General features: G+C 72.3%; 38 protein-coding genes. 23 read left to right on the forward strand and 15 right to left on the reverse strand.

Features of this window, described 5'->3' with window-relative positions; all coding sequences use genetic code 11:
- Positions 1 to 184: 184 nt before the first annotated feature.
- Positions 185 to 652, forward strand: a complete 468-nt coding sequence (locus Apa02nite_RS23295; RefSeq protein WP_203826876.1) for a hypothetical protein — start codon at positions 185 to 187, stop codon at positions 650 to 652.
- A gap of 528 nt (positions 653 to 1,180) precedes the next feature.
- Here the strand turns inward: Apa02nite_RS23295 and Apa02nite_RS23300 are convergent.
- The 3 genes from Apa02nite_RS23300 to Apa02nite_RS23310 form a co-directional block, all read right to left on the reverse strand.
- Positions 1,181 to 2,470: a vWA domain-containing protein gene (locus Apa02nite_RS23300; RefSeq protein ID WP_203826877.1), complete on the reverse strand. Its 1,290-nt coding sequence runs from the start codon at positions 2,468 to 2,470 to the stop codon at positions 1,181 to 1,183.
- Positions 2,471 to 2,594: 124 nt separating this feature from the next.
- Positions 2,595 to 3,215, reverse strand: a complete 621-nt coding sequence (locus Apa02nite_RS23305; RefSeq protein WP_239164506.1) for a class F sortase — start codon at positions 3,213 to 3,215, stop codon at positions 2,595 to 2,597.
- 1 nt (position 3,216) lies between these two features.
- The gene (locus Apa02nite_RS23310) at positions 3,217 to 4,326 is read right to left on the reverse strand and encodes a hypothetical protein (RefSeq protein ID WP_203826878.1); all 1,110 of its coding nucleotides are present in this window, start codon (positions 4,324 to 4,326) and stop codon (positions 3,217 to 3,219) included.
- A gap of 430 nt (positions 4,327 to 4,756) precedes the next feature.
- On the opposite strand from Apa02nite_RS23310, the gene Apa02nite_RS23315 reads away from it, so the two are divergent.
- From Apa02nite_RS23315 to Apa02nite_RS23355, 9 genes are all read left to right on the forward strand, one after another.
- A complete protein-coding gene (locus Apa02nite_RS23315; RefSeq protein ID WP_275412510.1) occupies positions 4,757 to 6,157 on the forward strand; it encodes a serine/threonine-protein kinase in 1,401 nt (466 codons plus the stop codon).
- Positions 6,158 to 6,173: 16 nt separating this feature from the next.
- Complete coding sequence (locus tag Apa02nite_RS23320; RefSeq protein ID WP_203826880.1) at positions 6,174 to 7,169, forward strand: 3-oxoacyl-ACP synthase III family protein; 996 nt, start codon at positions 6,174 to 6,176, stop codon at positions 7,167 to 7,169.
- Positions 7,166 to 7,909, forward strand: a complete 744-nt coding sequence (locus tag Apa02nite_RS23325) for a glycosyltransferase family 2 protein (protein WP_203826881.1) — start codon at positions 7,166 to 7,168, stop codon at positions 7,907 to 7,909. Before Apa02nite_RS23320 ends, Apa02nite_RS23325 begins: the two co-directional genes overlap by 4 nt.
- A gap of 78 nt (positions 7,910 to 7,987) precedes the next feature.
- On the forward strand, positions 7,988 to 9,439 hold the full coding sequence (locus tag Apa02nite_RS23330) for a class I adenylate-forming enzyme family protein (RefSeq protein WP_203826882.1): 1,452 nt from the start codon (positions 7,988 to 7,990) through the stop codon (positions 9,437 to 9,439).
- On the forward strand, positions 9,436 to 10,188 hold the full coding sequence (locus Apa02nite_RS23335) for a glycosyltransferase family 2 protein (RefSeq protein ID WP_203826883.1): 753 nt from the start codon (positions 9,436 to 9,438) through the stop codon (positions 10,186 to 10,188). The genes Apa02nite_RS23330 and Apa02nite_RS23335 overlap by 4 nt, the downstream gene beginning before the upstream one ends.
- Positions 10,185 to 11,276 carry a cytochrome P450 gene (locus tag Apa02nite_RS23340; protein WP_239164507.1) on the forward strand — a complete coding sequence of 364 codons (1,092 nt, stop codon included), beginning with the start codon at positions 10,185 to 10,187 and terminating at the stop codon, positions 11,274 to 11,276. Before Apa02nite_RS23335 ends, Apa02nite_RS23340 begins: the two co-directional genes overlap by 4 nt.
- A complete protein-coding gene (locus Apa02nite_RS23345; RefSeq protein ID WP_203826884.1) occupies positions 11,273 to 12,157 on the forward strand; it encodes an NAD-dependent epimerase/dehydratase family protein in 885 nt (294 codons plus the stop codon). The genes Apa02nite_RS23340 and Apa02nite_RS23345 overlap by 4 nt, the downstream gene beginning before the upstream one ends.
- A 156-nt stretch (positions 12,158 to 12,313) precedes the next feature.
- The gene (locus tag Apa02nite_RS23350) at positions 12,314 to 12,931 is read left to right on the forward strand and encodes a TetR/AcrR family transcriptional regulator (protein WP_203826885.1); all 618 of its coding nucleotides are present in this window, start codon (positions 12,314 to 12,316) and stop codon (positions 12,929 to 12,931) included.
- A 273-nt stretch (positions 12,932 to 13,204) separates the two neighbouring features.
- Complete coding sequence (locus Apa02nite_RS23355) at positions 13,205 to 14,173, forward strand: GtrA domain-containing protein (RefSeq protein ID WP_203826886.1); 969 nt, start codon at positions 13,205 to 13,207, stop codon at positions 14,171 to 14,173.
- Positions 14,174 to 14,454: 281 nt separating this feature from the next.
- On the opposite strand, the gene Apa02nite_RS23360 is transcribed toward Apa02nite_RS23355, so the two are convergent.
- A complete protein-coding gene (locus tag Apa02nite_RS23360; protein WP_203826887.1) occupies positions 14,455 to 14,916 on the reverse strand; it encodes a hypothetical protein in 462 nt (153 codons plus the stop codon).
- On the opposite strand from Apa02nite_RS23360, the gene Apa02nite_RS23365 reads away from it, so the two are divergent.
- Positions 14,915 to 15,235, forward strand: coding sequence for a hypothetical protein (locus Apa02nite_RS23365; RefSeq protein ID WP_203826888.1), 321 nt, complete (start codon positions 14,915 to 14,917; stop codon positions 15,233 to 15,235). The two genes, Apa02nite_RS23360 and Apa02nite_RS23365, sit on opposite strands and share 2 nt — an antisense overlap.
- A gap of 97 nt (positions 15,236 to 15,332) precedes the next feature.
- Here Apa02nite_RS23365 and Apa02nite_RS23370 read toward each other — a convergent pair whose 3' ends face one another.
- From Apa02nite_RS23370 to Apa02nite_RS23385, 4 genes are all read right to left on the reverse strand, one after another.
- Complete coding sequence (locus tag Apa02nite_RS23370; RefSeq protein ID WP_203826889.1) at positions 15,333 to 15,899, reverse strand: TetR/AcrR family transcriptional regulator; 567 nt, start codon at positions 15,897 to 15,899, stop codon at positions 15,333 to 15,335.
- A gap of 283 nt (positions 15,900 to 16,182) precedes the next feature.
- On the reverse strand, positions 16,183 to 17,751 hold the full coding sequence (locus Apa02nite_RS23375) for an ICP22 family protein (RefSeq protein ID WP_203826890.1): 1,569 nt from the start codon (positions 17,749 to 17,751) through the stop codon (positions 16,183 to 16,185).
- Positions 17,752 to 18,034: 283 nt separating this feature from the next.
- Positions 18,035 to 19,807: an aa3-type cytochrome oxidase subunit I gene (ctaD, locus tag Apa02nite_RS23380; RefSeq protein WP_203826891.1), complete on the reverse strand. Its 1,773-nt coding sequence runs from the start codon at positions 19,805 to 19,807 to the stop codon at positions 18,035 to 18,037.
- A gap of 175 nt (positions 19,808 to 19,982) precedes the next feature.
- Positions 19,983 to 21,347 carry a DNA polymerase IV gene (locus Apa02nite_RS23385; RefSeq protein ID WP_239164508.1) on the reverse strand — a complete coding sequence of 455 codons (1,365 nt, stop codon included), beginning with the start codon at positions 21,345 to 21,347 and terminating at the stop codon, positions 19,983 to 19,985.
- 74 nt (positions 21,348 to 21,421) lie between these two features.
- On the opposite strand from Apa02nite_RS23385, the gene Apa02nite_RS23390 reads away from it, so the two are divergent.
- Positions 21,422 to 22,720, forward strand: coding sequence for an alpha-hydroxy-acid oxidizing protein (locus Apa02nite_RS23390; protein WP_203826905.1), 1,299 nt, complete (start codon positions 21,422 to 21,424; stop codon positions 22,718 to 22,720).
- Positions 22,721 to 22,738: 18 nt separating this feature from the next.
- Here Apa02nite_RS23390 and Apa02nite_RS23395 read toward each other — a convergent pair whose 3' ends face one another.
- The gene (locus tag Apa02nite_RS23395; RefSeq protein WP_203826893.1) at positions 22,739 to 24,139 is read right to left on the reverse strand and encodes a pectinesterase family protein; all 1,401 of its coding nucleotides are present in this window, start codon (positions 24,137 to 24,139) and stop codon (positions 22,739 to 22,741) included.
- Between the two features lie 223 nt (positions 24,140 to 24,362).
- Between Apa02nite_RS23395 and Apa02nite_RS23400 the strand changes: the two genes are divergently transcribed.
- Complete coding sequence (locus Apa02nite_RS23400) at positions 24,363 to 26,435, forward strand: sigma-70 family RNA polymerase sigma factor (RefSeq protein ID WP_203826894.1); 2,073 nt, start codon at positions 24,363 to 24,365, stop codon at positions 26,433 to 26,435.
- Positions 26,436 to 26,517: 82 nt separating this feature from the next.
- Here the strand turns inward: Apa02nite_RS23400 and Apa02nite_RS23405 are convergent, their stop codons facing one another.
- The 4 genes from Apa02nite_RS23405 to Apa02nite_RS23420 all read right to left on the reverse strand — a co-directional run bounded on the left by Apa02nite_RS23405 (position 26,518) and on the right by Apa02nite_RS23420 (position 29,165).
- Complete coding sequence (locus Apa02nite_RS23405) at positions 26,518 to 27,741, reverse strand: NYN domain-containing protein (RefSeq protein ID WP_067705350.1); 1,224 nt, start codon at positions 27,739 to 27,741, stop codon at positions 26,518 to 26,520.
- Positions 27,742 to 27,820: 79 nt separating this feature from the next.
- The gene (locus Apa02nite_RS23410; RefSeq protein WP_067705352.1) at positions 27,821 to 28,090 is read right to left on the reverse strand and encodes a GlsB/YeaQ/YmgE family stress response membrane protein; all 270 of its coding nucleotides are present in this window, start codon (positions 28,088 to 28,090) and stop codon (positions 27,821 to 27,823) included.
- Positions 28,091 to 28,142: 52 nt separating this feature from the next.
- Entirely contained in the window at positions 28,143 to 28,532 is a 390-nt protein-coding gene (locus Apa02nite_RS23415; protein ID WP_198171271.1) for a YccF domain-containing protein, read from the reverse strand.
- A 42-nt stretch (positions 28,533 to 28,574) separates the two neighbouring features.
- Positions 28,575 to 29,165 carry a TetR/AcrR family transcriptional regulator gene (locus Apa02nite_RS23420; RefSeq protein ID WP_203826895.1) on the reverse strand — a complete coding sequence of 197 codons (591 nt, stop codon included), beginning with the start codon at positions 29,163 to 29,165 and terminating at the stop codon, positions 28,575 to 28,577.
- A 100-nt stretch (positions 29,166 to 29,265) separates the two neighbouring features.
- On the opposite strand from Apa02nite_RS23420, the gene Apa02nite_RS23425 reads away from it, so the two are divergent.
- The 3 genes from Apa02nite_RS23425 (at position 29,266) to Apa02nite_RS23435 (ending at position 32,868) form a co-directional block, all read left to right on the forward strand.
- On the forward strand, positions 29,266 to 31,461 hold the full coding sequence (locus tag Apa02nite_RS23425) for a glycoside hydrolase family 3 C-terminal domain-containing protein (protein WP_203826896.1): 2,196 nt from the start codon (positions 29,266 to 29,268) through the stop codon (positions 31,459 to 31,461).
- A 94-nt stretch (positions 31,462 to 31,555) separates the two neighbouring features.
- Positions 31,556 to 31,909, forward strand: a complete 354-nt coding sequence (locus Apa02nite_RS23430) for a PadR family transcriptional regulator (RefSeq protein WP_067705358.1) — start codon at positions 31,556 to 31,558, stop codon at positions 31,907 to 31,909.
- Complete coding sequence (locus Apa02nite_RS23435; protein ID WP_203826897.1) at positions 31,906 to 32,868, forward strand: permease prefix domain 1-containing protein; 963 nt, start codon at positions 31,906 to 31,908, stop codon at positions 32,866 to 32,868. Before Apa02nite_RS23430 ends, Apa02nite_RS23435 begins: the two co-directional genes overlap by 4 nt.
- Before the next feature lie 51 nt (positions 32,869 to 32,919).
- Here the strand turns inward: Apa02nite_RS23435 and Apa02nite_RS23440 are convergent, their stop codons facing one another.
- Complete coding sequence (locus tag Apa02nite_RS23440) at positions 32,920 to 33,294, reverse strand: response regulator transcription factor (protein WP_067705362.1); 375 nt, start codon at positions 33,292 to 33,294, stop codon at positions 32,920 to 32,922.
- A gap of 199 nt (positions 33,295 to 33,493) precedes the next feature.
- On the opposite strand from Apa02nite_RS23440, the gene Apa02nite_RS23445 reads away from it, so the two are divergent.
- The 4 genes from Apa02nite_RS23445 to Apa02nite_RS23460 all read left to right on the forward strand — a co-directional run bounded on the left by Apa02nite_RS23445 (position 33,494) and on the right by Apa02nite_RS23460 (position 38,095).
- On the forward strand, positions 33,494 to 33,727 hold the full coding sequence (locus Apa02nite_RS23445; RefSeq protein ID WP_067705364.1) for a hypothetical protein: 234 nt from the start codon (positions 33,494 to 33,496) through the stop codon (positions 33,725 to 33,727).
- A 421-nt stretch (positions 33,728 to 34,148) separates the two neighbouring features.
- Positions 34,149 to 36,092 carry a chorismate-binding protein gene (locus Apa02nite_RS23450; RefSeq protein WP_203826898.1) on the forward strand — a complete coding sequence of 648 codons (1,944 nt, stop codon included), beginning with the start codon at positions 34,149 to 34,151 and terminating at the stop codon, positions 36,090 to 36,092.
- 611 nt (positions 36,093 to 36,703) lie between these two features.
- Positions 36,704 to 37,723, forward strand: coding sequence for a type IV toxin-antitoxin system AbiEi family antitoxin domain-containing protein (locus Apa02nite_RS23455; RefSeq protein ID WP_203826899.1), 1,020 nt, complete (start codon positions 36,704 to 36,706; stop codon positions 37,721 to 37,723).
- A 102-nt stretch (positions 37,724 to 37,825) separates the two neighbouring features.
- Positions 37,826 to 38,095, forward strand: a complete 270-nt coding sequence (locus tag Apa02nite_RS23460) for a hypothetical protein (RefSeq protein ID WP_067687626.1) — start codon at positions 37,826 to 37,828, stop codon at positions 38,093 to 38,095.
- A 118-nt stretch (positions 38,096 to 38,213) separates the two neighbouring features.
- On the opposite strand, the gene Apa02nite_RS23465 is transcribed toward Apa02nite_RS23460, so the two are convergent.
- Positions 38,214 to 40,853 (reverse strand): MGH1-like glycoside hydrolase domain-containing protein, encoded by a 2,640-nt coding sequence (locus tag Apa02nite_RS23465; RefSeq protein ID WP_203826900.1) that lies wholly within the window; start codon positions 40,851 to 40,853, stop codon positions 38,214 to 38,216.
- A gap of 113 nt (positions 40,854 to 40,966) precedes the next feature.
- On the opposite strand from Apa02nite_RS23465, the gene Apa02nite_RS23470 reads away from it, so the two are divergent.
- From Apa02nite_RS23470 to Apa02nite_RS23480, 3 genes are read left to right on the forward strand one after another with little or no spacing between them, the layout of a single operon-like run.
- The gene (locus tag Apa02nite_RS23470) at positions 40,967 to 42,832 is read left to right on the forward strand and encodes an amylo-alpha-1,6-glucosidase (RefSeq protein ID WP_203826906.1); all 1,866 of its coding nucleotides are present in this window, start codon (positions 40,967 to 40,969) and stop codon (positions 42,830 to 42,832) included.
- Between the two features lie 51 nt (positions 42,833 to 42,883).
- Positions 42,884 to 44,368, forward strand: a complete 1,485-nt coding sequence (locus Apa02nite_RS23475) for a GGDEF domain-containing protein (protein WP_203826901.1) — start codon at positions 42,884 to 42,886, stop codon at positions 44,366 to 44,368.
- Between the two features lie 9 nt (positions 44,369 to 44,377).
- Positions 44,378 to 44,863 carry an NUDIX hydrolase gene (locus tag Apa02nite_RS23480; RefSeq protein ID WP_203826902.1) on the forward strand — a complete coding sequence of 162 codons (486 nt, stop codon included), beginning with the start codon at positions 44,378 to 44,380 and terminating at the stop codon, positions 44,861 to 44,863.
- The last annotated feature ends 417 nt before the right edge of the window (positions 44,864 to 45,280 follow it).

Here is a 45,280-nt window from a genome sequence, read left to right on the forward strand (position 1 = left end):
TTCGGGCCTGCCTGGAGGTCCCTCCCCGAGCGTGCCTGCTGGTGGGCCTTCGGGCCTGCCGGGCGGCGCTTCCCCGAGCGTGCCTGGCGGTGTCTCCCCGAGGCTGCCGGAAGTTGGGTCTTCGGGCCGAACCGGTGCCGATTTCGGAGGTTTTGCAGGGTCTGGCTCCGGCGTGGTGCGACGGGTGCTCGCGGGTGCCGTGATCGTTGCCGCGTTCGCCGCGGTCCCGGGCACTCTCGCCGTGCTCAGCCGGTCGACCCTGGCCCGCGAGGAGGCCGAATGGGTGACCGATTCCGGCTCGGAACGCCGCCGCGAACTGACCCAGATCGACGCCCGGGTAGCCGCCGACCTCGACGCCCTCGACCTCCCGGACGGCGCCGTGATCACCGACGCCGCCTACGCGTTCGGCGTCGTCCTCTCCAGCGACCGCCCCCGGCAGTTCGTCATCACCCCGGACCGCGACTTCACCCCCGCCCTGACCGACCCCACCACCCACCACGTGCAGTACTTGTTGCTCTCCGCCGACGGTTCCGCCGACGCCGTCCGCATAGCCCGCTACGGCCCCGACCCCACCGCCGTCCCCGAAACCGGAGTCCGCACCTGGCGCGACGCCAACGGCGGCCTCCAATGGACCCTCGTCCCCGTCCCCTGACCAGCAGCTCGACCCGGCATGCCCCATCGCGGGCCGCGCAGCCCAGCCCGGCGTGCGACAGCCCCGGGCACGCAGCGCAGCCCGCGACCCTCAAACGTGCGACAGCCCCGGGCGCGCAGCGCAGCCCGCGACCCTCAAAACCGCGACCCCGCAACAGGCTCCCGGCTGGCCCCCAGGGGTGTCTCCCCACCCACAAGACACCCCTGGAAACCCAGCCGCCTCCCACGAGCCGGCCCCCAGAGGTGCCTCACCACCCACAAGACACCCCCAGGACCCAGCCGCCCGCCACGAGCTGGCCCCACACCCCAGCCCACACCAGTACCTACACCGCAACACCTCCCCGGCTGGGTCCCAGGGGTGTCTCCCAACCCACAAGACACCCCTGGGACCCAGCCGCCTCCCACGAGCTGGCCGCCAGGGGTGCCTCACCACCCCGCACACACCCCCAGGACCCAGCCGGGGCCGGGACCTGCGCCGCAGTCGGAAGTAGAATGCCGCAAAAGCCGGAAAGCCGGCCCGAGGACGCGATCACTCGTCCGATGTGGAGTCCGGCACCGCGGCGCGACCGTGCGCCAGGGGACGCATCGTCCCGGCCGCACGCGGATCCGGCGACCGCCCCGCTGCCGCAGACCGCGCACCGGCCTCGGAATCCGCCCCCTCCGGCCCAGGCGGAGACGCCGAGGGCGGACCAGAAGACCGCGCCACCCCAGGCAGAGACACCGAGTCCGGACCAGAAGACCGCGCCATCCCAGACATAGACGCCGAGTCCGGATCGGAAGGCCGCGCCGGCTCCGGGTCGGGAACCGATCCCGGCAGCGACCCCGACTCCAGCGGCGCCCGCACGATCGGGAGTGCGGGGCCGCCGAGCAGCACCGCATACGGAGTGTCCGGCGCGACAGGCCGCCTCCGGGAACGACGGCGGTGCAGCACCAACAAGATCAACGGCAGGACGAGCAGCACCGCCACGGCACCGCCCAGCAGCCGATACCGCCGCACCCCCGCCTCCGGGACGGGTTGCCCGAGCGTGGTCTCGCCCGACAGCACCAACCCCCCGGCCGTCACCCTGACCACGATCCGAGCGGGCAGCCGCGCCGGTGTGGCGAACCGCACCAGACAGCGACCGCTCAGCGTCGTCTCCACCTGATCGAGAGCGGACACCACCGCAGGCTCCTCGGCCGGCGCGAAGAACCCGCCGGTCGCGGCCGCGGCGGATGACCAGTAACGGTCCGGGTCGGTGGTGCCGACCACGACGAGCAGGATCCCGGCTGCCCGGAACCGATCAGCCAGCCGCGGAGCGCTCAGCCCGGCGATCCCGGCGGCGGTGGTGTAGAGCAGGACCACCCGCCGCCCCGCCGTCGCACCCGGGAACTGTCGCGTGGCCAGCGTCAGCGCCGCCTCGGTGTCCCGCTCGCCGGCGGCGCGAACCGTGCCCAGTGCCCGGACCACCCCGCTCGGCCCGCGCACCGGCCCGGCGATCACCGCGGCCGGACGGCGGTCGGCGATCACCACGCTCCGGGTCCGGGCCGGCGCGGCGAGGCTGAACCTGGCGGCGGCGCTGAGCCAGCCCGGCAGCGCGTCCGCGCCCTCCGCCGACGCGTCGACCACCATGGACACCGTCAGTTCCGGCGAGACGACCGGCAGCAGCCGCGCTTTCTGCGGCACGTCGTCGCTGGTCACCGTGACAGTTCGCGCACCGGACGCCGCCGCGCCCACGTCGACCACGAGCGTGGTCTCCCCCGCCCCGCCGAGCACCGCGTCGATCGGCAACGGCGCCACCTCACCCCCGGGCACCGGCGGCACGAGAAGCACTGCGGACACCGGCGGCACGAGAAGCCCCCCGAGCACCGGCGGCACGAGAAGCACTGCGGACACCGGCGGCACGAGAAGCCCCCCGGGCACCGGCGGCACGAGGAGCACCGCGGCCACCAGCGCCGCGACCCGCTCACGCCAGGTCGGCGAACGCGATGACATTGTCCCGATAGCTTCCCCGGGCACGGTCGAAGCCGCCCCCGCACGTCACCAGCCGCAGCGTCGGTTCGAGGGTCGGCGCGTACACCAGGCCGGTCGGGAAGCGCGCCTTCGGCACCCGCGACACCCCGGTGATCCGGAACGTCACCTCGCTCCCGTCGGCGCGTTCCACGAGCACCGGCGAGCCGGGCCGGACCCCGGCGAGCCCGGCGAAGACGCCCGGTCCGGTCGTCGAGTCGACGTGCCCGAGGATGACGGCCGGGCCGGGTTGCCCGGGCCGCGCGCCGAGGTGGTACCAGCCGGCCACGTCGACCCGCCCGGGCACCGCGATCGTCCCGTCCCGCTCCCGGCCGAGCCGCTGCAGCCGGCTGTTCACCCCGAGCGCCGGGATCCGCACCCGGACCGGCTCGGCGACCTCGGGGAACGTCTGCTCGGACCGGAATCCGCGCGCCACGATCGGGCCCGCGACGCCCGCCGGCGGGAGCGGACTGCCGCGCGTCACGGCCGTCTGCGGCGGCTCCGCCCCCGCCAGCACGGCGCCGGAGACAAGAGCGACGAGCAACCCTTTCCCGTACGACATGAGCACCCCGCGCACGTCAACCCCCCGGCCGGGCCAGCCCGCCGTACCCGGTCTGCGCCCCGCCCACCGGCAGCCGCGCCGCAACCGTGGCACCGAACGCGTCCGCCAGGTCCCGGGCCATGGCGAAGCCGTGCTCGTACGTCGCGAGCGCGACCTGATGCGCCGTCGCGTAGTCCCGGGCCGCGTACGCGTCGGCATGCCGCAGCAGCATCTCGTCGTGCGTCCGGAACGCCGCGGACAGCTCCGCCGCCGTCATCCGTTTCCCGGTGATGTCGCTGAGCAGCGCGCCCATCCGCTGCTCGTAGTCGCCCAGATGCCCCGTCGCCTGCTCGCGGCCGGCCTGGTCGCCGCCCGCGGTCGCCGCCGCGTAGCCGACCAGCTGCTCGACGTGATAGCCCCAGACCTGCTGGAACCGCCGGGCGGCCGGCCCGCCGAACAGGGTGTCCATCGCGGCGGTCAGGTCCCGGGTGTTCGCGTTGATCATCTGGCCGGCGGCGGCGAAGTCCGGGGTGTTGGTGACCGCGGCCCGGGTGACGTCCTCGACCAGCACGACGTGTTCGGCGAGCAGCTCGCCCAGCCGGGAGCGCAGCCGCCAGACCGGCTCGCGCAGGGCAGCCCGGTCGCGGGGCGCCAGCAGCGCGTCGGCCAGGGTGCGGCCCACGTCGTACATGTGCTCGTAGCCCTCGCGGGACATCCGGTCGGCGGTGACGTAGTCGCCGGCCGCGTACGCGTCGGCCTGGCCGGTCAGGTGGCGCACGTGCCGGTCGAGGGCGTGGTGCGCGGCGGCCGTGGTGAGCCGGCCGTGTGACGCGCCGGCGAAGAAGCCGCTGAGCTCCTCCTCGTACTCGGACAGCTCCTCCCGCGCGTGGTCGCGCGCCGGCTCGTCCTGGGCGGCGACCGCGCTCGCATACGCCACCAGCTCGACCACGTGCTCCGACCACATCGGACCGAAGCGGCGCACCATGGCGGCACCGAACAGCTCGCGCATCAGCGCGGTCATCGCCTCGGTGTTGCGGCCCAGCGCGGAGTTCGCGGCCTGCACGAAGTCGGCGTCACCCCGGATCCGGCTGCGCATCAGGTCGGCCGCGAGCACGGAGTGCTGAGCGAGCAGCGCCTGCAGGCGCACCGCGGAGTCGGCCGCACTCGCCGGCGCACGGACCGCCGCGACCCCGGCAGACCAGGGCGCACCAACCGCCGCAGCCCCGGCAACCGCTGGCGCACGGAGCGGCGCAACCCCGGCAACCGCCGGCGCACGGAGCGGCGCGACCCCGGCAACCGCCGGCACACGGGGCGTTGGTGGCGCCGCGCCGACCGACGCGGGTGACGCCGGGGCGGCGAGCAGCGCGCCGAGGCAGATCAGGGCGGGCAGCGCTCGCCGGGGCCCAAGCAGCCGCATCCGACTCACCACCGAAGAAAGTCCACCTAGGAGGCCGGAACCGACGATACGCCGATCGGAATTCGCCGCACCGCCCGAAATCCGACAGTCCCCGGATGCATACGTGCAGTAGCGTCTTGACTACTCTTGGCCTACAACTGCGGGGGCGGCTTTGGTCACGGTGGAAGCGGTCATCGCCGGGCGCTACCGGATCATCCGGCCACTCGGCTCCGGGGGGATGAGTCATGTCTGGCTCGCCCATGACGAGGTCCGGCACATCGACGTCGCGATCAAACAGTGCACCGTCCCGTTCGGACTCACCCCCGAGCAGCAGCACGTGGTGCGCACCTGGGCGGTCAGCGAGGCGCAGGCCGCGGCCCGGGTCCGGCACCCGCACGTGATCCGCACCCTGGACGTGCTGCCCGACCCGGACGGCCCCTGGCTGATCATGGAGTACGTCGAGGGCCGCTCGCTGCAGCAGGTCATCGAGCAGACCGGGCCGATGCCACCGGCCCGGGCCGCGAAGATCGGGCTGGCCGTGCTGGACGCGCTGACCGCCGTCGGCCGGGCCGGCCTGGTGCACCTCGACGTGAAGCCCGGCAACGTGCTGATCGGCGACGACGGCCGGATCGTGCTGATCGATTTCGGCCTGGCAGTGACCGAGGCCGGCGTCGCGGCACTATCCGGCGCCCGGGTGGTGCTCGGCTCCCCGAAATACATCGCGCCGGAACGCCTCTTCGACCGGGTGTCCACCGCCCGGTCCGACATGTGGTCGCTGGGCGCGACGATCTACCACGTCGTCGAGGGCCGCCCGCCCTACGCCCGCAGCAGCACCGCCGCCACCCTGCGCGCGCTGGCCGACGGGCCGCCCGACCCGCCCCGCCGGGCCGGCCCGCTCACCCCGGTGCTGGCCGGCCTGCTGCGGTACGACCCGGCCGGCCGCCTCGACCCGGCCGGCACCGCCGAGCTGCTGCACCGCGTCGCCCAGCCGCCCCGGTCCCGGATCCGGCGCCGGGTGCCGGCCATGGCCGCCGCGCTCACCCTGATCGCCACCCTGGTCGTCGGCGGCAGTGCACAGGGCGGCGAACGCACCGGCCCGGCCACCGTGCCCGCCGGCTACACCGGGTGGCACGACCCGGCCGGGTTCGAGGTGGCGGTGCCGGCCGGCTGGACGCCCAGCCGGTCGTCCGGCGCGATCACGTTCAGCGAGCCGGAAAGCGGACCGAAGAGCGGACCGAAGAACGGATCGGAAAGCGGATCGGAAAGCGAACCGGGCGGCGGAACCACCCTGCGGGTCAACCGCTGGCCGCACCCACCCGCCGACCTGGTCGCCGCACTCGTCGCCGAGGAACGCTCGGTACGGCTGCCCGGCTACCGGCGGCTCCGGATCGAGGCGCTCACCGAATCACCCGGCGCGGTGTGGGAGTACACGTTCACCGACCCGGTCGCCGGCCCGATGCGCGGACTGCGCCGGGTGGTCCCCACCGACGGCGGGACGTACGTGCTCGAATGGCGCACCCATCGCCAGGAATGGGCCGCTGACCTGCCAAAACTCGCCGTGATCCTGGCGACCTTCGACTAGGGCAGAATGTGCACCCATGTATGTCGGGATAACCGGGGTGGGCGCGCACCTTCCGGAGCGCGAGGTCACCACCGCCGAGGTGCAGGACGGGGTGGCCCGGGCCGGCGGGATCCGCCTGCCCCGCGGGCTGTTCGCCCGGCTCACCGGCATCGAACGCCGCCGCATCGCCGGGCCCGGCGAATACGCCTCCACGCTCGCCGTGCACGCCGCCCGCGCCGCCCTGGCCCACGCCGAGCTCGACCCGCTCGACATCGACCTGCTGCTGTTCGCCTCGGCCTCCCGCGACATGGTCGAACCCGCCACCGCGCACATCGTGCAGACCGAGCTCGGCAGCCGCGCGCACGCCCTGGACGTCACGAACGCCTGCAACAGCTTCCTCAACGGCATCGACCTGGCCCGCTCGATGATCATTGCCGGACGCGCCCGGCGCGCCCTGGTGGTCACCGGCGAGACACCGACCCGGGTGATGCGCAGCCGGGTCGACAGCATCGAGCAGGCCCGCCGCGCGTTCGCCGGGTTCACCTTCGGCGACGCCGGGGCCGCGGTCGTCGTCGAACCGGTCGCCCGGGGCGGCATCCTGGACATCGACACCGAGACGCAGTCCCAGCACTGGTCGGTCGGCGGCATCCCGGGCGGCGGATCCCGGCACCCGCGCGGCGACGAGCACTCCTACTTCGCCGGCGACGGGCACCGGCTGCGCGGCGTCTTCGAGAAGGTCGGCGCCAGCATCCTGGACCGGGTCCGGGCCCGCACCGGCCTGGAGCACACCGACTACGCCAAGATTTTGGTGCACCAGGTGACCCTCCCCTACCTGGACCGGTTCATCGAGGTGACCGGGGTGCCCCGGGACCGGCTCGAGATCACCGTGACCGACCTCGGCAACGTCGCCAGCGCCGCCCTCGGCGTCCAGCTGGCCCGGGTCGCACCGGAGCTGAAGCCCGGCGACCGGGTGCTGTTCATCGGCCTGGGCGGCGGCGTCAGCCTGATGACGATGGTCTGGGAACACTCGTGACCGGCACCGACCTGTGGGTGGTGGTTCCGGCCTACAACGAGGCGGCCCGGATCAGCGCCACCCTCCATGCCCTGGCCGCGCAGACCGACACCGCGTTCACCCTGCTCGTGGTCGACAACGGCTCGACCGACACCACCGCCGACGCGGTCCGCGCGTTCGCCGGGTGCGCGCCGTTCCCGGTGCACGTCCGCACCGAACCGGAGAAGGGCGTGGGTTGCGCGGTCGACACCGGCTTCCGGCATGCCATCGCGGCCGGAGCCGGGCGGATCGTCCGCACCGACGCCGACTGCCTGCCCCGGCCGGGCTGGGTGGCCGCGGCCCGCGCGGCGTTCGACGACGGCGCCGGGATGGTCTGCGGCCGGATCACCGCCCGGCACGACGAGCACGGGCCGGCCGGGCGAGCGGTCTTCGCCGGGCTGGTCACGGTCGCGGCCGCGTTCGGACGGGTCCGCCCGGCGCACCGGGGCAGCGGCTATCTGGCTCCGTACCGGATGCACGCCGGGAACAACATGGCGATCACCGCGGCGCTCTACGAGGCCTGCGGCGGGATGCCCCGGCGCCCCTCGCCGACCGACCGGACGTTCCTCAACCGGGTCCGCCGCACCACCGCGTCGATCACACACAGCCGGACGATGGTCGTGGAGAACTCGACGCGGCGACTCCGCGCCTACGGCGTGCTGCGCACCGCCAAGTGGTACCTCGACCAGGGCAGCGGCCCACTCACCCCGGACCCGAGATGACCGCACCAGAGACGGCCGCGCCCGAGGTGGCCGTGCCGGGGACGGTCCGATCGGCGCCCCCGCGGGCCGGAGGTCGCTGTGCTCGATGAGCTGACCGCCGGGCTGCGCCCGGGCGATGACACCCCGGCGTTGCTGGGCCGCCGCACGGTCACCCGGGGAGACCTGGCCGAACTGCGTGATGGGTACGCCGGCGCGCTGCACGCCCGCGGCCTGCGCCCCGGCGACACCGTCGGGGTGGCCGTCCGGCCGGGCGCGCGAGCCCTCGCCGTGCTGCTCGCCGCGTACCGCATGGGTCTGCGGATCGCCGTCCTCGACCCCTCCGCCGGCCCGGACGTCCTGCTGGCCCGGCTCGGCCTGGCGAAGCCGGCCCTGATCGTCGCGGACGCGGCCGCGCAAGCGGTCGCCGGCTGGGCCGCGCCGCTGGCCCGGCGCGCCGGTCTGGCCCTGCCCGACCTGTCCCGGCTCGCCCCGACGGTGACCGTCGGCCGGCGCCTGCCCGGATCGGCGCCCGCTCTCGCCCTGGGTGGCGCGCCGCCACCGGTCCACGACGGCGACGGCGACGCGGTGGTCATCTTCACCTCCGGCACCACGACCAGCCCGCGCGCCGTGGTGCACACCCGGGCCGGGCTCGGCGCCGGGCTGCGGTCCGTCGCCGAGCTGGTGCGCCCGGTGCGGGGTGCACCGATCCTCGGCGGGATGTTCTTCGTGCTGGTGCCGGCGCTGGCCTCGGGCGCACCGGTGGCCATGCCGTCCCGGCGGCCGCGGGCCCTGGCCCGGCAGATGACCGCGTTGCGGCCGCAGGCCACCTATCTGACCCCGCCACAGCTGCGGGCCGCGCTGGACGCGGGTGTCCCCTTCCGTGGCCGGGTCTTCAGCGGATCCGCGCCGGTGACGGCCGCGCTGCTCGACCGGGTCAGGGCGGCCGGTGCCGACGAGGCCTGGTGCGTCTACGCGCTGACCGAGGTCTTCCCGGCCGCTGCCGTCGAGGCGACCGCGAAGGCCGCGCACACCGGCGACGGCGACCTGGTCGGCGAACTCCTGCCCGGCGTCCAGGCCCGCCTCGCCGCCGGGACCGCTGGTGCGACGGGTGAGTTGTTCCTGGCCGGCGCCGGGGTGTGCGACCGCTATCTCGGCGCCGAACCGCACGAGTGGGTCGCCACCGGCGACATCGCCCGGCTCGACGGCCGCCGCGTCACCCTCGCCGGCCGGGCCAAGGACATGATCTTGCGGAGGGCCGAGAACATCTATCCCGGCCTCTACGAGCCGTCCCTGCACGTTCCCGGCGTCTCCCTGGCCGTCCTGGTCGGCGTCCCGGCCGCCGACGGCGACGAAGAGGTGGTCGCGATCATCGAGACGGTGCCGGGCGCGGACCGGGCACGGGTCCGGGCCGCCCTGCGCGAACCACTGCGCCGGATGGGCGCGGCCCGCCCGGACCGGGTGCTCTTCGCACCGGTCCCGCTGACCGGCCGCTCCCGCAAGCCGGATCGTGCGGCCGCCACCGCGCTCGCCCGCTCCGAGGCACGCCGATGAGGACGTTCGCGGTGATCGTGCCGGCCTACAACGAGGCCGCCTCGATCGGCACCACCCTCGCCGCGCTCGCCGCGCAGACCGACACCGACTTCACCCTGGTCATCGTCGACAACGCCTCCACCGACGACACCGCGGCCGTGGTCCGTGGCTTCGCCGCGCCGTTCCCGATCGAGGTGGTCACCGAGACCGAGCGCGGCGCCGGGACCGCCGCGGACACCGGTTTCCGGTACGCCATCAGCAACGGAGCCACCCTCCTCGCCCGCACCGACGCCGACTGCCTGCCCCGCACCGACTGGGTGGCGACCGCCCGCCGCTACCTCACCTCCGGCGCCGACCTGGCCTGCGGCCGCAGCGTGCCCCGCCGCGACGAGCGCCCGTCCCTCGCCGAGCGCCACGTCTTCCCCGCCGCCGTCCGGCTGGCCGCGCTCTACGGCCGCTACCGCAAGGCGCACCGCACACCCGAGTTCCGCACCCCGTACGTCCTGGTCCACGGCCACAACCTGGCCCTGACCGCGGACCTCTACCAGCGCTGCGGCGGCACCGCCCGGGAACCCCTCGAAGCCGGCTCGGAGGACGTCACCCTGCTCAACCGCGCCCGCCGCCACACCGCTCGGATCGTCCGCGCCGAGGACCTGGTGGTCGAGGCCAGCCTGCGGCGGCTGCGCGCGTGGGGCGCCCGCCGCACCCTGCTCTGGTACTGGGACCGGCGCTGGCGGCCGGCCACCCTGGCCGAGGTGCACGTGCGATGACACCGGAACTGATGCGCCGGGCCCGGCGACGGGACCGGCGGGTGTACCTGTTCAGCCATCCGCTGCTGTTCGCGCTGCTCACCGCGACCCGCCGGCGGCCGGTACGACGACTCGGCGGCACCGTGCTGGTCCACTCCCGGGACGCGTTCCGCGACGGGCTGACCCGGATCCCGCTGGACCGGTCCGCGGCCGGTACGACCGGGGGCGCGGCCGGCGAGCTGACCGGCGGTGAGCTGCTGTTCAATCAGGACGGCGCGGGGCATCGGGGCTCCCGTCGTACCATCATGGAAGCTCTTGGCGCCGAAGGCGTGCACCGCCTGCGCCCGGTGTGGACCGCGGTCCTGGACCACCGCCTCGCCCCGCTCGCCGCAGGCGCACCGATCGACCTGGTCGACGTGGCCGCCGAACTGGCCGGCGCCACCACCGCCGCGCTGCTCGGCCTCGGCACCGACCCGCACACCCTGGCGACAGCGGCCCGGACGGCGGCGGCCGCGGCGTCGCGTGAGCACCTGCCCGGCCGGCCCCGCCGCCGCGCCGGACAAACCGCCGCGCGAACCGCCACCGCCGCACTGACCGCCCTGCTGGACGTGCCCGCCGAGGACCGGGCGCTCGCCGCGATGCTCGCCGTCGCCGCGATCAACACCACGGTCGCCGCCCTGCCCCGGGCCGTGGCCTGGTGCGCCGACGCCGACCTGTGGTCCTACGCGGACTCCGACCCGGACGCCCTGACCTCGGAACTGCTGCGTGTCACCGCGCCCACCCCGCTGCTCCCCCGGGTCGCGGCCGGTCCCGGCACGGCCGGCGGCTGCCCGGTACGCGCCGGCGACCGCCTGGTCCTGGTCGCCCGGCACGCCGCCGACGCGCACCGCACCGGCCCCTGCCCGGCCGACCCCGCACCGGCATCGGTGGCCCAGCTGGTCTTCGGCCTCGGCGCACACGCCTGCCCGGGCGCCCGGCTGGCCCGGCTCCAGCTCACCGACACCCTGCGGGCGCTGGCCCCGCACCGGCCCCGGGTGGTCGGCGCCCGGGTCGACCGGCGCAGCGCCCTGCCCGGCTGGTCCCGGCTGATCGTGGCCGCGACGCCATGACCAGGAGATTGCGGATCGCGGTGACCGGCGCGAGCGGATTCTGCGGCGGGGCCGTGGCCCGCTCGGCCGCCGCGGCCGGCGCCGACGTCATCTGCGTCGGCCGGCGGCCCGGCCCGCTCGGCGAGCATCGGTTCTGGGACGCCACGCGTGGTGCACCCGACCTCACCGGCGCCGACGTGGTGCTGCACCTGGCGGCCGCGGTGGGTGACCCGCTGCCCGGGCGCGCCGCCGCGGGCACGTTCCGGGCGGTCAATGTGGACGGCACCGCGCGCCTGCTGGAGTCCACCGGCGGGCGGCCGCTCGTCTGGGTGAGCAGCGCCAGCGTCTACGCCCCCGGGCCGGGGCCGATCCGGGAGGAGCAGCCGGTCGGTGGGCTCACCGCGTACGGGAAGACCAAAGCCGCCGGCGAACGGCTCGCCCTGGCCGCCGGAGCCGTGATCCTGCGACCGAGGGCCGTCTACGGGCCGGGTGATCCGCACCTGCTCCCGCGCCTGCGCCGGGCCGTGCGCGGCGGCCGGGTCCTGCTGCCCGGCCCGGACATCCAGCTCAGCCTGACCGCGGTGGAGAACCTCGCCGACGCCTGCCTCGCCGCGCCGGGCTGGCCGCCGGGCGCCTACAACATCGCCGACGCCACGCCCTACAGCCGGGATGCCACGGCCGCGGCGGTCTGCGGCGTGCCGGTCCGGCACCTGCCGATGCCGCTGGCGCACGCGGCCGTCACGGCAGGCACGGCCGTCGCGCGACTCACTCGTCGTCCGCAAACCCTTTCCCGGTACGGACTGGAGCAGCTGACCGTGCCCGTCGTCCTCGACATCTCCCGGGCGCGGGGTCAGGGGTGGAGTCCCCCGCGTTCGTTCACCGACTTCCTCGCGGCGTTTTAAGTCCACATCGGACGCTGCTTTCGGAAACCACGTGTTTCGAAAACCTTCGGGAGTTTCCAAGGCTTGAGACAACACACGGAAACATCCAGTTCCGTTTTTGACACCGGCAACCACATCGGCATGATGTTCTCCGGCCCTTCCACCCTGAGGAACTTCATGATCTCCCCGAACGCCGCGAGCGCCCCCATCGCCCGCCGCCGTGGCCGCCCGCCCGACCCGCACGCCCGCACGCGCATCCTCACCGCCGCCGAGTCCCTGCTCAACGACGCCGGGTATCTCGGCGTGACGATCGACGAGGTGGCCAACCGGGCCGGCGTCTCGAAGAAGACCGTTTACCGCTTCTGGCCGCACAAGCCCGCGCTGATCAGCGACCTGATCGTGGAACGTTCCGCGGTGCTGCCGGTGCCCGACACCGGTGACACCCGCGCCGAGCTGGCCACTCTCTTCGGCCTGATCGTCGAATACCTCACCGCCGGACACGGCCGAACCCTGACGCTGCTGGTCGCCGCCACCCACGACGACCCCGGCACGCTGAACCGTCTGCGCGACCAGGTGGTCACCCCGCGCCGGGACATCGGGCGCCGGGTCCTGCAACGCGGCATCGCCCGCGGGGACCTGCCCGCCGACGTGGACATCGACGCGGTGCTCGACCTGTGGAACGGGCTGGTGGCGTACCGGCTCAGCGGGCGGCCGGCGGCCCTGCACCGCCACACCATCGACCAGCTGGTCGAGCTCGCCATGACCGGGCACATCCCGCGGCTCCCGCAGTCCTGACCGGTGGCCGCGCGGGGGTGCCGAGAACCCCCGCGCGGTAACGGCAAGGTTGCAGATCCTCGACTCGCCCCGCGCGTCGCGCCCGTAGGTCCGCCGTGGCAAAACGGCATCTTCTACCCTGAATCCGTCCACGAAACCGGACAGAAGGCACCTCACACCGCCACCACGCGATGGCACAGGGTAACCCGCATCACGGTGTCAACGCCGTTGACACCGGCCGTCAACGGTGTTGACACTACTGCGGTAACCATCGCTGTCCGAAAGCGTTCAGTCATGTCAAGTGCCTCAGTACGGCCCGGCCGCTCCACCTCGTGGAACGCCACCATGCCCCGCCAGTTGTTCTGGTTCGTGCTGGTCGGCGCGCTGAGCACGGTCCTCCAGACGATCGTGTACATCTCGGTGCGCGACGTCGTCGCCGCGACCTGGGCGAGCTGGCTGGCCCTGCTCGTGGTCACCCCGGTCAACACCGAGGCGCACCGCCGGATCACCTTCAACGTGACCACCAACGCGATCGGCCGCCTGCACGTCGAGGCCGGGCTCACCTCGGTCGTCGTCTACCTGGCGAACCTCGAGGTCGCGCCGTACTTCGCCTCGATCGCCGGCCCGAACCCGTCCGCGCTGACCGAGTCGATGATCCTGGCGCTCACCGGCAGCCTGGTCGGTGGCGTCCGCTACCTCGTCCTGCGCACCTGGGTCTTCGCCGCCCGCCGGCACACCTCCGACGCACCCGGGGATCCGGTCACCATCAAAACCGGCAAACCCCGCAGCGGTACGGCCGGAGCCGGCACCAGGCTGCGGCCGGGAACTCCCGGCATTCTTGCCACTTCCGGTCTCGCCGCCGCTTCCGGTCTCGCCGCCACTTCCGGCCTTGCCGCCGCTTCCGGCACGGTCACGGATCGCCGCGCGCGGCGGAACACCCTGCGCCGCGGCCCCGGCCGGTTCCGCACCAACGCCGCTCCGCTCGCGGCGGGCCCGCCCGCAGCCGGTCCCGACGTGCTCACCGCGGAGACGGTCACACCCGGCCTGTCCGCCACCACATCGGCCTCTGATCACTCCGCGGGCCGTGGCATCACCGGCGGTCTGCCGCTCGCCGCGCTGGCCTGCCTCGGCACGATGGCGCCGATCCCGACCGCCCGCCTCTGCCTCGGCCACGCCGGCAACGGCGTCCTGAACCAGCGCCCGCCGGGCCGCATCCGCGCCTGGCACCGCAACCGCCGCCAGCACCTGACCGCCCGCAGCTGACCCGCCTGGGCGATGACGCGACCTCCCCGAGTGCGCGAACAGCCTCCCCCGAGCCACCTCTGCCTTCCCGGCCGCCTCGCGCGATCATGATGATGTGCGCCCACATTTCGACCCGAACTCGCCACATCGCGAGAGCGACAGCTGGGCGCGGGGAGTCGCGGCGCGGGGCGCCGAGAACAAGACGGCCGAGCCTGGCCCGGGCGCCGGGCTGGACGCGCTCGCTCGCCGCGACAACAGAGGACCGGCAGGCTTCAGCAGAGGGTAGGCCGATCATGCGGCGGTCAGCCGACCGCGGCGGCGCGGGTCAGTTCCCGCGACATGACCCGCCGCATCGCGGCGACAACATCGCGGGCTGGGAACCGTTCGACGGCTTGACGTTCGGCGCGGGCGACCGCGCCGAACATCCTTTCGGCCGGCACGGTGCGCAGCGTGGCGACGAGCCAGCCTTCCAGGTCGTCCAACTGGTCCGGCAGTTCAAGGGCTTCCGGGGTCGGTGCGGGCACCGGGCCGGTGAGATCCGGCAGCGGGGTCCCGGCCGAGGCATAGGAGCCGACGGGCATCCCGACCCGGTACGGATGCACGCACGCCGGGGTGCCGTCCGATCCGGCTCGCCATCCGAGGTCAGGCCGGTACGGGTACTGCGGGCCAGGCTTCTGCAGCACGTCGAACCTGCCCGGACCGAGCGTCTGGGCCGGGCACACCGCGCACGTATCGGCCTCCCACTGAGGCAACGGACCCGTCATGTCCCGCCATGCTAGTCACGCGAGCGCCGAGCCGGCGTGTGCGACGCTCCTCCATGACCTGCCCGAGTTCGCCCCGCCCAGCGTTGACGTGAAGGCCTTCCTCGTCGCCCGGTACGGCGCGGAGACCGCGCACGTCGTTCTGGCGCTGGCCGTCGAGCACCAGGCTCTCGACCAGCCACCCGCCGATCGACACCTCCGACTCGACAGCGGTCTCCGGGGTGGCGGTAGTTCGCGATTTCGTCCCGGATGGAACTCGGTGATGGTGTCGTCGGAGGCCGAAGCCGAAGCGTTGAACGCGGGCGGGCACGGCGACAACTAGCACGAGGTGTGGTTGATGGAGTCCGGCGCGCTGCCGGAACAGAAGGCGTGGGGCAGCGCGGCACGAGGGACGCGACGCAGGGTCGGGGCGTGAGGGGTCAGCAGGTGGGGGTGGGGTCCTCGCAGGTCAGGAGGCGCTGGATGGCGTCGCCGTAGAGGGCTATCACGGCTTCGCGGTCGGCGCACGCGAGCACCTGGTCTCCGACCAGCCAGAAGGCGTTGATCAGGCCGGCGAACTGGGCGGCGGCCAGGCGCGCCCGCAACTCCGGGTAGGTGCCGCCGACCCGCTCGGCCAGCGGGCCGACGAAGACGTCGTACATCGACGCGCGCAGGCGTTCCTTGATCTCCGGGCGGTCCGAGGCGCTGAGCAGCGCGCGGTACACGCCTGCTACCGGGCTCTCCGCGGCGTCCAGGACGTAGCGGACCAGCTCGCGGCCGATCGAGACGAGCGGGCCGGCCAGGATGGCGCTCAGGTCGCCGGAGATCGAGACGGTGGCGAGGAAGAGACCTTCCTTGGACCCGAAATGCCGGATCACCAGCGCCGGATCGCAGCCGGCAGCCGCCGCGATGGCCCGCACCGTGGTGGCGCCGTATCCGTCCCGGACGAACAGCTCTCCGGCCGCATGGCGGATCGCGTCCCGGGGCGGGAGGTTTTGCGGTGGCACGCGATCATCTTATGGCCGTTCGCCAAGTCGGCCACCGGGCCCACAGTCACTCCTGTCCGGCCCTCCGGCCCTCCGGCCCGGCGGGGCGGCCGCCGGGGCGGTGTGCTCCACCCGTACGGGAAAAGCCGCCGCGTGGAGAGGCCGACCACCGGGAGAGAACAACGGTCCGGAGAAACCGCGGCCGAGAGGGCCGACTGCCGCAGGCGAACGGCGACCGGAGAGACCGCTGGTTCGGGGGAAGCCGGTGGGCAGGCCCACCGGCTTCGTGAGGACGAGCGTGGGATCAGCTGCGTCGGCGGCGGGTCAGGACCATCGCTACCAGGCCGACCGCGATCATCGTCACGCCGCCGATTCCCACCGCCGCTACGTTCGCGCCGGTCAGGGCCAGGCCGCCGGCTGACGGCGTATCGGAGCCGGGGTGACCGGGCGCGGCCAGCGGACCGGACGTGCCGTTCGTGCTCGGCGGGGCGGGGGTGTCGGCCGCGTCCACCGGCTGATCCGAGCCCGGCTCGTCGGTGGGCGGCTGGTCAGTGCCCGGCTGGTCGGTGTCCGGCTCGTCGGTGGCAGGCTCGTCGGTGGCAGGCTCGTCGTCGGCGGGTGATTCCGCGTCCGAGGGCTGGTCCGGGGTGCGCTGGTAGCCGTCGGAGGGTGAGGTCACCGAGCACGGGGCGGTCGCGGCCACCGAGAGGTAGCCGAGCGCGACGTCCAGCAGGTGCGTGGGCCCGAGCTTGACCTCCACCCGCAGCGCCGCCGCCTCGGCCTTCGCCGCATCCGCGGTGATCTCCTCGGTCGGTTCACCGAGGGACAGGCGCACGGACAGCAGCGACGCCGGGCGTTCCGCGGTGAGCGGGCCCAGCAGTTTGACGGAGACACTGCTGTGCTCGCTGTCCAGGCCGGTCAACGGCTTGCCCGCCGAGGTCACCGCGAGCGTGGCGGGCCGGTAGGTCATCGCGGAGTGCGCCCGGTCCCCGCCGGCCACCACCTCCAGCGTCGGCTGGTTGATCACCTTGACGGTGATCTCCTGCGGGGTTCCGCCGAACAGGGTCAGATCGCCGAGGGCGACGCCGGCCCCGGACCGCACGCCGATCCGGCCGCGGCCGAGTGTGACCAGGTCGGTGGCGCTCTGCGCCGACCCGGTCGGACCGACCTTGAGCAGGGTGGTCTTGCCGCCGCCAGAAGCCGGCCCGCCGCCGTAGGACGACGACCCGCGGCCGGACAGCACGGACTTCGAGGAGCTCAGCAGGCTCAGGCCCTCGAGCATCGTGCTCGCCCGGGTGAGCGGGCCGACCCGGCCGCAGTGGTACCTGTCGTCCCAGGTCGCCTCCGCGGTGGCCTTGCCGGCCTGCGCGGCGGCCAGGCCACCGGTGTTCAGGGCTGCCAGCTCGACGCTCACCGGGCCGGGCCTGCGGCCGGGCGCCTGATGGTCGGCGACCGCGTTGTCCAGCGGCAAGCCGGGCAGCTTCATACCGAGCAGCTTGGCGTCGGCGTAGCTCGCGCGGGCGGCGCTCTTACCGGCCCGGTTGCCGGTGTCGACCCTGCCGTAGGCGGGGGCGAGCCGGACGTCAGCGAGAGCGGGCAGACCCGGGGCGAGCGGTCCGGGGTCGAGCACCGCGATCCGGGCGACGTCGGCCTGGGCGCTGGCGGTGAAACGCCCGAGCGTGCAGGCCGCACCGCCAGGCCGGGCGAACGCCGCCGGCACGGCCGCGCTGACCGAGGCGAGCGACCCTGGTGCGGCCGCGCCGGCGGGTGCCACCGGCATGGCCAGCGTCGCGACGGCGACAGCGGCGGCAGCGGCGGGACCGGCGCCGCGGTGACGGCGTGGCCGGGGAACAGGGTGGCGAGCGAACGGCATGGGCAGCCTTCCGGATATAGGAGGAAGTATCCGACGTTTCATCGGAACACCCTCAAATCCGGCTACGGCCACCCGGACGTTGACTCACGATTCGGGCATACCGGCAAATACCGCTATTTCCCATTTTCCGGATAAGTCGCTTCGCTGCCGGACCGCGCCGCGGCCGGACCGCGCGACACCGCCGGACCGCGCGGCGGCCGGACCGCGGACGCCGCTAGACCGCGACGCCGCGAGACCGCGTGACACCGCCACACCGCGACGCCGCGAGACCCGCGCGACACCGTCAGACCGCGCCGCCGCCGGGCCGCCCGTCGCCGGACTCCTCGGCCGCATAGCTCGCTCCCCCGTCCGACTCGGAGGTCAGCGGGCGCGCGCCGCCCTCCGGTGGCCCGGCCACGCTCTGCGACCCCGCCGCCAGCTCCGGGAAGTGCAGGTCGAAAGCCGGCCGCTCGGACCGGATCCGCGGCATCCTGTCGAAGTTCCGCAGCGGAGGCGGGCAGGATGTCGCCCACTCCAGCGAATTGCCGTGCCCCCACGGGTCGTCGACCGTCACCGGCTCGCCGGACCGATACGACTTCCACACGTTGTACAGGAACGGCAGTGTCGCCGCCCCGAGGATGAACGAGCCGATCGTCGAGACGGTGTTCAGCGTGGTGAAACCGTCGCCGGGCAGGTAATCCGCGTACCGCCGGGCCATGCCCTGGTTGCCCAGCCAGTGCTGCACCAGGAAGGTCAGGTGGAAGCCGATGAAGGTCAGCCAGAAATGCACCTTGCCGAGCCGGTCGTCGAGCATCCGGCCGAACATCTTCGGGAACCAGAAGTAGATCCCGGAGAACACCGCGAACACGATCGTCCCGAACAGCACGTAGTGGAAGTGCGCCACCACGAAATAGCTGTCGTGCACGTGGAAGTCGACAGGCGGCGACGCCAGCAGCACCCCGGTCAGCCCGCCGAGCAGGAACGTCACCAGAAACCCGATGGCGAACAGCATCGGCGTCTCGAAGCTGAGCTGGCCGCGCCACATGGTGCCGATCCAGACGAAGAACTTCATCCCGGTGGGCACCGCGATCAGGTAGCTGAGCAGGCTGAAGAACGGCAGCAGCACCTGACCGGTGGCGAACATGTGGTGCGCCCAGACGCTCATCGACAGCCCGGAGATCAGCAGCGTGGCCGCGACGAGCGGCTTGTAGCCGAACACCGGCTTGCGGCTGAACACCGGGACGACCTCGGTGATGATCCCGAAGAACGGCAGCGCCACCACATACACCTCGGGGTGGCCGAAGAACCAGAACAAATGCTGCCAGAGCATCGGGCCACCGGTGTCCACGTTGAACACCTGGGCGTTCAGGATCCGGTCGGCGGCCAGCGCGAACAGGGCGGCCGCCAGGAACGGGAAGACCAGGATCACCAGCAGGCTGGTGAGCAGGATGTTCCAGGTCAGGATCGGCATCCGGAACATGGTCATGCCGGGCGCGCGCAGGCACAGGATCGTGGTGATCATGTTGACCCCGCCGAGGATGGTGCCCACGCCGGAGAGGGCCAGGCCGACCACCCACATGTTGCCGCCGGTGCCGGGCGAGTTCACGCCGCCGCTGAGCGGCAGGTAGGCGGTCCAGCCGAAGTCGGCCGCACCGCCGGGCAGCGCGAAACCGGCGAGCGCGATCGACCCGCCGAACAGGTAGAGCCAGTAGGCCATCGCGTTCAGCCGGGGGAACGCCACGTCCGGCGCGCCGATCTGGATCGGCACCACGAAGTTCGCGAACGCGAACAGGATCGGGGTGGCGAACAGCAGCAGCATGATCGTGCCGTGCATGGTGAACAGCTGGTTGTACTGCTCCGGGGAGAGGAACTGCATGCCCGGCCGGGCCAGCTCGGCGCGCATCATCAGCGCCATCACGCCGCCGACCAGGAAGAACCCGAAGGCGGTCACCATGTACATGACGCCGATCTGCTTGGCGTCGGTGATCCGGATGGTGCGCGTCAGCCACGACCCGCGAATCTGGCGCCGGACCGGCCAGGACCGGGACTGCACGGGACGCGGAGTGACGGTCGTCATTCGGACCTCCTGCGAGGGCGCTCTCGATCCGTTCGTACTCCCCCCGTCACGCCTTGCCAAGCCGCGCCACACGCGGCGTTCTCAATCAACCCCGCTGCGTCGCGTCATCCGCACATCCGGCATCTTTCTCCCTTTCCACATCAAGACCCATTTTTGGTACGCAGGGGGAGCCCCGTCACGAGTCCCTCCACTCCGGAGGCTCCGCCGCGCGCAGAGCCGGGTCGGTGACCGCGAACGTGTGCGACGGCCCGCGCGGGGTGCGCGGCCCTTCGAAACGCACCGTCACCCGGCCCAGCCCGCTGCCGCACACCCAGCCCGCGCCGTACACGTCGTGCTCCACGTCCTGGCCGGGCCGCCACACGACCGGCGCCGGCTCCTCCGGCTCGCCGGCCGCGACCACCTCGGCAACCGGCGGCCGCGGAGCGGCGACACCGGCCTCACCCGGCCCGGAATCGTCGTCGTCCTCGGCCGCCGTGATCGAGAACTCCGGGAACGTGCCGGCGAACAGGTCGTCCTGGGCGAAGTCGGCGAGCGTCGACACACCCACCCCGAGCAGCCGGATCCCGCCGGAGACGTCGATCTCGGCGAGCAGCCGCCGGGCCAGCTGACCGACCAGCCGCCCGTCGTCGGTCGGCTGGTCACGGGTCACCGCGCGGGTCAGCGTGGTGAAGTCGTGGTGCCGGACCTTGATGTTGACGGTGCGGCCGGTCATCCCGTTCGCCCGCAGCCGGCCGGCCACCCGCGCGGAGAGCAGGTCGAGCTCACGGCTGAGCCGCACCGGGTCGGTCAGGTCGACGTCGAACGTCTCCTCGGCGGAGACCGACTTGGTCTCCCGGTCGTTCACCACCGGACGGTCGTCCTGCGCCCGGGCCAGCCGGAACAGCCCGGTGCCGTGCGCGGTGCCGAACCAGTCGACGAGCAGCTCGAGCGAGACCGCGGCCAGGTCGCCGACGGTGCGCACGCCGGAGCGGTGCAGCCGCTGCTCGGTGGCCGGGCCGACCCCGCCGAGCCGTTTCACCGGCAGCGGGTGCAGCACCGCGAGCTCCTGGCCGGCCGGGATCACGGTCAGGCCGTCGGGCTTGTTCAGATCTGAGCCGATCTTGGCGAGCAGCTTGGAGGAGGCTGCGCCGATCGAGCCGGTGACCCCGCCGGTGGCGACGGCGATCTCGGCCTTCAGCCGGTGGGCCAGCTCGGTGACGCCGCGGGTGCTGAGATCGGCGCCGGTGACGGCGAGGTCGATGTAGGCCTCGTCGATGCTGACCTGCTCGATCAGCGGGGACACCCCGGCCAGCAGCTGCATCACCGCCTCGCTGGTGCGTTTGTACGCCGCGAAGCGCGGTGACAGGAACGCCGTGTTGAACGGGGAGAGCCGGCGCGCCTGGGCCATCGGCATCGCCGAGTGCACGCCGAAGACGCGGGCCTCATACGACGCGGTCGACACCACGCCGCGACCGGCCACGCCGCCGACCACCACCGGCCGGCCGCGCAGGGAGACCTTGTCGCGCTGCTCGACTGCGGCGAACATCGCATCCAGATCCACATGCAGAATGCTCGGAGCCGCCCTCACGACCCGCAGCCTACGCACGGGGTACGACAGAATCAGGGAGCGTGGAGATGCCGGACGCCGGATTGGCCCGCCAGTCGACCATCTACCGGGCGGGCACGCTGGGCCGCCGCCCCGTGGTGCCTGCCGACTTCGCCGAGCTGGAACGCCGCGCGCGGCGGGTGAGCAGCGCGAAGGCCTGGGCGTACGTCGCCGGCGGGGCGGGTGAGGGACGCACCATGCGGCGCAACCGGGCGGCCTTCGACCGGTGGGCGATCGAGCCGCGGATGGCCGCCGGCACCGTCGGCCGGGATCTCCGCGTCGACCTGCTCGGCACCCGGCTGCCCAGTCCGTTGCTGCTCGCCCCGGTCGGCGCGGGCGCGCTGATGGGCAAGGACAGCGACCTGGCGATCGCCCGGGGTGCGGCCGCGACCGGCACGCCGTACGTCTTCTCCAATCAGGGGTGCAACCCGATGGAGGAGGCCGCGGCGGCGATGGGCGACACGCCGCGGTGGTTCCAGCTCTACTGGAGCTCCGACGAACGGCTGGTGGACAGCCTGATCGCGCGGGCCGAGCGGATCGGGGCCGGCGCGCTGGTGGTCACCCTGGACACCACGGTGCTGGGCTGGCGGCCGCAGGACCTGAACCTGGGCTCGCTGCCGTTCGCCACCGGGCTGGGGATCGCCCAGTACACCTCCGACCCGGTCTTCCAGCAGATCGTGGCGGAGCGCACCGGGCTGCCCCGGGACCGGCCGGCGGTGACGCTCGGTGCGATCCGGGCGCTGCTGGCGATGTCCCGCAACCACCCCGGGTCGTTCTGGGCCAACCTGCGGTCGCCGACCCCCCGGGCCAGTGTCGAGACGTTCCTGGACATCTACTCCAACCCCGGGCTGAGCTGGGAACACCTGGCCACGTTGAAGCAGCGGACGCGGCTCCCCGTCGTACTCAAAGGGATTTTGACCGAAAAAGACGCCCGGCGAGCCTTCGAGATCGGCGTGGACGCCGTGGTGGTGTCGAATCACGGCGGGCGGCAGGTGGACAACGCGGTGGCGTCGCTGGACGCCCTGGTGGAGATCCGGGCCGCGCTCGGGCCGGAGCCGACGCTGATCTTCGACAGCGGGATCCGGACCGGCGCGGATGTCTTCACGGCACTCGCGCTCGGCGCCGACGCGGTCCTGCTGGGCCGGCCGCACCTGTACGGCTTCGCCCTGGCCGGCGCGCACGGCGTGGCCGAGGTGATCCGCAACGTGGTCGCCGAACTGGACCTGACCATGGCCCTGACCGGCGTCCGGAGCATCGCGGAGATCACCTCGGACCTGCTGCGCGAGCAGCCGCTCAGCGTGGGGAGTTCGGGTGCGGAGCGCGCCTGAACTCCCCACGCAGCGGGCCTAACCGACCGGGTTCCAGCCGTCCGTGCCGGCCAGGTACTTCTGCGGGGTGTAGGACGCCGCCTGCGCCGCGCTGAGCTGCGGGCGGTTGCCGTTGGTGGTCGCGCCCGCGCCGGTGTTGGCGTATTCGAAGAACCGGGCCTTCTGCCAGGTGTTGCCGGACATGTCGATCCACGGCTGCGCGGTCGCGAGGGTCGCGCTCAGGCTGGTCTCGCGGAACACCACCTGGCCGTCGGCCCGCCACGGCCGGCCCAGCTGGGTGGTGCTGTTCGTCTTGCCGGTGACCGTGGACTTGTAGAAGAGGAAGCCGTAGGTCTGCGCGGCCGGCGTGCTCGCCGCGGTGATCGGGCCGCCGGCGGTGCGCTTCTCGTAGATCTTGCAGGCGTTGAAGACCGCGGTACCGCCGCCGAAGATGAAGTCCACGGTGCCCTCGATGTAGGCGCCCGCGAAATACGCCCGGGCGCCGTCGTTGACGAGCAGGGTGTCCTGGTCGCCGAGCAGCCGGACCGCGTTGAACTGCGCGCGCACCCCGTCGACCCGCAGCGCGACCGCCTGGGTGCCGGTGGTCAGGCCGGTCTCGTCGAAGTCGTTCGAGACGGTCAGGTTGGCGGCCGTGAAGTCGGCGCCGTAGACGTACACGGTCGGGGTGTAGAACGTGCCGTAGGTGGCCGCGCCGCGGTTGTTGACGATCACCACGTCGTCGGCGGAGTCACCGCCGCCCTGCAGGGTGACGAACGGCTTGGTGGCCGGGACGGTGACGATCTCCCGGTAGGTGCCGGGCTTGATGGTGATCGTCACCCGGGACTTGTTGCCGGTGGCCACCGCGTCGATCGCGGCCTGGACGGTCTTGTACTTCCCGGTCCCGTCCGCGGCCACGGTGTAGCTCGCGTTTTTTACAACGAATGCGACTTGTTTGTTGGTGTTCGCGCTGCACGTCTCCTGGATGATCGACGCACCGGTCGCGGTCGACGCGGCCTGGTCCGTGACGCAGAGCCCGCTGTTGACGTTGATCACCTGGTAGGTGCCCGCACCGCTCGCGGCCAGCTTCCACAGGTCGTGGCTCGCCTTGGCGTCGCAGGTGGTCTCCTGCAGCGGCTTGCCCGAGGTGGTCGAGCCGTTCGGCACGTCAACGCAGAGCCCGCTCGCGGTGTTCTTCAGCTGGTAGACCGCCGAACCCGCGGAGACCAGCGTGTACGCGTCGCTGGCCGTGCAGGTGTTCTGCTGCAGCAGCACACCGGAGGCGTCCAGGCACAGCCCGCTCTTGGTGACCGCGAGCTGGTACGTCGTTCCGGCGGCCGGCACGGTGGCCGCGTCGGAGGGGAGCACGGCGTACCCGATGGCGGCCGCCGGCACCGCGGCGAGCAGCGCCGCCACGGCGATCCGGCGAGGTGAAACCGACAAGACAGGGTCCTCTCGCAAGCGCGCGACGACCGGGGAATGTCATCACGCTGTGTCATCACCGACCTAGGGGTGGACGGCGAATCAGTAGATGCGCGAGCGTTCCCACGACAACGGAAATCTCGAAAACTTTTTTTGACGGGTCTCCGAGGCGCGTGCCACGATACGGCGCGCTGCAGCTGGCAGGCGTGAAACCGGGACGGCGACGGTCAGGAGTGAGCGGACGGTGAGCGAGACTCGGACGGCGGTCGGGTGGGACGTCACCGGCCTGGTACGTGACGCACAGTCAGGTAACCTCGATGCCCTGGACCGCCTGATCACCGGGCACCTCTCGCTCGTCTACAACGTCGTCGGGCGCGCCCTGAACGGCCACCCGGACGTCGACGACATCGTCCAGGACACCATGCTGCGGGCCATCCACGGCCTCAGCTCCCTGCGCCAGCCTGACCGATTCCGTTCATGGCTTGTCGCGATCGCGTACCGCCAGGTCCAGATGCACCTGCGGTCCCGCAAGATGACCCTGCTGCGCCGCCACCCGGAACCGGTCGACGTGGCCGACCCGGCCGGTGACTTCGCCGAGCGGACCACCGCCGAGCTGGTCGTCACCGAGCAGCGCCGGGAGCTGGCCGAGGCCGGCCGCTGGCTGGAGGACATCGACCGGGAGTTGCTCGCGCTCTGGTGGCAGGAGTCGTCCGGCGACCTGACCCGCGCCGACCTGGCCGCCACGCTGGGCGTCACGCCGAAGCACGCCGCGGTCCGGGTGCAGCGGATGAAGGAACGCCTCGACCTGGCCCGCGGGGTGGTCCGGGCGCTGCGTGCCAAGCCGCCCTGCCCGGACCTGGCGCACCTGATCCGGTTCTGGGACGGCGCCACCGACTCGGTCTGGCGCAAACGGCTGGCCCGGCACGTCCGGGACTGCCCGCGCTGCCGGGTGCGGCAGGGCGGCCTCGTCCCGCCGGAGCAGCTGCTGCTCGGGCTGGTCGCGCTGCCGGTGCCCCTGGCCCTGACCGCGGCGCTGCAGGCGGCGATCCACGGCGGGTCGGCCGCGCCGGCGGTGGTCGCGGCGGCCGGGCACGGGACCACGCTGGTGGCGCTGCTGCAGAACAAGGCCCTGGTCGCGGCGACGGCGACGACCGTGGCGGTGGCCGGCGGGTTCGCCTACGCGGTGCACAACTCCCCCGCTCCGCCGCCGGTCGCGATCGCTCCCTCGGCTGCGGTCCCGGCCCCGGCCTCACCGTCGCTGTCCCCGCCTTCTTCGACGCCTTCCGCCCCGGCGCGGATCGCTGCCACGAAGATCTACGTCGCCCCGGGCGGCTCGGATGACGGCGATGGCAGCCTGCAGCGCCCCTACGGCTCCCTCAGCAAGGCCGTCGCGGCCGTCAAGCCGGGGTGGACGATCACGATGCGCGGCGGCACCTACCGCCCCACCAGTCCGATTTCGATTACCACGAGCGGGACCGCTGCCAAGCCCGTCTCCCTGGTCGCCTACGCCGGCGAGCGGCCGGTGCTGGACATGTCCGGTATCCCGGCCGACCAGTGGGCGATCACCCAGCAGGCGTCCTGGTGGCGCGTGGAGGGCTTGGAGATCACCGGGGCGCCCGGTCAGGCATATGTCTGCCGGTCCTGCACGAACTCGGTCTTCCGGCGGCTCTCGGTGCACGGCAACGGCAGCGCCGGCCTGATGCTCCGCGACGCCGGCACCGCGAAGAACCAGGTCCTGGACAGCGACTTCGCCGACAACCGCGGGTCCGGGCTGGCCGTGCAGTTCGGCGACGGCGGCGGCAACCTGCTGCGCGGCAACCGGGCGTACCACAACGACGGCGACGGGATCAACCTCGGTGGCTTCGCCGGGCCGGTCAGCGTGGAGTACAACTGGTCGTTCCGCAACGGCGGGAACGGTTTCGCGGTCGGCGGCGGCACCCCGTCGACCGGCGCCGCGCACACCGTCCGGCACAACGCGGCGTGGAACAACACCGGGCACGGTTTCGTCGACGAGGGCAACACCGCGGCGCTCGTGCTCAGCAACGACACCGCGTTCCGCAACACCGGCCTGGGCTTCGCGATCACCACGGCGCCGGCCACCCTGCGCTCCGACGTCGCGGTCGGCAACACCCAGGGTGAGCAGGGCCTGTCGGCCACCGCCAAGGCGGCGAACAACTCCTGGCAGGAGAAGGCGATCAGCTTCCGGTCGACCGATCCCACGACCGCTGAGGGCTCTCGTACGACGGGCGGCGGACTGCCGCCGACCACCTTCCTGGCCACCACGAACGGGGCCGGCGCGTCAATGCAGGGCGGCTGACCCATCGGCCGCCCGCCGCCTCACGGGCGGGACCCGGCTCGTAGCCTGCGGGCGGCCGCCCGGTATCCGTACCAGATGAGGGTCAAGCGGCGCCCAGCCAGCTGCGGACCTCGGCGATCTCGTCGTCGCTGAGGGCGATCGCGGCGGCCTCGGCCCGGTTCAGCACGTTGTCGGCGAACGCCGAGGCGATCTCGGTGGCCTGCGGCGGCGGCTGGCGGTACAGCGGCGCGCCGCCGAACGCGGTGCCCCGGGTGACGAACGCGATCGCGCTGCGGCTCACGTCGACGCCCTGCGCGGCCATCTGGTCACGGGCCCAGCGGGTGGCCTCGGTCAGGTTGAAGTGGTGGACGGCGGCGTAGTCGGCGAGCGACTGGTAGACCGCCGGCCACATCTCCCGGGGCAGCCGGGGCAGGCTGAGCAGGGCGGACAGCCGGGCGACCGGTTCCGGTGCGGGCCCGGGACCGGCGCCGGACTCGGGCGGCTCGTGGCGCAGCGCGTCCCAGACGAAGTGGTTGGAGAACTTCGCGTTCGGCAGGGTGAGACTCTCCAGCGCGCGGACGAACCCACCGTTGCCGAACCAGCTCGTCTCGTCGACGCTCGGACCGAGCTGGCGGCGCAGGTCGTGGGCGAGCGAGGCCAGGTTGAGCGGGCCGGTCGCCGCGGTGTAGCGCCAGCCGACCAGGTCGCGGAACTGCTCGTAGGAGACCGGGGTCTCCGGGTCGACCGCGGGAGCCGGCTCCTCGTCGCTCTCCACCGGCTCGCCCTGGACCAGTTCGAGCAGTTCCTGGCTGGTGATCAGGCGGTCGGCGACCGCGATGAACGCCTCGGCCGCGTCGGACGGCGAGACGATCGTGGTGCGGCGGTCGGCGCGGCGCAGGCGGACCAGCAGGGGGGTCATGTCCGAGTCGCCGGAGGCGATGACGAACTCCTCGTACCGCACCGGGTCGGCGAGCGTGTCGACCGCGTCGACCACCATCCGGATGTCCGCGGCGTTCTTGGTGTGCGTCAGCCGCGGGCAGTCGATCACTTCGAAGCCGGCGTTCACGAAGAACGGCCGGAACTGGGAGTAGTACAGCCGGGGCGGGGAGGCGTCCGGGTCCGGGTTGGGCACCCAGCCGCCCGGGTTCATGTAGCAGCGGAGGATCAGCCAGCGGCGCGGGCCGTCGACGGTCAGGGCCGTGGTCAAGCGGACCAACCAGGCGGCCGGGTCCTTGGCGAACTGGATCGCCACATCCGGGTCCTGCTTGATCAGTCCGCTGAACACGTTGTCGAAGTCCAGATACAGTGCAGCGCGTACGCGGGCCATGACCGAAAACCTACCGTGCCCGCCTCGTCCGCGCCGGTGAGCGCCGAGGCCGGGCCGCGGCCCGGCCTCGAAACACTCGTTACAGCCGGCGCCGGCTGCTCGCGCCGGAGACCGCCGCCACGCCGACGGCGGCCAGACCGACCTGCAGGCCCAGCTCGATCCAGTCGATGCCGGGGGTGTCGTCGACACCGAAGGCCGCCGCGATGAACGTGCCGAGAATCCCCGCGACGACGCCGACGAGCAGCGTCACCCAGATCGGGATGCTCTGCTTGCCGGGCACGACCAGGCGCCCCAGGGCCCCGATGATCAGGCCGAAGACGATTCCGGTGAAGATGCCGTTGATCTCCATGTCAGCTCCTCGGAAAGGGTTGCGGCTCTTACCGTGCTCCTCGACCCCCGGGTCAGTCCAGATCCACGACGGTCCGGCCGAGCGGCCAGAACGCCACCGGGACCAGCTTGAAGTTCGCGATCCCGAACGGGATGCCGATGATCGTCACGCACTGGGCGATGCCGGCCAGCAGGTGACCGAGCGCGATCCACCAGCCGAAGAGGACCATCCAGAGGATGTTCCCCAGGCCGGAGCCGACCCCGATGCCGGGATCGGAGACCACGGTACGGCCGAACGGCCAGAGCGAGTAGAGCGCCAGACGCCCGGCTGCCACGCCGAACGGGATCGTGACGACCAGGGCGAAGCAGATCAGGGCCGCGAAACCGTAGCCGATCGCGAGGAAGAACCCGCCGCCGAAGATGAACCAGAGAACATTGAGGAGGAAGCGCACACCGATCAGCATGAACCTCGGTTGCCACCCGTAGGGGAACGCCCCGACCCCCGATCAGCGGAAGAGGGTGCCGGCGGCCGCGGTCCACGTCGCGACCAGGTCGATCCCGCCGGGGTCGCGGAGCCACTGGATCTGCAGGCCGTCCATCAGCGCCATGACCTGCCGGGCCAGGGTTTCCGGGTCCGGTACGCCGTACGCCCGGGCCAGCCCGGTCATCGTCGTGATGGTGGTCTGCTGACGGCGGGCGAAGTAGTCGTGCGCCGGGTGCCCGGGCGCCAGCGACTCCGCCTCCAGCACCGCGAAGAGCCGGACGATCTCCGGCTGGGCGGCGTTGCGCCGGACCAGCGCGTCGCAGATCTCCGGCAGCGGCACCTCACCGGCCGGCCGGCCGAGCGCCTCGGCGAGGGACCGGTGGTCCTGGTCGTCGCGGTGTTCCAGCACGGCGACCAGCAGCTTGTCCTTGGTGCCGACGTGGTGCAGCAGACCGGGCACGGTGAGCCCGCAGTCGTCCGCCACGTCCTGCATCGACAGGCCCCAGAAGCCGCGTTCGGCGATCAGCCGGGTGGTGACGTCGAGGATCTGCCGGCGGCGAACGGCGGCGGGCAGGCGGGGCCGGTCGCGGCGGCGGGGTGGGGCGGGATTCACGGCATCTTCCTATCAGCAGGCTCTTGCTCCCGGGTCGGAGCGTGGATATGTTTCCTAGCAGTTAATACCTAGTAGGTACTCAGTAAGGGAGTCCGGCCCGATGAAACCCGAGCTCAGCACCGCCGACCAGGCCGCGCTCACCAGCGGCAGCGACTTCTGGCGCACCACCGCCGTGGAGTCCGCGGACCTGCCGGCGATCACCGTGACCGACGGACCGCACGGGGTGCGGATGCAGGCCGACGGCGGAGACCTGCTGGCCGGCGTCCCGGCCACCTGTTTCCCGCCGGCCGTGGCCAGCGCCTCGACCTGGGATCCCGAGCTGCTGCGCCGGATGGGCGAGGCGCTCGGCGACGAGTGCCGGGCGATGGACGTGGCGGTGCTGCTCGGCCCGGGTGTCAACCTCAAGCGCAGCCCGCTCGGCGGCCGCAACTTCGAGTACTTCTCCGAGGACCCGATCCTGACCGGCGTGCTGGCCACCGAGTGGGTGCTCGGCCTGCAGAGCAAGGGTGTCGGCGCGTCGCTCAAGCACTTCGCGGTGAACAGCCAGGAGACCGACCGGATGCGGGTGAGCGCCGACCTCGACGAGCGCACGCTGCGGGAGATGTATCTGCGAGCCTTCCACCGGGTGGTCACCCGCGCCCAGCCGTGGACCGTGATGTGCGCCTACAACAAGGTCAACGGTACGTACGCGAGCGAGCACCACTGGCTGCTCACCGAGGTGCTCCGGGACGAGTGGGGCTTCGAGGGCCTGGTCGTCTCGGACTGGGGCGCCGTGGTGGACCGGGTCGCCGCGGTCCGGGCCGGGCTCGACCTGACCATGCCGGGGCCGGACGCCGCCGGTGACCGGGCGCTCGTGGACGCCGTCGCAGCGGGGACGCTGGACGGCGGGGTGCTGGGGAGGGCGGCTCAGCGCGTACACCATCTGGTTCTGAAGGCCGGGACGCGCGAACCCGGAAGCTATGACGCGGCCGCGCACCACGCCCTGGCCCGGGAGATCGCCGGAAGGGCGATCGTGCTCCTGAAGAACGACGGCGATCTGCTTCCGCTGGGCGGGCAGAGTCTCGCGGTGCTCGGCGAGTTCGCGCGGACGCCGCGCTACCAGGGCGGCGGCAGCTCGCAGATCACGCCGACCCGGCTGGACGACGCGCTCACCGAGATCACCAACGCGACGAGCGCGACGGTGCGGTTCGCCGCCGGATACTCCGCCGACGGCGACACCGGCGACGAGGCGCTGCTCACCGAGGCGGCCGAGGCCGCGGCGGCCAGTGACGTGGCCCTGGTCTTCGTCGGCAGCGTGCACGAGACCGAGGGCGCCGACCGGGACTCGCTCGACCTGCCGGCCGCGCAGCTGGCGCTGATCGAGCGGGTGTCCGCGGCCAACCCGCGGACCGTCGTGGTGCTCTCCAACGGCGCGGTGCTGCTGACCAGCCCGTGGGAGGCCCGGGTGCCGGCGATCGTGGAGGGCTGGCTGCTCGGCCAGGCCGGCGGCAGCGCGCTCGCCGACGTGCTGTTCGGGCGGGTCAACCCGTCCGGGCGGCTGGCCGAGACGATCCCGGTGGCGCTCGCCGACCACCCGTCGTTCCTGGACTTCCCGGGTGAGCACGGCCACGTCCGGTACGGCGAGGGCGTGCACGTCGGTTACCGCGGTTTCGACGCGCGCGGGCAGGCGGTGTCGTATCCGTTCGGGTTCGGGTTGTCCTACACCACGTTCGCCTACGGGACGGCCATGGCGACGGCGAGCGAGGCAGGCGTTGAGATCCGGGTGCCGGTGACGAACACCGGTGACCGGGACGGCCGCGAGGTGGTCCAGGTCTACGTCGGCCTGCCCGGCTCGGCGGTCCACCGGGCGCCCCGCGAGCTGAAGGCGTTCGCCAACGTGCCGATCGCGGCCGGCGCCACCGCCGAGGTCACCCTGCACGTCGAACGCGCCGACCTGGCCTACTGGGACACCCGGCTGAACCGCTGGGTGGTCGAGGACGGCGAGTACCTGATCGAGGTCGGCGCGTCGTCCCGGGACATCCGGGCCACCGTCACCCAGCGGGTCACCGGGGACGACGCCCGGGTGCCGCTGACCGCGGAGTCCAGCGTCGGCGAGTGGTTCGCCGACCCGCGCGGGGCGGAGCTGCTGGGAGAGGTGTTCGCCTCGGCAGCCGGCTCCGCGACGGCCGCGCTCACCGCCGACCCGAGCATGCTGATGATGCTGGGCAGCCTGCCGCTGAGCCGGATGGCGATGTTCCCGGGCAGCCCGTTCACCGCCGCCGAGGTGGAGAAGCTGGTCCTGGCCGCCAACGACTGAGATATCGGTATTTCGTAGCCCGGCGCCATATGGTGTCGGGCTACTTTGCTGTATCTGGTTGCCATAGTGTGCGACACACACTATCGTGTTGAGCATGACAATGGATGCGACGCTAGCCGGACATCTGCAGGAGCTGCGGCGCGGCACCGTCGTCGTCGCCAGCCTCACCGTCCTGCGATCGCCGGGTTATGGCTATTCGCTGCTCGAGACGCTGAGCCGGGCCGGCTTCGAGGTGGAGGCCAACACGCTCTATCCGCTGCTGCGCCGGCTCGAGGCACAGGGGCTGCTGACCAGTGAGTGGAACACCGACGAGGCCCGCCCTCGGAAGTTCTACCGGACCACCGAGCAGGGCGAATCCCTCGCCGAAACCCTGCGCGGCGAATGGGCGCGGGTCGACCGCGCGATCGGCGACCTCGCTGTTGCGACCACCCCCGGGAGTGCGGAATGACCAACCTCGTCGACCGTTACGTGTTCACCGCGCTGCGCCGGATCCCCGAGCAGCAGCGCTCCGACATCGACCGGGAGCTGCGCGCCTCGATCGAGGACGCGGTCGAGTCCCGTCTCGACGCCGGCGAGAGCCGGGAGGCCGCCGTCGAGGCCGCGCTGACCGAGCTCGGCGATCCCGACCGGCTCGCCGACAGCTACTCGGGACGGCCCGGCTACCTGATCGGGCCGGAGATGTTCCCGATCTGGCGCAGCGTGATGAAGACCCTGTTCACGATGGCGCTGCCGGTCGTCATCGCGGTGATCGTCGTCGTCCAGCTGTTCGACGACCCGAGCATCGGCACGGTGATCGGCACCGCCGTCTCCTCGCTGATCACGGTCGGCGCGCACATGGCGTTCTGGACCACGCTGAGCTTCGCCGTGCTCGAGCGCACCGGCGTCGGCCGCACCGACCTGAAGCGGGACTGGTCGCTCAAGGACCTGCCGAAATATGAGCCCGGCCGGGCCACCACGCCCCAGCTGATCAGCGGTCTGGTCTGGGTGGCGCTGCTGATCGCGGCGCTGGTGCTGCAGCAGTTCACGTTCACCGACGTGCCGCTGCTCGACCCGGCGAACTGGGCGTTCTGGTGGCCGGTGCTGATCGCGCTGTTCGTGCTCCGCGGTCTCTACCACGTCTGGCTGCACCGGGTCGGCAGGTGGACCATGACGGTCGCGGCGGTCAACGCGGCACTGACCGTGGTCACCACCGCGCCGATGGTCTGGCTGCTCGCCACCGACAGGTTCTTCAACCCGGCGTTCCACGGCTTCCTCGAGCTGGAGGGTGGCGACGTGAAGACCTGGTTGACCACCACGGTGATCGCGGTGGTGGTGCTGGGCGGCCTGTGGGACATCTTCGAGACCACGAAGCGGGCCGTGCAGGAGCGCCGCGGACTGCCCACGCAGGTGCCCGGAACCGGCCTCTAGCGCTTCGCTGAGCCCGAGCCCGTGCTTCGCTGAGCCCGAGCCTGTGTTTCGCTAAGCCCGAGCCCGTGTGAGCAGTGCCTGAATCCGGGACACCAGCTCACGCGGGCTGAACGGCTTCGTCACGTAGTCGTCCGCGCCGGCGCTGAACCCGCCCTCGACGTCCTGCTCCTGCACCCGGGCGGTGAGCATGATGATCAGCATGCCGGCGGTGGACGGATCGGCCCGCAGCATCCGGCACACCTCGATGCCGGACAGCAGCGGCATCGAGACGTCCAGCACGGCGAGGGTCGGATGGTGCGACCGGGCCATCTCCACCGCGGCCTGCCCGTCGCCGACCGTGAGCACCTCGAGTCCGGCCTGCTCCAGCTTGAACGCCACCAGGTCACGGATGTCGGCGTCGTCGTCGGCCACCAGGACCGTGGTCACGGCAGCTCCCCTCGATCAAAATCACTACCTGAATGACCATATACGGTCATTTCCGCCTTTGGCGGGCAGTCCCGGAATGCCGAGCCGGCCGCCCCGGCGAACCTCGCAACCCAGCCGCAACCGTGGTGCGACCGGTCTGCATCCCCGCAGCGGTCTCCTGATTGCCGGACACCGCACGGACCGCACCGAGAGGAACCGCATGACTGCACTGATCTACGACATCCGCACCGAGGCGCTCTTCGTCTCGGACCTGCAGCGTTCCCAGCGACCGACCCCCGAGTTGATCCGCGCGGCCGTCACCGCGACGGTGGACCGGCTCGGCGAGGACGGCTGCGCGGAGCTGGTGGCGCAGGAGTTCGGCGAGCACCCGGACTGCGCGCCGGGCCGGATGCGCTGGGCCCGGACCGCGGTCCGCTCCGCGTTCGCCGCCTGAGGCCTTCGCGGAGTCGGCGGGCCGGCCGGCCGTATCGGGGTCGGCCGGCCGGAAAATCAAGATCAAATTCATGATGTCGTGCGTCCGCCGGGGTACAGATCGTCGCTCCCGCCGGGACCCCTGCGGGCTTCGCTGGCCGCTGGCGCGTCCAGAACGCGAAGCCCTCCGGGGCGACGTCCGTGGGTGGGCACGGAAGAAAACCCGTCGTCTCTCATCGCGGGAAAGGCGCGCGCCGCGCTGGCCCCGCCCCGGCCCGCGCCGTTACGCTCCCGGCATGACCGCGCGATTGAGCATGTGGTGGCCCGCCTGACCGGCGGCCACACTCCCCGCGCGTAAACATCACGCGGCCGCCTCTGTCGAGGCGGCCGTTTCGTATGGTCCGGCTTCGGCAGGGGCGTCCGCCCGACCGGAACGAGGAACCATGCCCTTCGCCCTCCTGCACCGCGACGGCGCCGACCATGTCGAGGTGCTCACCGGCGACGTGATCACTGTGGACACGCTCGCCGACATCCCGCTCGAACCCGGCCGCCCGGTGCTGGCCACGATCCCCTACCGGCAGATCACCGAACGCGGCTTCGACTGTGTCGACGACGGCGCGCCACTGGAATGCCTGCTGGTCTCGTCGGTCACCACCCAGCCGCTGAGCGACTTCCCCGCCGGTGACCTGCGGGTCTCCGGCGGCCGCTTCGACCTCGGCGACGACGAGTACGGCCGGATCGTCGAGGACGTGCTCCGCGACGAGATCGGCCACGGCGAGGGCGCCAACTTCGTCATCCACCGGGTGTTCGAGGCGTCCGTCGAGGGTGACCCGGTGGCGGCGGCCCGCGCGGCGTTCGGCCGGCTGCTCGCGAACGAGCAGGGCACGTACTGGACGTTCCTGGTGCACACCGGCACCCGGACGCTCGTCGGCGCCACCCCGGAACGGCACGTCAGCGTCAACGACGGCATCGTGATGATGAACCCGATCAGCGGCACGTTCCGGCACGGCTCCGGCCCGCTGATCGACTTCTTGGAGGACCCCAAGGAGGTCGAGGAGCTCTACATGGTCCTCGACGAAGAACTGAAGATGATGGCCACCGTCGCGGAACACGGCGGCCAAGTGGCCGGGCCGTACCTGAAGCAGATGGCGCACCTCACCCACACCGAGTACCTGCTGGCCGGGCGCGGGTCGCTGGACGTCCGCGAGGTGCTGCGGGAGACCATGTTCGCGCCGACTGTCACCGGCAGTCCGATCGAGAACGCCTGCCGGGTGATCGCCCGGCACGAGAAGCGCGGCCGCCGTTACTACGCCGGGGTGCTGGCCCTGCTCTCGGTCTCCGACACCGGGGAGCAGTCCCTGGACGCCCCGATCCTGATCCGCACCGCGGAGATCACCCCTGACGGCACGCTGCGGGTCCCGGTCGGCGCCACCCTGGTCCGGCACTCCACGGCGGCGGGCGAGGTGGCCGAGACCCACACGAAGGCGGCCGGCATCCTGGCCGCCCTGGGCGCGTCCACCATCCCGGCGCGGGTGACCGCCCCGCCGGCCGCGGGTGAACGAGAGCTGGCCTCGCTGGCCGCCCGCAACGTCGACCTGGCCCGCTTCTGGCTGGACTCCCGGGAGGAGGGCGCCCTCGCGGTCCCGTCCCTGACCGGCCGCACCGCCGTGATCGTCGACGGCGAGGACACGTTCACCGCCATGCTCGCCCACCAGCTGAAAGCCCTCGGCCTCACCGTCTCCGTCCAGCCCTGGTCCACCCTCACCGGTGTGCCCTCACCCGCCGCAGCCTCGCCCGGCGCAGCCTTGTCGGGTGCCGACTTGGCCGACGCGGCCTTGGCGGCGGATCTGCTGGTGGTCGGGCCGGGGCCGGGGGATCCGGCGGATCCGGACGACCCGAAGATGGTCACGATGCGCGGTGTGGTCGCGGCCCGGCTCGCGTCCGGGCGCCCGCTCTTCGCGGTCTGCCTGGGACAGCAGATGCTGGCCCAGCACCTGGGGCTGCCCCTGATCCGGCGGGACTCCCCCTACCAGGGGCTGGCCCGCGACGTCGACCTGTTCGGCACGGTCCGCCGGGTCGGCTTCTACTCCAGCTTCACCGCCGTCTCCCCCAGCATGGCCCTCTCCCCGGGCGCGGCCCTCTCCTCGGCCGCGGATCTCTCCCCGGGCACGGATCTCTCTCCGGCCGCCTTGATCGACTCCGCCTACGGTCCCGTGGAGATCGCCTGCGACCCCGCGGACCGCACCGTCCACGCACTACGCGGCCCGTTCTTCGCCGGCGTCCAGTTCCACCCCGAGTCGGTCCTGAGCCGCGACGGCATCGACGTTCTTCGTGAACTTCTCCCCACACTCCTCGCCGAAGTGATTAGCCCGCTCCCGAACGGGTAGCGATTAGACGCCGGTGGTCCAAGGCGATCGAGAGCCTCACCTTGGGCCACCGACCCACTCCCCGCCACCCTGGGTGAACAACCAGCCGGGCCCGGAGCAGCTGCCGCTCCCACGGGCGCCGCTCCATGGACGCACCCGCCGCTACCCCGAGGCGCACCTGCCGCTCCCAGGGGCGCCGGGAGGACGCATTCCGGCAATGCGTCACCCTGCCGCCCCCAGAGGGCCGCCAAGCGCACGCAATCCGCCATCGCGGACCCCCACAGCCCTCCCAACCACCGTCCGCGTGCACCCACCGCCCCGCCACCCACCACTGCGGACCCTCCCCGCCCCACCAAAGCCCAACGCGGACCACCACCGCCCCACCGTCAACCACCGCGGACCGCCACCGCCCCTCCAGCAACCACCGCGGACCACCACCGCCCCTCCGTCAACCACCGCGGACCGCCACCGCCCCTCCAGCAATGAGCGCGGACCGTGACCGCCCCTCCAAAACGAGCGCGGACCGTGACCGCCCCCGCACGACGGGCCGCACCCAGCTCCTGGCGCCCCCGCCCCGGCCGCGTTGTCCACAGGGGCTGGAAACCGCAGTTCACCCCGCAGATGCTGGACGCATGTCCGGAACTCTCTCCGATCCGCGCACCACCTACGCGTTCCATGAGCTCCTCATCCGCCAGGACGGTTTGATCACCTGGCAGCAGGCTCGGCAGTTCCTCAATGAGAAGGCCGTCCGCCACCGCATCCGCTCCGGCCGCTGGACCCGGATGCACCGCGGGCTCTACCTGACCCACACCGGCGCCCTCACCGAACGCCAGCACTGGTGGGCGGCAAGCCTCGGCGCCGGCAACGGCCGCCCCGCCCTGCTCGCCGGCGTCTCCGCCCTGCACCTGCTCGGCCTGCACCAACCCACCTCGGCACGCCCCCGGCCGCCCCGCCCCCACTCCCCGGCCTCGCCGCCGGAGACGTTCGAGCCGGTGCACGTTCTCGTGCCCGACGCCCGTCCCGACCGCAATCCCCCGCCGGGCGTGATCGTGCATCGCACCCGCCGGCTGTGCACGGCGGATTCCTGCCCGACCGTCGCACCGCCCTGCACCACCGCCGCCCGCTCCGTCATCGACGCCGCACAGTGGGCGTTCACCGACACCGAGGCGATCGCCCTGATCGCCTCGGCTTTCCAGCAGCGCCTGGTCAGCGAGGCGCAGATCCGTCCGGTGCTGGCCCGCATCCCCCGGCTGGCCCGCCGCCGCCTGATCGAGACGACAGTCGCCGACGCCGCGGGCGGCTCCGACTCCGATTACGAGATCGAGTTCTACCGCCTGTGCCGCCGGGCCGGTCTGCCGCACCCGGATCGGCAGCGAGCCCGCACGGACCGTTTCGGGCGGCGGCGGTACTGCGACGTCTACTTCGACCCGTGGCACCTCCAGGTCGAGATCGACGGTTCGCAGCACATGGAGGTCCGTGGCTGGTACCGGGACATGCGCGCCGCCAACGAGGCCGCGATCCACGGCACCCGGCTGCTGCGCTTCCCGGGCTGGGCGATCCGGCACCGGCCCGCCGAGGTCGTCGCGGACGTCCGCGCGGCCCTTTACGCGGCGGGCTGGCGCGGCGAGCCCCCAGCCCGGGGGGCCGCCTGACTGAAACGGGTGAATCTTGGGTCGGGTGGGGTGGGACGGGGTTTACCGAGGGGTCGTCGACGGGTATGCGCACGGCGTCGTTGACCTTCCCGGAGGGACACCTTGACCGAGCCGCACGTCACCCTCGATCCGCAATCGCTCAACCCGGTGGAAGAGAAGCTGCGCGGTCCGCTGGAGGACCAGCTCAGCTCCGCTCTCCAGGCCGCAACCGTGAAGATCCAGCAGCGGTACGCCGGTGAGAGCGTCGACCAGGTCACCTCGATGCTCCTGGACCAGGCCAAGTCCGGTCTGCACCCGGACATCGCCGCGGGCTTCCACCCGGACCACGAACAGCTGCGCCACGTCGCCGAGGAGATCGTCGCCCGCTCCTGACGAGCGAAAGACGAGCAAAGACGAGCGAAAGACGAGCGAAAGACGAGCAAAGACGAGCGAAAGACGAGCAAAGACGAGACGAGGGCGTGGCGTCCGGGCACCCGGACTCCACACCCCACTATCGAGGCCGGTCGGGCGCCCGCAGGGTCAGGATCAGGTCGACAACCAGGGCGCTCCACCCCGTCTGGTGCCACGCGCCGAGCCCGGCCCCGTTGTCCCCGTGGAAGTACTCCGGGAACGCGACCAGATCCTTCCAGTCCGGGTGGACCTGGAAGAGCTCGGTCGCGCCGTAGATCGGCCGGTGCCCGTCGGCGTCCGGGACGAACAGCGCGATCAACCGGGTGGCCAGGTCGTCGGCGACCTCGGTGAGCGAGACCTTCCTCTGTGACCCGGTCGGGTACTCCACCTTCAGGTCCTCGCCGTAGAACTCGGCGAACTCCCGCAGCGCCTCGACGAGCAGGTAGTTGACCGGCATCCAGACCGGGCCGCGCCAGTTGGAGTTGCCGCCGAACAGCCCGCTGGTGCTCTCGGCCGGCTCGTACCCGACGGTGAAGTCCGAGCCGCCGAGCGATACGGTGAACGGTTTCTCCAGGTGGGCCCGCGACAGGGTGCGCAGACCGTACGGGGAAAGGAATTCCTCGGGGTCCAGCAACCGCGCGAGAATCCGCAACAGCTGGTCCTGGCCGACCATGCTGAGCAACTGCTGGCGGCGGCGGTCGGTGCCGCCGAGGCGACGGGCGCTGATGATGTCGCCGTAGTCGGTCTGGTTGTGCAGCATCCAGCGGACCCGCGCGTTGACCTCGGGCAGCCGGTTCAGCGTGTCGGAGGTGAGCCGGGTGGTGGCGGCGAGCGGCAGCAGACCGACGATCGAGCGGGCCTTGAGCGGCACCTTGTGACCGTCCGGCAGGCGCAGCACGTCGTAGAAGAAGCTGTCCTCCTCGTCCCAGAGCCCCTGCCGGTACGCCGCCTCGGCGATGTACGTGAAGTGCTCGAAGAACTTGGTGGCCATGTCCTCGTAGGACCGGTCGTGCAGGGCCAGGATGATCGCCATGTCGAGCAGGTTGAGGGCGTACATGGCCATCCAGCCGGTGCCGTCGGACTGTTCGAGCACGCCGGCGACCGGCAGCGCGGCCGAGCGGTCGAACGGGCCGACGTTGTCCAGGCCGAGGAAGCCGCCCTCGAAGACGTTGTTGCCGCCGACGTCCTTGCGGTTGACCCACCAGGTGAAGTTGAGCAGCAGCTTGTGCATCACCTTGGCCAGGAAGTCGTAGTCCCGGCCGCCGTCGATCTCGAAGACCCGCAGCGCGGCCCACGCGTGCACCGGCGGGTTCACGTCGGCGAACGACCATTCGTACGCCGGAATCTGCCCGTTGGGGTGCATGTACCACTCGCGCAGCAGCAGGAGCAGCTGCGACTTGGCGAACCCGGGGTCGACCCGGCTGATGCTGACACAGTGGAACGCCAGGTCCCAGGCGGCGTACCAGGGGTACTCCCACGGGTCCGGCATGCTGATCACGTCGAAGCTGTTCATGTGCCACCAGCCGTTGTTGCGCCCGTAGCGCCGGCCCGGTGGCGGTGGCGAGTTGGCCGGGTCGCCGATCAGCCACTGCTTCACGTCGAAGTGGTAGAACTGCTTTCCCCACATCAGCCCGGCGATGCCCTGCCGGGCCACCGCCGTCTCGTCCGGGGTGGCGGCGGCCGGGATCACGCCGGCGAAGAACTCGTCGGCCTCGGCGAGCCGGTCGCGCATCACCGCGGTCCAGTCCTCGCCGAGGTCGAGCGGTTCGGCGGGCGCGTCGGTCTGGCTGAGCCGGAGCCGGATCGTCCGGGTCTCCCCGGCCTCCAGGGTGAGCTCGTAGTGCAGGGCGCCCTTGGTGCCGACCCCGGCCGGGTTGACCGACGGCAGGTCGGAGATCAGGAAGTCGTTGATCCCGTCCTTCGGGTACGGGCTGCGCCCGGGCAGTCCCCACAGCCGCTGCGAGTTGGTCTCGTTGTCGCAGACCAGCGCGGGCGGGGCACCCTCGGCCTCGAGGGTGATGTGCCCGATCGAGCGGTGCCGCCCGGCGATCCGCCCGGGGGTGCCGGTCAGCGACGGGATCGGCCGGTTCGGCAGCCCCCAGGACCAGGTGTTGCGGAACCACAGGGTGGGCAGCACGTGCAGGGTGGCCGGGTCGGGGCCGCGGTTGGACACGGTGATCGCCACGCACATGTCGCGCGGGCCGGCCTTGGCGTAGTCGACGGTCACCGCCCAGAACCGGTCCTGGTCGAAGATCCCGGTGTCGACGAGCTCGTACTCGCTCTCGGTGCGGGAGCGCTGGCCGTTGACCCGGACCAGCTGGTCGTACGGAAATTCTGTCTGGGGGTAGTGGTACCGCCACGTCATCCACGAATGCGTGGGCGTGGAGTCCTGGTACCACCAGTAGTCCTTGGCGTCCTCGCCGTGGTTGCCGCCGTCGCCGCCGAGGCCGAACATCCGTTCCTTGAGGATCGGGTCCTTGCCGTTCCAGAGGGCGAGGGCGAAGCAGAACGTCTGCCGGTCGTCGCAGACCCCGGCCATGCCGTCGTCGTTCCACCGGTACGCCCGGGAACGTGCGTGATCGTGCGGGAAGTAGTCCCAGGCCGTTCCGTGCTCGCTGTAGTCCTCGCGGACCGTGCCCCACGCCCGCTCGGAGAGGTAGGGACCCCAGGCGCGCCACGGCTGCTCGCCGGAGTCGGCCTGGTCCAGCCGATCCCGCTCCGACACGTCCGCTCTCACCATCCCCACCATCTACGACCCGGAGTCGATCACACTGAGACTGTCATGGTCTGGTGTCAAGTGTGTCGGCTCCGCCGATTCTTACCCATGGTCGGAGGTCCACACTCGTGTCCCCCGTGCGCCCGATCACGTTCGGACCGCAGGTATGTACCGATCTCGCCGCCGGAGCGACGAAAGAGTGGCTGGTGGCCGACGGTGTCGGCGGTTATGCCATGGGCACCGTCGCGGGCCTGCGGACCCGGCGCTATCACGGTCTGCTCGTGGTGGCCGGTCTCACTCCGGCGTCCCGCATGCTGGGCCTGGCCGCGTTGGACGCGGTGGTCACCCTGCGGTCCGGCGCGCGGGTCCGGCTGGGCTGCCACGAGTGGGCCGGCGGCGTGATCGAGCCGCGGGGCCACACACTGCTGTCGAGCTTCGCGCTGATCGACGGGGTGCCGCGGTGGCGGTGGCGGATCGGCGCCGTGGTGATCGAGCGGGAGATCGCCGCGGTGCACGGCCGTCCGGCGGTCGCGGTGGTGCACCGGCTGATCGCGGGCGGTCCGGTGGATCTGACCGTGGAGGCGCTCTGCACCTGGCGGGACGCGCACGCCGACCGCTCCGGGTTCGCGCTGGCGACGACCGCGACCGCGGACGGGTGTGTGGTCGAGCAGGCGTACCGGATCGCCGGGCCGGGCTTCGCCTCGGCCGGCGAACTCTTCCAGGCGGTTCGCTACCGGGAGGAGGCGGCGCGCGGTCTTCACGATCAAGAAGACCTTTGGTACGCGGGGAGCTTCCACGCCGCCCTCACCCGCCCCGGCCAGGTCGCCGAGATCGCCGCCTGGGCCGGTGAACTGGACGATCCCCCGCCCCCGGCGGTCACGGCGGTGGACGCCGCCCGGGCCCGCAACCGGGCCGTGGTGGCCGCCGCAGCACCCGCCGACTCCACCGGGGCGGCCCTGGCGCTGGCCGCCGACGCGTTCGTGGTGCGGACCCGGACCGGGCCGGACGTGGTGGCCGGCTACCCGTGGTTCGGTGCCTGGTCCCGGGACACGATGATCGCGTACGAGGGCCTGTTCCTCGCCACCGGCCGCGCCGAGCTGGGCCGGGAGCTGCTTCGTTCCTACGCCGCCACACTGTCGGAGGGCATGCTGGCGAACACCGCCGACACCGGCAGCGTCGAGTACAACACCGTCGACGGCACCCTGTGGTTCCTGCACGCGACCGGCCGGCACGTGGCCACCACCGGCGACACCGACCTGGCCGCCGAGCTGCTGCCGGCCCTGACCGCCGTCATCGAGCACCACCTGGCCGGCACCCGGTACGGCATCGCCGCCGACCCGGTCACCGGCCTGCTCACCCAGGGCACCCCCGGTGAGGCGCTGACCTGGATGGACGCCCGGGTCGACGGGGTGCCGGTGACCGCCCGGGCCGGCCAGGCGGTCGAGGTCAACGCGCTCTGGATCAACGGGCTGGCCAGTGTCGGGGCGCTCGGGCCGGCTGCCTTCGAGCCGCTGCTCGGGCGGGCTCGGGACAGCTTCGCGCGCTCGTTCCGCTCGCTGTCCGGGATGCTCCAGGACGTGGTCGGTGATCACACGTTGCGCCCCAACCAGCTGTTCGCGTGGTCGCTGCCGTACGCGCCGCTGCGCCCGGACGCCGCAGTGCTCACCCGGATCGGGGCGGCGCTGCTCACCCCGATGGGGTTGCGCAGCCAGGCGCCGGGCTCCACCGGCTATCACGGCCGGCACCGCGGGACGTCCGCGGAGCGGGACACGGCGTACCACACCGGGACCGTCTGGCCGTGGCTCACCGGTGCGTACGCCGGCGCCTGGCACCGCCTCGGCGCCGAGGTCCCGGACGTGTTCGCCGACGCCGAGGCCCACCTCACCGAGTACGGCCTCGGCTCCATCTCGGAGACCGCGGAGGGTGACGCCCCGCACGCCGGCACCGGCTGCCCGTTCCAGGCCTGGTCGGTGGCCGAGCAGCTGCGCGCCCGGAAACTCTGAGGAACCGGCATCGCACCCGATCCGCAACCAGCAGGCTCGATCATGGTGACCATGGATCGTTTCCGGCCCGGGGCGTGGCGGCTCTGGCTCGCCGTGGTCGTCACCTGCGCGCTGCTCCGGACGCTGGGGCAGCTGCTCGGCGCGCCGTTCCTGGGCTACGAGATCCCGTACCTGATCATCACCTGCTCCGCGCCGCTGATGATCCTGGCCGGCGTCCGCCTGCACCGACCGGCTCGGCCCGGCGGCTGGATCACCCTGGCGGTGGGGCAGGCCGCCTACGCCGCCGGTGACGTGATCTTCAGCTTCGACGTGTGGAGCACCGGGAACATGGCCGAGCCGACCCCCGGCGACATGTTCTACCTGAGCAGCTACGTGCTGACCGGCGCGGCCGTACTGACCTTCATCCGGCGGCGCACCCCGGGGTGGAACCTCGCCACGGCGGTCGACGCGCTGGTGGTCGCGCTCAGCAGCGGCTTACTGACCTGGGTGTTCCTCGTCGAGCCGGTGGCCAGCGACTCGACCCTGCCGATGGCGGCGAAACTGACCGAGGCGTCGTACCCCATCTTGGATCTGATGCTCTTGATCCTGGCCGTCCGGTTGGTGCTCGGCGCGGGCGCACGCACCCCCGCGCTCTACCTGCTCTTCGGCTACCTCGGGGTGATGTTCGCGGCCGACACCGGCTACGCCGTGGTCGGCCTGCTGGGCGGGGAGAACACCACCGAGCCGTTCACCGGCGGGCTCTGGGTGGTCTCGCTCGGGCTGATCGCCGCGTGCGCGCTGCACCCGAGCATGCGGGACTTCGACACCCCCAGCCACACCGCGACCCCGGACGCCACCCCGGCCCGGCTGACCGTGCTCACCTGCGCGGTGCTGATGGTGCCCGGCCTGCAGTTCGTCCTGCACACGATCGGCAAGGACCTGAACGTGCCGCTCGCCAGCGCCGCCTGCACGGTGATGTTCCTGCTGGTCATGGCGCGGATGGCCGGCCTGGTCGCGGCGCAGCGGCGGGCCGCCGACACCGACGGGCTGACCGGGATCAGCAACCGCCGGCACTTCGAGGAGACCCTGGCGAGCGAGTGCCGCCGGGCCGCCCGGGCCGGTTACGGCATCGGCCTCCTCATGATCGATATAGACCACTTCAAAAAGATCAATGACACGTACGGCCATCCGGCCGGCGACCGGGTGCTGAGCGAGGTGGCCCGGCGGCTCTCCAGCGGGAACCGGGCCGGCCTGCTGCTCGCCCGGTACGGCGGGGAGGAGTTCATCGCGCTGATCCCGCACGTCGGTGCCGGAGAGCTGCCGGCGATCGCCGAGCGGAACCGGCTGGCCGTCGCCGAGCTGCCGTTCGCGGCCACCGACCAGACCCTGATCACCGTGACCGCCTCGGTCGGCGCGGCCTCCGCACCCGGCCATCTCGCCGACCCGGCCGAGCTGCTGCGCGCCGCCGACCAGGCGCTCTACGCGGCGAAAGCGGCCGGCCGCAACCGCGCGGTCGTCGCACCCACCGTTCACACCCCGGCAACCGCCCACGGTTAGATTCGTCCCATGCCCGCCTCCGATTATGTCCGGAACCTCCGCGCCCGGGTCGGCCCCGAGCTGATCATGTTTCCGACCGTGTCCGCGATCGTGCTCAACGACCTCGGCGAGGTGCTGCTGCACCAGCGCAGCGACACCGGCCAGTGGGCCCTGATCGCCGGCATGATGGACCCGGGCGAGCAGCCGGCCGACGCGGTGCTCCGCGAGGTCGAGGAGGAAACCGCGGTCCGCGTCACCATCGAACGCCTGGCCGGCGTCCTGTCCCACGACGTCACGTACCCGAACGGCGACCACTGCCAGATGGTCAACATGTTCTTCCGCTGCCGCGCCATCGCCGGCGAGGCCCGGGTCAACGACACCGAGTCCCTGGCCGTCGGCTGGTACCCCGTCGACGCGATGCCGGACATCAGCCCGTTCGCCCAGAAGCTGCTCTCGGTAGCCCTGGACGACAACGCCCCACCCTATTTCGCCACCCCAGGCGAAGGCCGCTCCTAACTTTGCGCCTCCCCGCGCGACAGCCCCCAGCTGGCCCTCACGGCCGCTATGGCTCGCCTTAACGGCCACCACAACCAGCCAAACCAACCACGCTGGCCCTCACCGCCGCCATCGCTCGCCTTAACGGCCACCACAACCAGCTAGACCGCCCGGGCTGGCCCTCACGGCCGTTATGAGCCCGTTTCAAGGGCCACCACAACCAGCCGGGCGAGTCCCCATGCCGCTCAGCCTGTTTTGATCTCGGTGGCCCCACGGCTTTGGAGTGGTGTTCGGGTGCAGGTGGGTGGGGGCGTCGCTGTGGGCCGGGATGTTCGGTCGCTCGGTGTCGCTGCGACGACCGGCGTGGGTGATCGATGCCGGCGGGGCTGTAGGGGTCCGCGCTCAGCGCCCACGGGACGGCAGAAGACCGCGCTCAGC

It is taken from the genome of Actinoplanes palleronii, from assembly GCF_016862315.1.
Taxonomy (GTDB): Bacteria; Actinomycetota; Actinomycetes; order Mycobacteriales; family Micromonosporaceae; genus Actinoplanes; species Actinoplanes palleronii.

What these genes read in the sequence shown, in the direction of transcription:
- Apa02nite_RS23465 (WP_203826900.1), bottom strand. Translation starts at nt 40,853, where the DNA reads ATGGTGAGAGCGGACGTGTCGGAGCGGGATCGGCTGGACCAGGCCGAC.
- Apa02nite_RS23320 (WP_203826880.1), top strand. Translation starts at nt 6,174, where the DNA reads ATGTATGTCGGGATAACCGGGGTGGGCGCGCACCTTCCGGAGCGCGAG.
- Apa02nite_RS23475 (WP_203826901.1), top strand. Translation starts at nt 42,884, where the DNA reads ATGGATCGTTTCCGGCCCGGGGCGTGGCGGCTCTGGCTCGCCGTGGTC.
- Apa02nite_RS23365 (WP_203826888.1), top strand. Translation starts at nt 14,915, where the DNA reads ATGTCCCGCCATGCTAGTCACGCGAGCGCCGAGCCGGCGTGTGCGACG.
- Apa02nite_RS23415 (WP_198171271.1), bottom strand. Translation starts at nt 28,532, where the DNA reads ATGCTGATCGGTGTGCGCTTCCTCCTCAATGTTCTCTGGTTCATCTTC.
- Apa02nite_RS23435 (WP_203826897.1), top strand. Translation starts at nt 31,906, where the DNA reads ATGACCAACCTCGTCGACCGTTACGTGTTCACCGCGCTGCGCCGGATC.
- Apa02nite_RS23350 (WP_203826885.1), top strand. Translation starts at nt 12,314, where the DNA reads ATGATCTCCCCGAACGCCGCGAGCGCCCCCATCGCCCGCCGCCGTGGC.
- Apa02nite_RS23360 (WP_203826887.1), bottom strand. Translation starts at nt 14,916, where the DNA reads ATGACGGGTCCGTTGCCTCAGTGGGAGGCCGATACGTGCGCGGTGTGC.
- ctaD (WP_203826891.1), bottom strand. Translation starts at nt 19,807, where the DNA reads ATGACGACCGTCACTCCGCGTCCCGTGCAGTCCCGGTCCTGGCCGGTC.
- Apa02nite_RS23405 (WP_067705350.1), bottom strand. Translation starts at nt 27,741, where the DNA reads ATGGCCCGCGTACGCGCTGCACTGTATCTGGACTTCGACAACGTGTTC.
- Apa02nite_RS23375 (WP_203826890.1), bottom strand. Translation starts at nt 17,751, where the DNA reads ATGCCGTTCGCTCGCCACCCTGTTCCCCGGCCACGCCGTCACCGCGGC.
- Apa02nite_RS23450 (WP_203826898.1), top strand. Translation starts at nt 34,149, where the DNA reads ATGCCCTTCGCCCTCCTGCACCGCGACGGCGCCGACCATGTCGAGGTG.
- Apa02nite_RS23410 (WP_067705352.1), bottom strand. Translation starts at nt 28,090, where the DNA reads ATGGAGATCAACGGCATCTTCACCGGAATCGTCTTCGGCCTGATCATC.
- Apa02nite_RS23480 (WP_203826902.1), top strand. Translation starts at nt 44,378, where the DNA reads ATGCCCGCCTCCGATTATGTCCGGAACCTCCGCGCCCGGGTCGGCCCC.
- Apa02nite_RS23390 (WP_203826905.1), top strand. Translation starts at nt 21,422, where the DNA reads ATGCCGGACGCCGGATTGGCCCGCCAGTCGACCATCTACCGGGCGGGC.
- Apa02nite_RS23445 (WP_067705364.1), top strand. Translation starts at nt 33,494, where the DNA reads ATGACTGCACTGATCTACGACATCCGCACCGAGGCGCTCTTCGTCTCG.
- Apa02nite_RS23455 (WP_203826899.1), top strand. Translation starts at nt 36,704, where the DNA reads ATGTCCGGAACTCTCTCCGATCCGCGCACCACCTACGCGTTCCATGAG.
- Apa02nite_RS23430 (WP_067705358.1), top strand. Translation starts at nt 31,556, where the DNA reads ATGACAATGGATGCGACGCTAGCCGGACATCTGCAGGAGCTGCGGCGC.
- Apa02nite_RS23355 (WP_203826886.1), top strand. Translation starts at nt 13,205, where the DNA reads ATGTCAAGTGCCTCAGTACGGCCCGGCCGCTCCACCTCGTGGAACGCC.
- Apa02nite_RS23340 (WP_239164507.1), top strand. Translation starts at nt 10,185, where the DNA reads ATGACACCGGAACTGATGCGCCGGGCCCGGCGACGGGACCGGCGGGTG.
- Apa02nite_RS23425 (WP_203826896.1), top strand. Translation starts at nt 29,266, where the DNA reads ATGAAACCCGAGCTCAGCACCGCCGACCAGGCCGCGCTCACCAGCGGC.
- Apa02nite_RS23345 (WP_203826884.1), top strand. Translation starts at nt 11,273, where the DNA reads ATGACCAGGAGATTGCGGATCGCGGTGACCGGCGCGAGCGGATTCTGC.
- Apa02nite_RS23335 (WP_203826883.1), top strand. Translation starts at nt 9,436, where the DNA reads ATGAGGACGTTCGCGGTGATCGTGCCGGCCTACAACGAGGCCGCCTCG.